50 protein-coding genes, 1 tRNA gene and 1 pseudogene (2 of these 52 running past the window's edge) are annotated in these 57,149 nt (G+C 69.2%); 40 read left to right on the plus strand and 12 right to left on the minus strand.

Features of this window, described 5'->3' with window-relative positions; genetic code table 11:
- On the plus strand, positions 1-998 hold the final stretch of the coding sequence (locus A4W93_RS13850) for a response regulator (protein ID WP_237357782.1). 1,165 nt of this gene lie to the left of the window's left edge; 998 of the gene's 2,163 nt are visible here — the last part of the coding sequence; its start codon lies beyond the left edge, outside the window; it ends in the stop codon at positions 996-998.
- Here the strand turns inward: A4W93_RS13850 and A4W93_RS13855 are convergent.
- Complete coding sequence (locus tag A4W93_RS13855; protein WP_085751161.1) at positions 988-2,655, minus strand: hypothetical protein; 1,668 nt, start codon at positions 2,653-2,655, stop codon at positions 988-990. The two genes, A4W93_RS13850 and A4W93_RS13855, sit on opposite strands and share 11 nt — an antisense overlap.
- Before the next feature lie 119 nt (positions 2,656-2,774).
- Here A4W93_RS13855 and A4W93_RS13860 point away from each other — a divergent pair, with 119 nt between their 5' ends.
- The 12 genes from A4W93_RS13860 to A4W93_RS13915 all read left to right on the plus strand — a co-directional run bounded on the left by A4W93_RS13860 (position 2,775) and on the right by A4W93_RS13915 (position 14,835).
- Complete coding sequence (locus A4W93_RS13860) at positions 2,775-5,120, plus strand: Tex family protein (RefSeq protein ID WP_085751162.1); 2,346 nt, start codon at positions 2,775-2,777, stop codon at positions 5,118-5,120.
- 13 nt (positions 5,121-5,133) lie between these two features.
- Entirely contained in the window at positions 5,134-6,213 is a 1,080-nt protein-coding gene (locus A4W93_RS13865; protein ID WP_085751163.1) for a patatin-like phospholipase family protein, read from the plus strand.
- A gap of 19 nt (positions 6,214-6,232) precedes the next feature.
- On the plus strand, positions 6,233-6,709 hold the full coding sequence (locus A4W93_RS13870; protein ID WP_085751164.1) for an acyl-CoA thioesterase: 477 nt from the start codon (positions 6,233-6,235) through the stop codon (positions 6,707-6,709).
- A gap of 177 nt (positions 6,710-6,886) precedes the next feature.
- Positions 6,887-8,806, plus strand: a complete 1,920-nt coding sequence (gene thrS, locus A4W93_RS13875; RefSeq protein ID WP_085751165.1) for a threonine--tRNA ligase — start codon at positions 6,887-6,889, stop codon at positions 8,804-8,806.
- A 64-nt stretch (positions 8,807-8,870) separates the two neighbouring features.
- Positions 8,871-9,428, plus strand: a complete 558-nt coding sequence (gene infC, locus A4W93_RS13880) for a translation initiation factor IF-3 (protein WP_085751166.1) — start codon at positions 8,871-8,873, stop codon at positions 9,426-9,428.
- Between the two features lie 144 nt (positions 9,429-9,572).
- Positions 9,573-9,776 (plus strand): 50S ribosomal protein L35, encoded by a 204-nt coding sequence (rpmI, locus tag A4W93_RS13885; RefSeq protein ID WP_085751167.1) that lies wholly within the window; start codon positions 9,573-9,575, stop codon positions 9,774-9,776.
- A gap of 21 nt (positions 9,777-9,797) precedes the next feature.
- Positions 9,798-10,154 (plus strand): 50S ribosomal protein L20, encoded by a 357-nt coding sequence (gene rplT / locus A4W93_RS13890; RefSeq protein WP_056655597.1) that lies wholly within the window; start codon positions 9,798-9,800, stop codon positions 10,152-10,154.
- A gap of 141 nt (positions 10,155-10,295) precedes the next feature.
- Positions 10,296-11,339 carry a phenylalanine--tRNA ligase subunit alpha gene (gene pheS, locus A4W93_RS13895; RefSeq protein WP_085751168.1) on the plus strand — a complete coding sequence of 348 codons (1,044 nt, stop codon included), beginning with the start codon at positions 10,296-10,298 and terminating at the stop codon, positions 11,337-11,339.
- A gap of 36 nt (positions 11,340-11,375) precedes the next feature.
- A complete protein-coding gene (gene pheT, locus A4W93_RS13900) occupies positions 11,376-13,796 on the plus strand; it encodes a phenylalanine--tRNA ligase subunit beta (RefSeq protein WP_085751169.1) in 2,421 nt (806 codons plus the stop codon).
- 71 nt (positions 13,797-13,867) lie between these two features.
- Complete coding sequence (locus A4W93_RS13905) at positions 13,868-14,197, plus strand: integration host factor subunit alpha (protein WP_099960061.1); 330 nt, start codon at positions 13,868-13,870, stop codon at positions 14,195-14,197.
- Between the two features lie 35 nt (positions 14,198-14,232).
- Positions 14,233-14,676: a MerR family transcriptional regulator gene (locus A4W93_RS13910; RefSeq protein ID WP_085751171.1), complete on the plus strand. Its 444-nt coding sequence runs from the start codon at positions 14,233-14,235 to the stop codon at positions 14,674-14,676.
- Positions 14,677-14,758: 82 nt separating this feature from the next.
- Positions 14,759-14,835, plus strand: a tRNA-Pro gene (locus A4W93_RS13915).
- Between the two features lie 68 nt (positions 14,836-14,903).
- Here A4W93_RS13915 and A4W93_RS13920 read toward each other — a convergent pair.
- From A4W93_RS13920 to A4W93_RS13930, 3 genes and pseudogenes are all read right to left on the minus strand, one after another.
- A pseudogene (locus tag A4W93_RS13920) lies at positions 14,904-15,213 on the minus strand (LysR family transcriptional regulator); the annotation flags it as partial.
- Between the two features lie 281 nt (positions 15,214-15,494).
- Positions 15,495-16,619 (minus strand): zinc-dependent alcohol dehydrogenase family protein, encoded by a 1,125-nt coding sequence (locus A4W93_RS13925; RefSeq protein ID WP_085751172.1) that lies wholly within the window; start codon positions 16,617-16,619, stop codon positions 15,495-15,497.
- A 58-nt stretch (positions 16,620-16,677) separates the two neighbouring features.
- A complete protein-coding gene (locus tag A4W93_RS13930) occupies positions 16,678-17,973 on the minus strand; it encodes an MFS transporter (protein ID WP_085751173.1) in 1,296 nt (431 codons plus the stop codon).
- 125 nt (positions 17,974-18,098) lie between these two features.
- Between A4W93_RS13930 and A4W93_RS13935 the strand changes: the two genes are divergently transcribed.
- Positions 18,099-18,695 (plus strand): TetR/AcrR family transcriptional regulator, encoded by a 597-nt coding sequence (locus A4W93_RS13935; RefSeq protein ID WP_085751174.1) that lies wholly within the window; start codon positions 18,099-18,101, stop codon positions 18,693-18,695.
- A 3-nt stretch (positions 18,696-18,698) separates the two neighbouring features.
- On the opposite strand, the gene A4W93_RS13940 is transcribed toward A4W93_RS13935, so the two are convergent.
- On the minus strand, positions 18,699-20,384 hold the full coding sequence (locus A4W93_RS13940; protein ID WP_099960062.1) for a chloride channel protein: 1,686 nt from the start codon (positions 20,382-20,384) through the stop codon (positions 18,699-18,701).
- A gap of 191 nt (positions 20,385-20,575) precedes the next feature.
- On the opposite strand from A4W93_RS13940, the gene A4W93_RS13945 reads away from it, so the two are divergent.
- A complete protein-coding gene (locus A4W93_RS13945) occupies positions 20,576-21,004 on the plus strand; it encodes a MarR family winged helix-turn-helix transcriptional regulator (RefSeq protein ID WP_085751176.1) in 429 nt (142 codons plus the stop codon).
- 7 nt (positions 21,005-21,011) lie between these two features.
- On the opposite strand, the gene A4W93_RS13950 is transcribed toward A4W93_RS13945, so the two are convergent.
- The gene (locus A4W93_RS13950) at positions 21,012-21,365 is read right to left on the minus strand and encodes a thioredoxin family protein (protein ID WP_085751177.1); all 354 of its coding nucleotides are present in this window, start codon (positions 21,363-21,365) and stop codon (positions 21,012-21,014) included.
- Positions 21,366-21,553: 188 nt separating this feature from the next.
- Between A4W93_RS13950 and A4W93_RS13955 the strand changes: the two genes are divergently transcribed.
- Complete coding sequence (locus tag A4W93_RS13955) at positions 21,554-23,353, plus strand: VOC family protein (RefSeq protein ID WP_085751178.1); 1,800 nt, start codon at positions 21,554-21,556, stop codon at positions 23,351-23,353.
- Positions 23,354-23,371: 18 nt separating this feature from the next.
- Positions 23,372-23,803 (plus strand): DUF4334 domain-containing protein, encoded by a 432-nt coding sequence (locus tag A4W93_RS13960; protein WP_085751179.1) that lies wholly within the window; start codon positions 23,372-23,374, stop codon positions 23,801-23,803.
- Positions 23,804-23,824: 21 nt separating this feature from the next.
- Here the strand turns inward: A4W93_RS13960 and A4W93_RS13965 are convergent, their stop codons facing one another.
- The 4 genes from A4W93_RS13965 to A4W93_RS13980 all read right to left on the minus strand — a co-directional run bounded on the left by A4W93_RS13965 (position 23,825) and on the right by A4W93_RS13980 (position 27,953).
- The gene (locus tag A4W93_RS13965; protein WP_085751180.1) at positions 23,825-24,691 is read right to left on the minus strand and encodes an ABC transporter permease; all 867 of its coding nucleotides are present in this window, start codon (positions 24,689-24,691) and stop codon (positions 23,825-23,827) included.
- A 2-nt stretch (positions 24,692-24,693) separates the two neighbouring features.
- Positions 24,694-25,536 (minus strand): ABC transporter ATP-binding protein, encoded by an 843-nt coding sequence (locus A4W93_RS13970; RefSeq protein ID WP_085751181.1) that lies wholly within the window; start codon positions 25,534-25,536, stop codon positions 24,694-24,696.
- Positions 25,537-25,538: 2 nt separating this feature from the next.
- Positions 25,539-26,561 carry an ABC transporter substrate-binding protein gene (locus A4W93_RS13975; protein ID WP_085751182.1) on the minus strand — a complete coding sequence of 341 codons (1,023 nt, stop codon included), beginning with the start codon at positions 26,559-26,561 and terminating at the stop codon, positions 25,539-25,541.
- 93 nt (positions 26,562-26,654) lie between these two features.
- Positions 26,655-27,953 carry an O-acetylhomoserine aminocarboxypropyltransferase/cysteine synthase family protein gene (locus A4W93_RS13980; RefSeq protein ID WP_085751183.1) on the minus strand — a complete coding sequence of 433 codons (1,299 nt, stop codon included), beginning with the start codon at positions 27,951-27,953 and terminating at the stop codon, positions 26,655-26,657.
- Between the two features lie 152 nt (positions 27,954-28,105).
- Between A4W93_RS13980 and ssuE the strand changes: the two genes are divergently transcribed.
- The 8 genes from ssuE (at position 28,106) to A4W93_RS14020 (ending at position 38,851) form a co-directional block, all read left to right on the plus strand.
- Positions 28,106-28,747: an NADPH-dependent FMN reductase gene (ssuE, locus tag A4W93_RS13985; RefSeq protein ID WP_085751184.1), complete on the plus strand. Its 642-nt coding sequence runs from the start codon at positions 28,106-28,108 to the stop codon at positions 28,745-28,747.
- Positions 28,748-28,781: 34 nt separating this feature from the next.
- On the plus strand, positions 28,782-29,000 hold the full coding sequence (locus A4W93_RS13990; protein WP_056655694.1) for a TOBE domain-containing protein: 219 nt from the start codon (positions 28,782-28,784) through the stop codon (positions 28,998-29,000).
- Positions 29,001-29,013: 13 nt separating this feature from the next.
- Positions 29,014-29,604, plus strand: coding sequence for an RBBP9/YdeN family alpha/beta hydrolase (locus A4W93_RS13995; RefSeq protein ID WP_085751185.1), 591 nt, complete (start codon positions 29,014-29,016; stop codon positions 29,602-29,604).
- Between the two features lie 34 nt (positions 29,605-29,638).
- Complete coding sequence (locus tag A4W93_RS14000) at positions 29,639-30,622, plus strand: formylglycine-generating enzyme family protein (protein ID WP_085751186.1); 984 nt, start codon at positions 29,639-29,641, stop codon at positions 30,620-30,622.
- Positions 30,623-30,842: 220 nt separating this feature from the next.
- Positions 30,843-31,967, plus strand: coding sequence for a hypothetical protein (locus tag A4W93_RS14005; protein ID WP_085751187.1), 1,125 nt, complete (start codon positions 30,843-30,845; stop codon positions 31,965-31,967).
- A gap of 70 nt (positions 31,968-32,037) precedes the next feature.
- Positions 32,038-33,108: a GGDEF domain-containing protein gene (locus tag A4W93_RS14010; RefSeq protein ID WP_085751188.1), complete on the plus strand. Its 1,071-nt coding sequence runs from the start codon at positions 32,038-32,040 to the stop codon at positions 33,106-33,108.
- Positions 33,105-37,112 (plus strand): Pls/PosA family non-ribosomal peptide synthetase, encoded by a 4,008-nt coding sequence (locus A4W93_RS14015; protein WP_218919198.1) that lies wholly within the window; start codon positions 33,105-33,107, stop codon positions 37,110-37,112. Before A4W93_RS14010 ends, A4W93_RS14015 begins: the two co-directional genes overlap by 4 nt.
- Before the next feature lie 17 nt (positions 37,113-37,129).
- Positions 37,130-38,851 (plus strand): Na+/H+ antiporter, encoded by a 1,722-nt coding sequence (locus tag A4W93_RS14020; RefSeq protein WP_085754168.1) that lies wholly within the window; start codon positions 37,130-37,132, stop codon positions 38,849-38,851.
- 24 nt (positions 38,852-38,875) lie between these two features.
- On the opposite strand, the gene A4W93_RS14025 is transcribed toward A4W93_RS14020, so the two are convergent.
- Positions 38,876-41,092, minus strand: coding sequence for a molybdopterin-dependent oxidoreductase (locus A4W93_RS14025; protein WP_085751189.1), 2,217 nt, complete (start codon positions 41,090-41,092; stop codon positions 38,876-38,878).
- 48 nt (positions 41,093-41,140) lie between these two features.
- Positions 41,141-41,965 carry a helix-turn-helix domain-containing protein gene (locus tag A4W93_RS14030; RefSeq protein ID WP_085754169.1) on the minus strand — a complete coding sequence of 275 codons (825 nt, stop codon included), beginning with the start codon at positions 41,963-41,965 and terminating at the stop codon, positions 41,141-41,143.
- A gap of 150 nt (positions 41,966-42,115) precedes the next feature.
- On the opposite strand from A4W93_RS14030, the gene A4W93_RS14035 reads away from it, so the two are divergent.
- The 15 genes from A4W93_RS14035 to A4W93_RS29655 form a co-directional block, all read left to right on the plus strand.
- Entirely contained in the window at positions 42,116-42,514 is a 399-nt protein-coding gene (locus A4W93_RS14035) for a hypothetical protein (protein WP_085751190.1), read from the plus strand.
- 149 nt (positions 42,515-42,663) lie between these two features.
- Positions 42,664-43,023 (plus strand): hypothetical protein, encoded by a 360-nt coding sequence (locus A4W93_RS14040; RefSeq protein WP_157131653.1) that lies wholly within the window; start codon positions 42,664-42,666, stop codon positions 43,021-43,023.
- A gap of 104 nt (positions 43,024-43,127) precedes the next feature.
- On the plus strand, positions 43,128-43,967 hold the full coding sequence (locus tag A4W93_RS14045) for a GNAT family N-acetyltransferase (protein WP_085751192.1): 840 nt from the start codon (positions 43,128-43,130) through the stop codon (positions 43,965-43,967).
- Positions 43,968-44,141: 174 nt separating this feature from the next.
- Positions 44,142-44,891 (plus strand): VirB8/TrbF family protein, encoded by a 750-nt coding sequence (locus A4W93_RS14050; protein ID WP_169726539.1) that lies wholly within the window; start codon positions 44,142-44,144, stop codon positions 44,889-44,891.
- Positions 44,888-45,724: a TrbG/VirB9 family P-type conjugative transfer protein gene (locus A4W93_RS14055; RefSeq protein WP_085751194.1), complete on the plus strand. Its 837-nt coding sequence runs from the start codon at positions 44,888-44,890 to the stop codon at positions 45,722-45,724. The genes A4W93_RS14050 and A4W93_RS14055 overlap by 4 nt, the downstream gene beginning before the upstream one ends.
- Complete coding sequence (locus A4W93_RS14060) at positions 45,724-47,019, plus strand: TraB/TrbI/VirB10 family type IV secretion system protein (RefSeq protein WP_085751195.1); 1,296 nt, start codon at positions 45,724-45,726, stop codon at positions 47,017-47,019. The genes A4W93_RS14055 and A4W93_RS14060 overlap by 1 nt, the downstream gene beginning before the upstream one ends.
- A 32-nt stretch (positions 47,020-47,051) precedes the next feature.
- A complete protein-coding gene (locus A4W93_RS14065) occupies positions 47,052-48,095 on the plus strand; it encodes a TcpQ domain-containing protein (protein ID WP_169726540.1) in 1,044 nt (347 codons plus the stop codon).
- Between the two features lie 48 nt (positions 48,096-48,143).
- Positions 48,144-48,572 (plus strand): TcpQ domain-containing protein, encoded by a 429-nt coding sequence (locus A4W93_RS14070; protein ID WP_085751197.1) that lies wholly within the window; start codon positions 48,144-48,146, stop codon positions 48,570-48,572.
- A 23-nt stretch (positions 48,573-48,595) separates the two neighbouring features.
- Complete coding sequence (locus A4W93_RS14075) at positions 48,596-50,356, plus strand: type II secretion system protein GspD (RefSeq protein ID WP_157131654.1); 1,761 nt, start codon at positions 48,596-48,598, stop codon at positions 50,354-50,356.
- A 10-nt stretch (positions 50,357-50,366) separates the two neighbouring features.
- Positions 50,367-51,680 (plus strand): type IV pilus inner membrane component PilO, encoded by a 1,314-nt coding sequence (locus tag A4W93_RS14080; protein WP_085751199.1) that lies wholly within the window; start codon positions 50,367-50,369, stop codon positions 51,678-51,680.
- 259 nt (positions 51,681-51,939) lie between these two features.
- Positions 51,940-52,152 carry a hypothetical protein gene (locus A4W93_RS14085; RefSeq protein ID WP_085751200.1) on the plus strand — a complete coding sequence of 71 codons (213 nt, stop codon included), beginning with the start codon at positions 51,940-51,942 and terminating at the stop codon, positions 52,150-52,152.
- A gap of 1 nt (position 52,153) precedes the next feature.
- Entirely contained in the window at positions 52,154-53,902 is a 1,749-nt protein-coding gene (locus A4W93_RS14090; protein ID WP_085751201.1) for a GspE/PulE family protein, read from the plus strand.
- The gene (locus A4W93_RS14095; protein WP_085751202.1) at positions 53,899-55,071 is read left to right on the plus strand and encodes a hypothetical protein; all 1,173 of its coding nucleotides are present in this window, start codon (positions 53,899-53,901) and stop codon (positions 55,069-55,071) included. The genes A4W93_RS14090 and A4W93_RS14095 overlap by 4 nt, the downstream gene beginning before the upstream one ends.
- 13 nt (positions 55,072-55,084) lie before the next feature.
- Entirely contained in the window at positions 55,085-55,636 is a 552-nt protein-coding gene (locus tag A4W93_RS14100; RefSeq protein ID WP_157782157.1) for a type 4 pilus major pilin, read from the plus strand.
- Positions 55,633-57,149, plus strand: the 5' portion of a protein-coding gene (locus A4W93_RS29655) for a hypothetical protein (protein WP_157131655.1). The gene runs 151 nt beyond the window's last position; only the first 1,517 of its 1,668 coding nucleotides appear in the window; the start codon lies at positions 55,633-55,635; its stop codon lies off the right edge, out of view. Before A4W93_RS14100 ends, A4W93_RS29655 begins: the two co-directional genes overlap by 4 nt.

The raw sequence follows: 57,149 nt of genomic DNA on the forward strand, positions 1-57,149 counted from the left end.
AGCACCTGACGCGCCTCGTGGAGGAGTTGCTCGACGTCGCCCGCATCAGCCAGGGCAAGATCGCGTTGCAGACCGAGGTGCTCGACCTGCGCACCGTCATTTCGATGGCGCTCGAGACGGCGCGGCCGGCGCTCGAGTCGCGGTCCCACCGCGTCACGCACCGCCTGCCGGACCATCCGGTGCTGCTGCGCGGCGACGCGGCGCGCCTGGCCCAGGTGGTGTCGAACCTGCTGCACAACGCGGCCAAGTACACCGAGTCGGGCGGCGACGTGTCGGTCGTGCTGGAGGTGACCTCCGGCCTCGCGTCGATCACGGTGTCCGACACGGGCATCGGCATCGAGGCCGACCTGCTGCCCAACGTGTTCGACCTGTTCGAGCAGGGCAAGCGGTCGCTCGACCGCAGCCAGGGCGGCCTCGGGGTCGGGCTCACGCTCGTGCAGCGGCTGGTGCGGCTGCACAAGGGCGATGTGTCCGTGACCAGCCGCGGTGCGGGGCAGGGCTCGACCTTCCGCGTGGTGCTGCCGTGCCTGAGCGAGGTGGTGACCCCGCAGGCCGAGCCGGACGTCCCCGCCGCCGAAGCCGCCGCGACCAGCGCGAGCCGGGTGCTGGTGGTGGACGACAACCGCGATGCCGCGGCGACCACCGCGATGTGCCTCGAGATCGCGGGCCACGAGGTGCGCACGGTGCACGACGGGCTGCAGGCGCTGGCCCTCGCACCCACCTTCGCGCCCGACGTGGTGGTGCTCGACATCGGCCTGCCGGGGCTTGACGGCTACGCCGTGGCGGCGCGCCTGCGTGCGCTGCCGCAGACGTCCCGTTCGCTGATGATCGCCGTGACCGGCTACGGCCGCGACGCAGAGCGGCAGCAGGCGCTCGACGCGGGCTTCGACGCCCACCTCGTCAAGCCGGCGGAACCGGTGCGGCTGGTGGAGCTGATCGCCCGCTGGCGCGAGTCGGCCGCGGGCGGCGCCGGCAGCGCCGCGCCGTTCACGGCTTGAAGAACGGGTCGGCGAAGCGCGACTGGGCCGCGGCGGTGGCCGGGTCGCTGCAGCGTTCGGTGACCTCCACCGGCGAGCCGTCGGCCACGAGGTGGGCGGTGAAGCGGCGGCACGGCCCCGAGGTGGTGTCGCACGCGATCTCGTCGTCGGTCATCGCGTTGATGCGGAACGGCAGCGGTTCCGGGGCCGGGCCGCGGGCGCCACGCAGCGCATCGTCGTAGGCGGAGCGCAGGTCGCGCACCTTGTCGTCGAGCCGGCTGCGTTCGGACTCGCTCGGGTAGGGCAGTTCGGCGGTGAGCACCGGCACGGGCAGGTCGGGGTCGGCGCCGGTGGCGTCGCAGGTGAGCAGCGCGGGGCCGCTCGCGGCGCGCACGGCGCTGTCGGAGAGGCGCCGGCTCAGCAGCACGCAGGCGGCCGGGCGGGCCTTGAAGAGGAACCAGGACGTGTCGCTGCCGGTCTCCCCGTCGGGCACGCCGGCCTGCAGGTTGAGCACCTCGCCCGTCACGCGGCGGCCCGGCGCCTCGCACAGCGAGGAGAGGAGGATCACGGGGCAGATCCAGGCCTCGCGGGTGTTGGCACACTGCCAGCCGGTGGGCGAGCCGGCCGAGCGGCTGCAGGTGAGCTGGGCCGCGGCCAGCGCGCGGGCCGCCACGGGCGATTCGAGCCGCTCGAAGGCGCTGTCCGGCCGGAGGCGCAGCGGCGACTCGGCGTGCGGATCGGGCGGGGTGGTGGTGAGCAGCCGGCGCTGGTTGTCGACGGCCCGCCACGCTGCCTCGCGGCCCGCCCGTTCGGCCTGGCGGGCGGCCTCGACCTGGTGGGCGGCGTGGGCGGATTGCACCTGCTCCCAGGTCCAGGGCTGGGCGACGTCCAGCTGCCAGCCGAGACCGGTGCGCCGGAGCAACCCCACGTTGTCCTGCAGCCCGAGCGAGCCGTCGCCGAGGCCGATGAACGCGGCCGACCGTTCGCGCCAGACGGCGGGCGCGGACAGGCGGTCGCGGGGATCCCCGCTGCCGCGGCCGTAGGCGGCGAACAGCACCGGCGCGGCTTCGCCCGGGCGGGTGACCCGCAGCTGGCACTGGCCGGCCGGCGGCTGCGCGTCGGCGAGGGGCTTGCCGATCTCGGCGGAGGTGAGGGGGCGCAGCTGGCTGGCGCGCACGTCCTGCGGGCCGGGCGGGCTGGTGTGATGGTGGCGGGTGAGGCGGTCCCACTGGCCGGTGGCGGGCACGAGCACCAGCCACGCGAGGGCCATGACCTGCTGCACGCGCGGCCAGGCGCCGGCCTTGCCGCGCTGGAGCAGCCCGACCGCCACCAGCATCGCGACCCCGACGGTGGCGACCGACAGCGCCTGCCAGGCGACCGCGGACGCGACCCACGTGGCCGGCCGCTGCCCGAGGGCGACGGACACCGCGGCGCCCACGGCGAGCGCGAGCACGGTGAACGCCACGCCGGGGAGCCAGCCCTCGGACTGCAGGCGACGGCGCGACGAGAACCACGGGAGGAAGAGTGTCTTGAGCAGGAACAGGCCCCAGAGCACCACGAGGCCCGTGACGACCGGCCGGTCCATCCCGATCGGCTGAGCCTGGGCGAGCGGCGGCGCCAGCGCGGCGAGGGCGCAGGCGGTTCGGCGGAGCAGGGCGGAGGTCGGCGGTCGGGCCATGGGGTCAGGAAGCATCGCGACCGCGGATTGTGGCCGAACCCGGACGTCCGGGTGGGGTGTTCCGCTGTGGCAAACTTCGCCGCTTTCCTGCTTCATGCCCGTTCCGAGGGCCCTTCGTTTTGGACAAGATCCTCCTGCAGATCGCCGCCGAGCTCAAATGCCGGCCGGCACAAGTGAATGCCGCAGTGGAACTGCTCGATGGTGGTGCAACGGTCCCGTTCATCGCCCGGTACCGCAAGGAAGCCACCGACGGCCTCGACGACATCCAGCTGCGCGAACTCGAATCGCGCCTGGGCTACCTGCGCGAACTCGAGGACCGCCGCGCCGCGGTGCTCAAGAGCATCGAGGAACAGGGCAAGCTGACGCCGGAGCTGCGCGCCGCGGTCGAGGGCGCGCCCACGAAGCAGGAACTGGAAGACATCTACCTGCCGTTCAAGCCGCGCCGCCGCACCAAGGGCATGATCGCCCGCGAGGCCGGGCTGGAGCCGCTGGCCGACAAGCTGTTCGCCGACCCGACGCTCGACCCCGCCGCCGAGGCCCCCGCCTTCGTCAACGCCGAGGGCGGCTTCGCCGATGCCTTCGCGGTGCTCGACGGTGTGCGCGACCTGCTCAGCGAACGCTGGGCGGAAGACGCGGTGCTCGTGGGCAAGCTGCGCGAGTGGCTGTGGGAGGAAGGCCTCTTCCGCTCCAGGCTCATGGACGGCAAGGACGAGAACAACGCCGACGTCGCGAAATTCCGCGACTACTTCGAGTACGACGAACCCATCGCGCGTGTTCCGTCGCACCGGGCACTGGCCGTCTTCCGCGGCCGCACGCAGGAGTTCCTCGACGCCAAGCTCGTCCTCGACGAGGAACTGCAGCCTGGCCAGCCGTCGAAGGCCGAGGGCCGCATCGCGATCCACCTGGGGTGGAGCCACGCCAAGCGGCCGGCCGACGACCTGATCCGCAAGACGGTGTCGTGGACCTGGAAGGTCAAGCTGAGCCTGAGCCTCGAGCGCGACCTGTTCTCGCGCCTGCGCGAGGAAGCCGAGAAGGTCGCCATCAAGGTGTTCGCCGCGAACCTGCGCGACCTGTTGCTGGCGGCCCCCGCCGGCCCGCGCGTCGTGATGGGCCTCGACCCGGGCATCCGCACCGGCGTGAAGGTGGCCGTGGTGGACGCGACGGGCAAGGTGCTCGACACGAACACCGTGTACCCGCACGAGCCGCGCAAGGACTGGGAAGGTTCGATCCACACGCTGGGCCGCCTGTGCGCGACCCACGGCGTCAACCTGATCGCCATCGGCAACGGCACGGCCAGCCGCGAGACCGACAAGCTGGCCTCCGACCTGATCAAGCGCATCCAGCAGATGGCGCCGGGCACCGAGATCCAGAAGGTCGTCGTGAGCGAGGCCGGCGCGTCGGTGTACTCCGCGAGCGAATACGCGAGCAAGGAACTGCCCGACCTCGACGTGAGCCTGCGTGGCGCGGTCAGCATCGCGCGCCGCCTGCAGGACCCGCTGGCCGAGCTCGTCAAGATCGACCCGAAGAGCATCGGCGTGGGCCAGTACCAGCACGACGTGAACCAGAGCGAACTGGCGCGCAGCCTCGATGCGGTCATCGAGGACTGTGTGAACTCGGTGGGCGTGGACCTGAACACCGCGTCGGCGCCGCTGCTGTCCCGCGTGTCGGGCCTGAGCACCGCGGTGGCCGGCAGCATCGTGCGCTGGCGCGACGCCAACGGCGCGTTCCGCAACCGCCAGCAACTGCTCGACGTGAGCGGCCTGGGCGCCAAGACCTTCGAGCAGAGCGCGGGCTTCCTGCGCATCCGCAACGGTGACAACCCGCTCGACCAGTCGGGCGTGCACCCCGAGACCTATCCGGTCGTCGAGCAGATCCTCACCACGGTGAAGAAGCCTGCGGGCGAGGTGATGGGCCGCAGCGACGTGATCCGCGCGCTCAAGCCCGAGGCCTTCGCGACCGAGAAATTCGGCGCCATCACGGTCAAGGACATCCTCGCCGAACTCGAGAAGCCGGCCCGCGACCCTCGGCCCGACTTCAAGGTGGCGCGCTTCAACGACGGCGTCGAGGACCTGAAGGACCTGCAGCCGGGCATGACGCTCGAAGGGACCGTGAGCAACGTCGCCGAGTTCGGCGCGTTCGTGGACCTGGGTGTGCACCAGGACGGCCTCGTGCACGTGAGCCAGCTGAGCAACAAGTTCGTCAAGGACGCCCGCGAGGTGGTCAAGACGGGCGACATCGTCAAGGTGCGCGTGCTCGAGGTGGACCTGTCGCGCAAGCGCATCTCGCTGACGATGAAGCTCGACGCGCCGGTGCCGTCCCGTGGCGACCGTTCGCACGAGAACACGCACCGCCCGGCCGGCCGCAACGAACGCGCGGGCGGTGGCGGTGGCTACCGCAGCGCGGCGCCGGCCCAGCCGGCGGGCGGTTCGGCGATGGCCGCGGCCTTCGCCAAGCTCAAGCGCTGAACGAGGCGGTCCGATGAAGGCCCTGCAGGTCCACGCCGGCCCGCGCGCGCTCGCGCACCTGCGCGAGCACGGCCTGCGGCCCGGCGACGTGCGCGCCATCCCCGGTGCGGCCGGCGGGCCGAAGGGCCTCGTGCTCAACCCGCTCGACCAGTTCATCTTCGGCGAGTGGCTCGCGGCCACGGACCACCCCGTGCACCTGCTGGGCGCGTCCATCGGCGCCTGGCGCATGGCGAGTGCCTGCCTGCCCGACCCGGCGAAGGCGCTGGCCCGCATGGGGCACGACTACATCGTGCAGGAGTACCCGCACGAACCGGGACGCAAGCCCACGGCGCGGCAGGTGTCCGAGGCCTTCGGCGAGAAGCTCGGCGAACACTTCGGCGGGCGCGAGGCCGAGGTGCTGGCCCATCCGCGCTTCCGCCTGCACGTGTTCACGAGCCGTGGCCGGCACCTGCTGAAGCGGGAAGGGCGGGCGCTGTCGAAGGTGACCACGCCGCTCGCGTACGCCGGCGCGTTCGCCACCAACGTGCTGAGCCGCCGCGCGATGGGCGCGTGGCTCGAGCGGGTGGTGTTCTCCGACGCCCGCGACCCGCTGCCGGTGCGCCTGCAGGACTACCGCACGCACACCACCCCGCTGGACGCGACCAACCTGCGCCTCGCGGTGCTTGCGAGCTGCTCGATCCCGTTCTGGCTGGACGCGGTGCACGACATCCCCGGTGCCCCGCGCGGTGCGTACTGGGACGGCGGCATCACCGACTACCACCTGCACCTCGACTACGCGTCGATGGCCGACGGGCTGACCCTCTACCCCCACTTCCAGAAGAGCGTGATCCCGGGCTGGCTCGACAAGGCGCTGCGTCATCGGCACCGGGCGAGCCCGCTGCTGTCCAACGTCGTCGTCGTGTCGCCGAACCCGGAATGGATCCGCACCCTGCCGAACGGCAAGTTGCCCGACCGGAACGACTTCGTGCACTATGGCGAGGACCTCGCCGGACGCACGGCCGCCTGGACGAAGGCCGTGGCCGAGAGCCAGCGCCTGCGCGACGAATTCGCCGAGCTCGCCCAGGGCGCGCCGGTGCTGGCCGAACCCCTTTGATTTCCCTCCGGACCCCACCATGGACCTGCCCAACCACCAGCTGACGATGACGGTGCTGATGTCGCCCGACATGGCGAACTTCACCGGCAACGTGCACGGCGGCGCCATCCTGAAGCTGCTCGACCAGGTGGCGTACGCCTGCGCCAGCCGCTATGCGGGGCGCTATGTGGTGACGATGTCGGTGGACCAGGTGACCTTCCGCCAGGCCATCCACGTGGGGGAGCTGGTGACCTTCCTCGCGTCGGTGAACCACACGGGCCGCACCTCGATGGAGGTGGGCATCAAGGTGATCACCGAGGACATCCGCACCCAGACCGTTCGCCACGCCAACAGCTGCTTCTTCACGATGGTGGCCGTGGACGACGACCGCAAGCCGGTCGAGGTCAAGCCGCTGGTGCCCGAGACGGCCGAGGAGATCCGCCGCAGCAACGCCGCCCAGGTGCGCCGCCAGCTGCGCCAGGAGCTCGAAGCCCGTTACCAGGCCGTCAAGACCTGATCTACAATGTCGGTTCAATCCACGAGCAAGAGCGAGAAAGGCACCCTGGTTATGACACCGCGAACTCCCACTGGTGAGGTTCTCGTCTAAGTCGGCCGCGGCTCGTTCGTCCATTTTTCTCGTCTTGTTCTCGAAAGCGCGGCTCACCCCGCGCTTTTTTGTTTTCCGGAGCTTCCGATGATTTCCGTTCAATTGCCCGATGGTTCGAAGCGTCAGTTCGACAACCCCGTGACCGTGGCCGAGGTGGCCGCGTCGATCGGCACGGGCCTCGCCAAGGCCGCCCTGGCCGGGCGCGTGGGGCAGGGCGATGCCGCCCGGGTGGTCGACACCAGCTACCGCATCGAGCAGGACACCGCGCTTGCCATCATCACCGAGAAGGACGCCGAGGGCCTCGACGTGATCCGCCACTCGACGGCCCACCTGCTGGCCTACGCCGTGAAGGAGCTGTTCCCGGACGCCCAGGTCACCATCGGCCCGGTCATCGAGAACGGGTTCTTCTACGACTTCTCGTACAAGCGCCCGTTCACGCCCGAGGACCTCGAGGCCATCGAGGCGAAGATGACCGAACTCGCGAAGAAGGACGAGAAGGTCGAGCGCCGCGTGCTGCCGCGCGACGAGGCCGTCGAGTACTTCAAGGGCATCGGCGAGGCCTACAAGGCCGAGATCATCGCCAGCATCCCGGCGAACGAGGACGTGTCCCTGTACCGCGAAGGCAAGTTCGAAGACCTGTGCCGCGGCCCGCACGTGCCCAGCACCGGCAAGCTCAAGCACTTCAAGCTCATGAAGGTGGCCGGGGCCTACTGGCGCGGCGACCACCGCAACGAGATGCTCCAGCGCATCTACGGCACGGCCTGGGCCACGAAGGACGACCTCCAGAAGTACCTCACGATGCTGGAGGAGGCGGAGAAGCGCGACCACCGCCGCCTCGGCCGCGAACTCGACCTGTTCCACATCGACGAACACGCGCCGGGCGTGGTGTTCTGGCACCCGAACGGCTGGACCGTGTGGCAGGCGGTGGAGCAGTACATGCGCGCCGTGTACCGCGACAACGGCTACCAGGAGGTCAAGGGCCCGCAACTGCTCGACCAGGGCCTGTGGGAAAAGACCGGCCACTGGGGCAAGTACCGCGAGAACATGTTCGTGACCGAGTCGGAGAAGCGCGACTACGCGTTGAAGCCGATGAACTGCCCCGGCCACATCCTGATCTACAAGCAGGGCATCAAGAGCTACCGCGACCTGCCGCTGCGGTTCGGCGAGTTCGGCCAGTGCCACCGCAACGAACCCACGGGCGGCCTGCACGGCATCATGCGCGTGCGCGGCTTCACCCAGGACGACGGCCACATCTTCTGCACGGAAGAGCAGATCCTCGAGGAGTGCGCGGCCTTCACCACCCTGCTGCAGAAGGTCTACAAGGACTTCGGCTTCACCGACATCATCTACAAGGTGGCCACCCGCCCGGACGCCCGCATCGGCTCCGACGAGTCGTGGGACAAGGCCGAGTTCGCGCTGATGGAGAGCCTGCGCCGCTCCGGCTGCGAGTTCGAGGTGGCGGCGGGCGAGGGTGCCTTCTACGGCCCGAAGGTCGAGTACACCCTGAAGGACGCCCTGGGCCGCCACTGGCAGTGCGGCACGATCCAGGTCGACCCGAACATGCCGGAGCGCCTGGGCGCCGAGTACGTGGACGAGTCCGGCGAGCGCCGCACGCCGCTGATGCTCCACCGCGCCATCGTGGGCAGCCTGGAGCGTTTCATCGGCATCCTGATCGAGCAGCACGCCGGCGCGCTGCCCGCCTGGCTGGCCCCGAAGCAGGTCGCGGTGCTCAATATCACGGACGATCAGGCCGACTACGCCCGGGAAATCGCGAAAACGCTGCAAAAACAAGGGGTTAGGGTGTCGCTTGATTTGCGCAACGAGAAAATTAACCGTAAAATCCGCGAGCATTCCATGCAGAAGGTTCCGTATCTCCTCGTCGTCGGCGACAAGGAGAAGGCAAACGGGGCCGTTGCGGTGCGCGCCCGAGGCAACCAGGACCTCGGTGTGATGCCACTCACCGACTTCTCCTCGAGAATCGCCAGTGACATCGCCCAGCGGGTCTGAAACAGGAACCCGGGGCGCGTGAACAATTTTTTTTGGGTCCCGTTGCCTCGGGGTCCGCTGAAGGATCAGAACTATCGCTACTTTTGCTGACCGCCGCGCTCCCAATGTGGAGCGCAAGCATCGCCTGAACCGTGAAATCATGGCGCCCGAGGTCCGACTCAACGGAGTCGACAATGAACCCTTGGGCATCGTCAGCACGCAGGAAGCTTTGCGCATGGCGGGCGACCTCGATGTCGACCTGGTTGAAATCGCCGCGACGGCCGACCCCCCGGTCTGCCGCCTGATGGACTACGGCAAGTTCAAGTACCAGGAGCAGAAGCGGGCGGCGGAAGCCAAGTCCAAGCAGAAGGTCATCGAGATCAAGGAAGTCAAGTTCCGCCCGGGCACGGACGAAGGCGACTACCAGATCAAGATGCGCAACCTGCGCCGCTTCATCGAGGAAGACGGCGACAAGGGCAAGGTCACGCTGCGCTATCGCGGCCGCGAGATCACCCACCAGGACATCGGCATGCGGTTGCTGGAACGCATCCGCGACGACCTGGCCGACGTGGCCGTCGTCGAGAACATGCCGAAGCTGGAAGGGCGCCAGATGATCATGGTGCTCGGCCCGAAGAAGCGCTGATCCGACCGAAGAGCGATCTTCGAAGAGTTTCGCGAGTTCGATGCCCTGGTTTGGTCACCAGGGTGTCGCCAGAAGCCTCTGCAGGCCAACAAGACGGCAAGTTTGTTTGCCGGCGCCTGCAGGAGCAATCAACAAGGAGCAGTCATGCCCAAAATGAAGACCAAGAAAAGCGCGGCCAAGCGTTTCCGCGTGCGTCCGGGCGGCACCGTCAAGCGGGGCCAGGCGTTCAAGCGCCACATCCTGACCAAGAAGACCACGAAGAACAAGCGCCAACTGCGTGGCGCCGTCAACGTGCACGAGACCAACATGGGGCACATGAAGCAAATGCTGCCCTTCGCTGGCCTTTAACCGCTTCTCAGGAGATACCGCATGCCTCGCGTCAAACGTGGTGTAACCGCCCGCGCCCGTCACAAGAAAGTTCTCGCACTCGCCAAGGGTTACCGTGGCCGTCGCAAGAACGTGTTCCGCATTGCCAAGCAAGCAGTCATGCGCGCTGGGCAATACGCCTACCGTGACCGCCGCACGAAAAAGCGTGTGTTCCGTCAACTGTGGATCGCCCGTATCAACGCGGCGAGCCGTGGCCTCGGACTCACCTACAGCAAGTTCATGGCTGGCCTGAAGAAGGCTTCGATCGAGATCGACCGCAAGGTCCTCGCCGACATGGCCGTGAATGATCCTGCCGCCTTTGGCAGCATCGTCGAGAAGGTGAAGGCCCAGCTCGCTTGATGTCGTGCCGCGCCGGGGTGACCCGGCGCTGCGGCAACCCCGTGCGGTGACCATTCCGTCCGGGTGACAAGCCCTCAAGGCCGATCCTTCTGGTTCGGCCTTTTTTGTTTTCTGCGATTCATTTTCTGCGTTGGCGAACTGATGAACGACCTCGACCAATTGGTGCAAGAAGCGCGAGCCGATTTCGCGCAAAGCGCGGCACCGGCCGATCTGGAAAATGCCAAGGCGAAATACCTCGGCAAGTCGGGGCGGTTGACCGAGCAGCTCAAGGCGCTCGGGGCCCTGTCGCCCGAGGACAAGAAGGCGCGTGGCGCCCTCATCAACGCGGCCAAGCAGCAGGTCGAGGCCGCGCTCACCGCGCGCCGCCAGGCCCTCGCCGACGCCGAACTCGATGCCCAGCTCAAGGCCGAGGCACTCGACGTCTCGCTGCCCGGCCGCCAGCGCGGCACCGGCGGCCTGCACCCCATCTCGCGCACCATGGAGCGCGTCGAGGCCATCTTCGGCTCGATGGCGTTCGACGTGGCCGAAGGCCCCGAGATCGAGACCGACTGGTTCAGCTTCACGGCGCTGAACAACCCCGAGAACCATCCGGCGCGGTCCATGCAGGACACCTTCTACGTCGACATGAAGGACGACGAAGGCCGCTGGCTGAACCTGCGCCCGCACACCTCGCCCATGCAGGTGCGCTACGCGCGCGCCCACGCCGAGAAATACCGCGGCGTGAGCCCCATGCCCGAGATCCGCGTGATCGCCCCGGGCCGCACCTACCGCGTCGACAGCGACGCCACCCACTCGCCCATGTTCCACCAGGTCGAAGGCCTGTGGATCGGCGAGAACGTGAGCTTCAAGGACCTGAAATCGGTCTTCACCGACTTCTTCCGCACCTTCTTCGAGGCGGACGACCTGCAGCTGCGGTTCCGTCCGTCGTTCTTCCCGTTCACCGAACCGTCGGCCGAGGTCGACATCGCGTTCGCGAGCGGCCCGCTCAAGGGCCGCTGGCTCGAGGTCGCCGGCTCCGGCCAGGTGCACCCGAACGTCGTGCGCAACTACGGCCTCGATCCCGAGCGCCACATCGGCTTCGCGTTCGGCATGGGTGCCGACCGCCTGACGATGCTGCGCTACGGCGTCAGCGACCTGCGCGGCTTCTTCGACGGCGACCTGCGTTTCCTGTCGCAGTTCAAGTAAGCAGCCCACGCCCCGGACGAGACAGGAACCCCTGAGATGCAATTTCCCGAATCCTGGTTGCGCGAGTTCTGCAACCCTCCGCTGTCGACGCAGGCGCTGGCCGACACCCTGACCATGGCCGGCATGGAGGTGGAGGAACTCCGCCCCGTGGCCCCGCCGTTCAGCCACGTCGTGGTGGGCGAGGTGCTCCACGTCGAGCGCCACCCGAATGCCGACCGCCTCAACGTGTGCCAGGTCAAGGTCGGCCCGGACACCGTGCTGAACATCGTCTGCGGCGCACCCAACGTGGCCGTGGGCATCAAGGTGCCGTGCGCGCTCGTGGGCGCCGAACTGCCGCCGGCGGAGGAGGGTGGTGCACCCTTCGTCATCAAGCTCGGCAAGCTGCGGGGCGTGGAGAGCCAGGGCATGCTGTGCTCGGCCAAGGAACTCAAGCTGTCCGACGAATCGTCGGGCCTGCTGATCCTCGGCGAAGACGCTTTGGTCGGCAACTCCATCCGCGACCACCTGCGCCTCGACGACACGCTGTTCACGCTCAAGCTCACGCCGAACCTCGGGCACTGCCTGAGCGTGGCGGGCATCGCCCGTGAACTGTCGGCGCTCACCGGCACGCCGTTCACGCGTCCCGCGGCGCCGGCCGCCAAGGTCTCGCAGGCCGACAAGCTGCCCGTGAAGGTGGTCGACAGCGACCTGTGCGGCCGCTTCTCGGGCCGCATCATCAAGAACGTGAACACGAAGGCGAAGACGCCGGCGTGGATGGTCGACCGCCTTGCGCGCTGCGGCCAGCGTTCGGTCACCGCGCTCGTCGACATCTCGAACTACGTGATGTTCGAGGCCGGTCAGCCCAGCCACATCTTCGACCTCGACAAGATCCACGGCGGCCTGACGGTGCGCTGGGGCCGCGACGGCGAGACGCTCAAGCTGCTCAACGGCAACACCGTCACGCTCGACACGAAGACCGGCGTGATCGCCGACGACCACGCCGTCGAATCGCTCGCCGGCATCATGGGCGGCGACGCCACGGCCGTGTCCGACGACACCCGCAACGTCTACGTCGAGGCCGCCTTCTGGTGGCCCGAGGCCGTGGCCGGCCGCGCGCGCAAGTACAACTTCAGCACCGACGCCAGCCACCGCTACGAGCGCGGCGTCGACGCTTCCCGCACGCTCGACCAGGTCGAGCGCGTGACGCAGCTCATCCTCGACATCTGCGGCGGCGAAGCCTGCCCGCTCGACGACCAGTCGCCGAACGTGCCCGTGCGCCAGCCGGTCGAGCTGCGCATCGCGCGCGCCTCGAAGGTCATCGGCATGCCGGTGACGCAGGACCAGTGCACGAAGATCCTCGAAGGCCTCGGCCTGTCGGTCGCCGTGAAGTCCGAAGGCGTCCTGAGCGTCACGCCGCCCGCCTGGCGTTTCGACGTGACCCTCGAGGAAGACCTGATCGAGGAAGTGGTGCGGGTCATCGGCTACGAGAACCTGCCCGGCACGCCGCCGCTCGCGCCGGTCACGGCCCGCGTGCGCCCCGAAGCGCGCCGCGGCCTGCATGCCGTGCGCCGCGCCATCGCCGCGCGCGACTACTTCGAGACCATCAACTTCAGCTTCGTCGAAGAGCGCTTCGAGCACGAGCTGGCCGGCAACACCGATCCCATCAAGGTGCTGAACCCCATCGCCAGCCAGCTGTCGGTGATGCGCTCCTCCCTGTTCGGCAGCCTGATCGGCGTGCTGCGGCACAACCTCTCGCGCAAGGCCTCGCGTGTGCGCCTGTTCGAGGTGGGCCGTGTGTTCCGCCGCGATGCGTCGGTGACGTCGTCGCTCGCCACGGTCGCCGGCATCGACCAGCCGATGCGCGTGGGTGGTCTCGCCTACGGCCCGGCGGATGCCGTGCAGTGGTCCGTGAAGGACCGCGCCGTCGACTTCTTCGACGTGAAGGGCGACATCGAGGCGCTCTTCGCGCCCCGCGTGGCCACGTTCGTGGCGGCCGAACACCCGGCGCTGCACCCGGGCCGTTCGGCGCGCATCCAGGTCGACGGCCGCGACGTGGGGTTCGTGGGTGAACTGCACCCGCGCTGGCGCCAGGCCTACGAACTGCCCGGCGCGCCGGTGCTGTTCGAAGTCGACGCCGAGGCGCTCGTCCAGCGCGACGTGCCGGTGGCCACACCGGTGCAACGCCAGCAGTCCGCGTGGCGCGACATCGCCGTCATCGTCGGCGAACACGTCACCCACGACGCGCTGATCGACGCCATCGTCTCCGCCGACCGGGCGCTCGTGCGCTCGGCCAAGCTGTTCGACATCTACAAGCCGGCCGCAGCCAGCGCCGACCTGGCCGCTGGTGAACGCAGCCTGGCGGTGCGGCTCGAGCTGCTCGACGACACCACCACCCTCACCGACGAACGCATCGAGGCAGGCGTCGCGGCGGTGCTGGCGGCCCTGGCGGCCCGCCTGGGCGCGCGCCTGCGCGGATGACCTGAGCGAAAGACACCATGACGACCTTGCCTCCCGACCTGCCCCCCGATCAACCGCCGCCCGAGCGGCTGATGCTGCCCACGCTCGAGACGCCCACGCTCACGAAGGCCGAGCTGGCCGAACTGCTGTTCGAGCGCCTGGGCCTCAACAAGCGCGAGTCCAAGGACATGGTCGAGGCGTTCTTCGACATCATCCACGGGACGCTGGTGAAGGGCGACGACGTCAAGATGTCCGGCTTCGGCAACTTCAACATCCGCCGCAAGGCGCCGCGTCCGGGGCGCAATCCCCGGACTGGGGAGTCCATCCCGATCAAGGCCAGAAATGTTGTTACTTTTCACGCAAGTCACAAATTGAAAGGTGTTGTGCAAGGCGACATCCCCGTCGGGGAGGACTTCGAGTAAAGTCTTAGCTTTCGGCCTCGATCTCATTGATTTCAATGGAGAAAGCGCTTCCCGCCATTCCAGCCAAACGTTACTTCACCATTGGTGAGGTGAGCGATTTGTGCGGCGTGAAGCCGTATGTGCTCCGGTACTGGGAGCAGGAGTTCACGCAGCTCAAGCCGATGAAGCGCCGGGGCAACCGGCGCTACTACCAGCACCACGAGGTGCTGCTCATCCGGCGCATCCGCGAGCTGCTGTACGAACAGGGCTTCACCATCAGCGGCGCCCGCAACCGGCTCACCGAGCTGGTCCATGCACGCGGCGGTGCCACGCCACCGGTCGTCGAGGAACCTCACGACGACAGCGAACTGCCCGAGCCTTCATCCTTCGGCCCCGATGCCGAGGTGCCCGAGGCATTGCCCGAACCCGATACCAGCGAACTCACCACCGAACAGCTGCGCAGCGAACTGCTGTCCATCCGGTCGTTGCTGAGTTTCTGACAGTCATCGAAACGGCACATCGAAATACCGCACGATCAGTGCTCACAATCTCGAAGTTTCCGGATATACTAGTGGGCTCAGTCGGGGCGTAGCGCAGCCTGGTAGCGCACTTGCATGGGGTGCAAGGGGTCGCGAGTTCGAATCCCGCCGTCCCGACCATTTATTCAAAGGGCCAGTTCTCACAAGGAACTGGCCCTTTTGTATTTCCGGACCGCGAATCTCGCCGATCAGCGGGCCGGGTCGACCCCGGCCAGCCTCAACGTCGAGACGAGCATGCGGTCCAGGCTGTCGACGGCCTTGGAACTGCGCGAGGCCTGGCTGCGGTACACCGCCACCTGCATCGGCGCCATCGGCCCCAGTCCGTGCGCTTCGCCCAGCACCTCGACTTGCGCGGGCGCGCTGCATTGGGTGAGGGCGGCGACCGCGAGGCCGCTTTCCACGGCCGCCACCTGGCCGGCGAGGCTGCAGCTGCTGCAAGACCACCTTGCAGGGGCGCCCCTGCTGCGCGAGCGAGTCGATCGCGCTGCGCCGGCCGAGTCGCAGCTGAGCTGGATCTCCTCGGCGCCGTGGCCCCATGCTCATGATCGCGGCGCGATCGATCGGCGCGAGTCTGCTGCTGGCCGCGCTGATGTGGTGGCGGGGCGAGACCCCGACGCGCCACCGCGGGCGGGCGCGGTGGCCGGTGCCCTCTTCGGGCTCGAGAACCTGCTGGTGGCCGAGGCCCTTCGGCTCACGCTGGCCTCGCACGTGATCGTGTTCCTCTACGCCGCACCGCTCTTCGCCGCGCTGGGCCTGCACGCTTGCGGGGCCGGGGGCCCTCAGAAGAGGATGACGTCGCGCATCGCCAGGCCCGTGGCGAGCCGGTCGAGGCCCCGGTTGATGTCGTCGAGCCGCAGCACCTCGCCCATCAGGCGGTTCACCGGCAGGCGGCCGTTGCGGTACATCGCGATGTAGCGGGGGATGTCGCGCGAGGGCACCGCGGAGCCGATGTAGCTGCCGCGCAGCGTGCGTTCCTCGCCGACCATCTGCACCGGGGAGAACGAGAACCGCTTCTCGGGGTTGGGCAGGCCGGCCGTGACGGTGCTGCCGCCGCGCCGGGTGATGGCCCAGGCCGTGTCCATCGCGGGGATGGCGCCGGCCATCTCGAACGCGAAATCCACGCCGCCCTTCGTGAACTCGCGCACCTGCGCCACCACGTCGGGGCTGCGGGCGTTGAACGTGGCGGTGGCGCCGAGGTCCTTCGCGAGCGCGAGCTTCTCGTCGCTGAGGTCGATGGCGACCACGTCGCGCGCGCCGGCTGCGACCGCGGCCAGCAGTGCCGAGAAGCCGACTCCGCCCAGGCCGATCACCGCGGCCGTGGTGCCGGCCCGCACTTGCGCCGTGTTGAACACCGCGCCCACGCCGGTCAGCACGGCACAACCGAAGAGGGCGGCCTCGGCGGGCGGCAGGTCCTTGTCGATCTTGACGCAAGAGCGGCGCGACACGATGCATTCCTCGGCGAAGCAGGACACGCCCACGTGGTGGTTCACCAGTTCGCCATTCAGCCGGATGCGGCGGGTACCGCCGAGCAGCGTGCCCGCGCCGTTGCTGGCGGCGCCGGGTTCGCACAGGGCAGGGCGGCCTTCGGCACAGGGCAGGCAGCCGCCGCAGCTGGGCATGAAGACCATCGCGACACGGTCGCCGGGCGCGAGGTCGGTGACCCCGGCGCCCACCTCAAGCACCTCCCCGGCGGACTCGTGGCCGATCACCATGGGAAGCGGCCGCGGCCGGTCGCCGTTGATCACGGAGAGGTCGGAGTGGCACAGGCCGGCGGCGAGCACCTTCACGCGCACCTCACCATGGCCCGGTGGATCGAGTTCGACGTCACGGATGACGAGGGGGCGGCTCTCGGCGTACGGGGCGGGCAGGCCCATCTGTTCCAGCACGGCGGCGCGAATGGTCATGGAGTCTCCTGGTGTGGTTTGCCGGAGTATGGCGCAGCGCGTCCGGTGTGCGGTCCCGTCACGCCTGTTTCGCGGCGAGCACCACCGGGTCGCGCTGCCGTCCCCGGATCAGCAGCACGGCCGTTGCGGCGAGCAGGCAGGCGGCCCCCGCGGCGTACACCGCCGGGTCGTACGACGCGAGGATCGAGCGCGACAGGCCCGCGCCGTACGTGGCGGTGGCGGCGCCGAGCTGGTGGGCGGCGAAGACCCAGCCGAAGACCACGCTCGCGCGTTCGGGGCCGAACTCCGCGGCCGCCAGCTTCACGGTGGGCGGCACCGTCGCGATCCAGTCGAGGCCGTAGAACATCGCGAACAGCGAGAGGCCCATCAGCGTGAAGTCCGAGTGCGGCAGCCAGAAGAGGGAGAGGCCGCGCAGGCCGTAGTACCAGAACAGCAGCTTGCGGTTGTCGAAACGGTCCGACAGGTAGCCGGACAGGGTGGTGCCGACCAGGTCGAAGATGCCCATCATCGACAGCACGGACGCGGCGGGCACGGGTCCGAGCCCGCGGTCTGCGCACAGCGAGATGAAGTGCGTCTGCACGAGGCCGTTCGTGCTCAGGCCGCAGATGAAGAACGTGCCGGCAAGCACCCAGAAGGTCGGCACGCGGGCGGCGCTGGCGAGCGTGCGGAAGGGCAAGGCCCAGTCCGGTCGCGGTGCGGACGGGGCGGGCGGTGCGTCGGGGGCGGCGCCGTACGGGGCGAGGCCCAGCGCGGCCGGCGTGTCGCGCATGAACAGCAGCACGAGCACCAGCACCAGGACCGACGCGGCGACGACCGGCACGAGGGCCCAGCGCCAGCCGTACTGTTCGATGAGCCACGCGGCCAGCGGCAGGAACACCAGCTGGCCCGTCGCGCTGCTGCCGGCCAGCAGGCCCATCACGAGGCCCTTGCGCTGCACGAACCAGCGGTTGGCGACCATCGCGCCCAGCACCATGGCCGTGAGGCCCGTGCCGATGCCGAGCGTGAGGCCCCACAGCGCGAACGCCTGGCCGAGGCTGTGCATGAACTGGCCGAGGAGCAGCGACGTGGCGATCACGCCTGCGGCGAGCGCGACGACACGCGAGACGCCGTAGCGCATCAGCACCACGGCTGCGAAGGGGCCGAGCAGGCCGTACAGCGCGAAGCGCACGGCGAAGATGGACGACAGCTCGGTGGTGCTCCACCCGAACTCGCGGGACAGCGGCTGCATCAGGGCACCGGGCAGTCCCAGCGCGGCGGAGGTCACCAGCATCGCGAGGAACGTGATGGCGGCGATGGCCCAGGCGTAGTGGATGCCCCGGCGTTGGAGGAAGGCGGAGAGGCGGACGGCTAACATGTTCGAGCGTCTTTCAGGAAGGGCTTGGCGGCCCGGAAGACAGGTGCCAGCAGGGGCTTGTTGGCATCGGCGAAGGCATCAATGATAATGATCGCAATCAAAAACTGTCAACGGAATCCCGCACGATGAAAGTCACGAAGGAACAGTCCCAGCAGAATCGCCAGGCGCTGCTGGACGCAGCGGCCGTGATGTTCAAGCAGCACGGCATCGACGGCGTGGGTGTGGCCGACGTGTGCCGCCAGGCGGGGCTGACGCACGGGGCGCTCTACAAGCACTTCACGGACAAGCAGGACCTCGCGGCCCAGGCCTTCGGCCAGGCGTTCCGCACGGGCCATGCCCGCATGGGCACGACCGAAGGCGGCGAAGCCCCGTCGCTGGCGCGGTACCTCGACGCCTACCTGAGCCGGCGCACGCGCGATGACCTGACGCTGGGGTGCCCGCTGGTCTCCACCGCATGCGAAACCGCGCGCCAGGGGGCGCAGGTCAGCCAGGGGTTCACGGATGCGTTCGTGGCGCTGCGTGCCGGCATCCGCGACACGCTGCCCGACGACGAGCGGCAGATCGACCGGGACGCGGTGGCGAGCCTGGTGGTGGCCGCGCTGATGGGCGCGATGGCGATCTCCCGTGGGGTGGCGAAGACAGACCGGGCGCTGGCCGACGAAGTGCTCGGCCACGTGCACCAGGTGTTGGGGAGCCTGTCGGTGCCGCCGAAGGCGCCCTGACGTTCAGCGCCGGCGCCAGCGCAACGGCCGTTCGCGTACGACTTCCTCGTCGTGCAGGCCCTGCGCGGGCTTCACGAGGTCGCTGCGGCTCACGAGGCCCACGAGGCGGCGGTCCACCGGGTCGTCCACCACCGCGAGCCGTTCGATGTCCAGCGCGGCCATGCGCAGCGCGACGCTGCGGCACGTGTCCTCGGGCAACGCGACCGGCGCGTCGGCCGACGCGAAGAGGTCGCCCGCGGGCGTGTCCGGCGGGCCGCCGAGATGGGCGCGGTCGACGAGACCCACAAAAACGCCGTCGGCCCGCACCACGGGGAAGGCCCGGTGCCGCTGGGCGGGACCGAACCAGCGCGCGGCCACGTCGCGCAGCGGTGTCTCGGCGGGCACGCAGTCGGGCGACCGGGTCATCACGTCCCCCACGTGCGCGCGCTCCTGCGGGTCCACGCCGTACTCGCGGTAGACATGTCGGCCGCGGCGTGCGATGCGCTCGGTCATGATCGAACGCGGCATCAGCAGGACGCTGACGCCCTGTGACACAGCGCAGGCGAGCAGCAGCGGCAGCAGGGCGTTGCCGTCGCCCGTGAGGCCGAACGCGAACGCGGTCGCCGTGAGGGGCGCACCGAGCACGCCGGCCAGCACCGCGGCCATGCACACGAGCGGCCACAGCGACGCATCGCCGCCAGGGAGCACGAGCGACAGCACGAGACCGAGCCCGGCGCCGATCATCAGCAGCGGCGCGAGCACGCCGCCCGAGGTGCCGGAACCGAGCGCGACGACCCAGATCACCGCCTTCGCGGCGAGCAGCGCGAGCGCCGCGTCGACGAGCAGGCGGTGGTTCAGCAGGTCCGCGATCACGTCGTAGCCCACGCCGAACGCCCGCGGCTGCCACCAGCCGCCGAGGCCTACGACGAGACCGCCGATCGCGGGCCACCACATCCAGTGCACGGGCAGGCGGTGGAACAGGTCCTCGACGGCGTAGAGCGCGCGGGACATGCCGGCCGACAGCAGCCCTGCGAGCGCGCCCGCCACCCCACACGACAACATCGCGGGCCACGCGACCGGCGCGGTCTGCAGCGGGAAGAGGGGGCCGGCGTCGAGCAGCAGCGGGCGCGTGAAGCCGGCCACCGCGCACGCGATGGCCACGGGCAGCAGGCTGCGCGGGCGCAGCTCGAACAGCAGCAGTTCCACCGCGAGCAGCACGGCCGCGAGCGGCGTGCCGAACACCGCGGTCATGCCCGCCGTGGCGCCGGCCACGAGCAGCGTCTTGCGTTCGGCGGCCGAGAGGTGCAGCAACTGCCCGAGCAGCGACCCCACCGCACCGCCCGTCATGATGATCGGCCCCTCGGCACCGAACGGGCCGCCCGAGCCGATGACGATGCCGGAAGACAACGGCTTGAGCACCGCCACCTTGGGCGACATTCGGCTCTTGCCGAACAGGATGGCCTCGATGGCCTCGGGAATGCCGTGGCCGCGGATCTTCTCGGACCCGTACCGCGCCATCAGCCCGACGACGAGGCCGCCGACCACCGGCAGCGCGATCACCCAGAGGCCCAGCGTGTGCTCAGCGGGCGACCGGTCGGCCACCGAGAGCGTCTGGAAGAAGAACACGTTCGTGAAGAAGCGGATCAGCGTCAGCAGCGTGTAGGCGGCCACGGTGCCGAGCCCGCCCAGCACGGCGGCGAGCGCGGCCATGCGCAGCAGGCGGGGCTGGGCCGCGTAGTCGCCCGGTTGGGGCCGGGGCGCGGCACCGGCGTTGACCGGCGCGCGGGCCGACCCTAAGCTCTGCAGCCGTTGCGGCAGCGTTGGATTCATGAGGCGTTCGTTCTGGACCGACAATCCCGAATTACATCACGGCATGATCTATTGAGGCGCCCGACCCCTCCATGACCCCACGACCCCCCGCCCTCACGAAAGCCGATTTCGAAGCCCTTTCCGAGTTCCGCTACCAGCTGCGGCGCTTCCTGCGCTTCAGCGAGGACGCGGCGCAGGCCGAGGGGCTCACGCCGCAGCAGTACCAGCTGCTGCTGCACGTGCGCGGGTTCCCGGGGCGGGACTGGGCCACCATCGGCGAACTGGCCGAACGCCTGCAGACGCAGCAGCACGGCGTGGTGGCGCTCGTCGCGCGCTGCGTGGCGGCGGGCCTCGTGACCCGCGAGCCGGGCGAAACCGACCGGCGTCAGGTGATCGTGCGGGTCACGCCCGAGGGCGAGAAGTCATTGCGGCGCCTGGCGCAGCGGCACCGCACCGAGTTGCAGGCGCTGTCCGACGTGTTCCAGGTGGCGCACATCTCCGCGTTCAACGACCGCGGCTGAGCCGCCGTCAGGCGAGCAGGCGTTGCACCACGCGGTGCACGTCGGGCGAGGGCAGCGCCGCTGGCACGGGCGCGTCGGCATGGGTGCGCACGAGGCGCACCAGCGTCTCGCGGTGCGGCGTGAGGGGGCCGTAGAAGACGGGCATACCGCCGACGGCGATCAGCAGGGTCGGGAAGTTCTCCACGTCCAGCGGGTCGACCAGGTCGGACTCGTCCTCGATGTCGATCCAGCGGAACGTGGCCTCCGGGAACGCGGCCTCCACCGAATCGAACGTGGGACGGTACTCGCGGCAACTGCCGCACCAGGCGGCGCAGAGGCAGGCGACGAGCAGCGGTCCGGTCGGTGAGGAGGGCGAATGCATGGGTGCGAATCATCCCAGACGAACGCCCCGTCCGCTGGCGGCCCCACCGAAATCCTTGTGTCGGCGCAACGCATGTCGCGTGCGCGACGCCGGGCCAACCCTAGGTGACTGAACGTACGTTTAGTTCAACAATCCGTTTCACTGAACGCTGGTTCAGTTATGTGTGCCAGAACGAGAACGGAGCAGTGATGAACAAGTCGATCGGTTGGGCGACGGTGGCGGTGGTGGGGGCGATGGTGATGGGATGCGGCGGGGACGACGACGAGGTCGTCGCCGCCCCGGTGGCGCCGGCCGCCGTGGTGGATCCGTGCCCCGCGCTCGAACCCGCGGCGGGCGCCGTGCCCACGGCCAGCGCCACGGGCGCGTACCTCTGTGCCGCCAACGTCGGCGTGGCCGACCTCGAACGTGCCGTCACGTTCTACAAGGCCCTGGGCATGCGCGAGAAGGCGCGGCTGAAGCGCACCGACCGCGACGAGGTGGTGATGGCATCCGCCGACGCGCGTGGCTCGCACCTCGTGCTCTTCAAGCACAGCGACACCACGGCCCGCGACTATTCGAAGAACCCGGGCAAGATCGTCTTCTACGTGAAGGACCCGGCGGCCTTCGGCGCGGCGCTGGCCGCCGCCGGCGGCACGCTGACGAGCCCCCCGGTGCTGTTCCAGGGCACGATGGTCGGCTTCGGCCGTGACCCCGACAACAACCTCGTCGAGATCGCCGGCAGCGCGGTGGCCACGCACTCGTACCTCAGCGCCTTCGGCATCGGCGTGACCGACCTGGAGGCCGCCCGGGCGTACTACATCGACGTGCTCGACTTCAAGCAGACGCTCAAGCTCTCGGTCACGAAGCCGAATGGCGCGGGCGGTGTCACGCCCTGGTACGACGAGTACATCCTGTCGTCGCCCACCGCGAAGGGCTCGGCCGTCGTGCTGATGCACTACACGGACGGCTCCGCCAAGAACTACACCAACAACCCGGTCTCGCTGAGCCTGCGGGTGAGCGACCCGGTGGCGTACGCCAAGCGCATCACCGATGCTGGCGGCACCGTGCCCGCGGCGCCCGCGAAGTCGGCCGAGGCCGTCCTCGGCGGCATCGTCGCCAGCACCGCGAAGGACGCCGACGGCACGCAGCTCCACCTGTACAAGTCGCCCCAGGCCGCCCCGTGCGGCACGGCAGCGATCACGTCGGCGTCAACGTCGACCACCGGGGCGTACCTGTGCTCGGCCGGCGTGGGCGTGACCGACCTCGAGAAGTCGGTGGCGTTCTACAAGGCCGCCTTCGGCATGACCGAACGCGTGCGCCTCACGCGCACCGACCGCGACGAGGTGGTGCTCGATGCCGCCGACAAGCGCGGCGCCCAGCTCGTGCTCTACAAGCACACGGACGGTTCGACCCGCAACTACAAGCAGAACCCCGGCAAGATCGTGTTCTACGTGAGCGACACCCCGGCGGCCGTGGCCGCGGTGGTGGCCGCCGGCGGCAGCGCGTCCACGCCCGCGAACTTCAACGGCAGCATGGTCTCGTTCTCCCGCGACCCCGACAACAACCTCGTCGAAATCGCGAGCAGCGCGGCCGCCACCACGCCGTACGTCAGCGCCTTCGGCATCGGCGTGGCCGACCTCGAGGCGGCGAAGACCTTCTACGTCGACACGCTGGACATGAAGCTCGTGGCGCCGAAGCTGTCGATCGCGAAGGCCGCGAACACGCCCTGGTACGACGAGTACATCCTCGGCTCGAAGGCCGGGCGCGGGGCGAGCATCGTGCTGATGACCTACACCGACGGCACCGCGAAGAACTACAAGGACAACCCCGTGACCCTCGGTCTGCGCGCCGACCGCCCGGGCGACTACGCCAAGCGGATCTTCGACGCCGGCAAGACCGTCACCCGCGCCCCCGCGGCCGCCACCGAAGCCGCCCTGGGCGACGCGCTGGTCGGCTACGCGAAGGATGCCGACGGCACGGTGCTCGAGATCCTCAGCTCCCCGAACTGATCCCAGGAGGACCACCCCATGAGTGCACAGACCCAGTTGCTGGAGATGATCCAGACCGGCCAGGCGTACGCCCCCGACCTGATCTTCCCGCTGTATGACCAGCTCGACCCCATCTCGATCGAGGAGATCCTCGGCACGTGGAAGGGCGGCAAGTTCGACGGCGGCAAGGACCCCGACCCGATCAAGTGGTACGGCAAGCGTTTCGTATCGGCCGACTACTGCGAGCCGCTGCTGTGCCGCAGGGACGACGGCTCCGTGTACGCCTATGACAATCTGGGCGCGGCGCAGATGCGGCTGATGGCCTGGCGCGGCAAGGTCTCGGCCTCGCTGATCTACGACAAGCAGCCCATCATGGACTACTTCCGCAAGGTCACCGACGACGTGATCATCGGCCTCGGGGACGTGAAGGGGAAGCCCACGGACTTCTTCTTCCACCTCACGCGCCAATGACCCGTTGACGCACCGCGACGGTCAGCGCTGCATCCCCCAGCGCCGCACCGTCGCGCGTTCCAGCGTCACGAACACGAGGCTCTCGACGAGCAGGCCGATCACGATGACCATCGCGAGGCCCGCGAACACGCGGTCGGTGTAGAGCTCGTTGCGGTTCTGGAAGATGAACCAGCCAAGGCCGCCCTGGCCGCTGTTGGTGGTGCCGAACACCAGTTCGGCCGCGATCAGCGTGCGCCACGCGAAGGCCCAGCCGATCTTCAGTCCGGCCACGATGGCGGGCAGCGCCGCCGGCACGAGGATGAACAGCACGTAGCGCAAGCCGCGCAGGCCGTAGTTGCGGCCCGCCATGCGCAGCGTCTCGGGCACCGAGCGGAAGCCGCTGTACGTGTTGAGCGCCAGCGGCCACAGCACCGAGTGCACCAGCACGAACACGAGGCTGCCCTGGCCCAGCCCGAACCACAGCAGCGCGACGGGCAGCAGCGCGATGGCGGGCAGCGGGTTGAACATCGACGTCAGCGTGTCCAGCAGGTCGCGGCCCAGCTGCGTGGACGTGGCCAGCGTCGTCAGCACGAAGGCCGCGGCGATGCCCAGGAGATAGCCGCGCAGCAACACGGCGAGCGACATGCCGGCCCGGTGCAGCAGTTCGCCGCTCCACAGGCCCTGGCCGAAGGCGATGGCGGTGTCGACGAACGTGGGCAGCAGCAGGTCGTTGGCCTTCAGGCGCGCGGCCACCTCCCACAGGCCGGCCATCACCAGCAGCAGCACGGTCTTGCGCACCCACCCCTGCTGCCACAGGCGAGCCGAGAGCGGCAGCGGTTGCACGACCTCGTCGTCGCTCAGCGGCGGCAGGTCGCGTTCGTATTCGGGGCGGACAAGGGCGGCGGTCATCGTCAGGCGGCCGCGAGCGACGCGGCGGGTTCGTCGAACAGCAGGCGGTGGATGCGCTGCGACGTGGACTGGAACTCGGGGCTGCCGAGGCTGTGCAGGCCGTAGGCCTGTGCGTCGAGTTCCGCGCGCACGCGACCCGGGTGCGGCGACAGCAGCAGGATGCGGTTGCCCACCACGAGGGCTTCCTCGATCGAGTGGGTGACGAACAGCAGAGTGAAACGGAATTCCTCCCACAGCGACAGCAGTTCCTCCTGCATGCGACGGCGCGTGAGGGCATCCAGCGCGGCGAACGGCTCGTCCATCAGCAGCACGCGCGGCTGCATCGCGAGGGCGCGGGCGATGGCCACGCGCTGCTTCATGCCGCCCGACAGCGTGTGCGGGTACGCGTCGGCGAAGTCGGCGAGGCCCACCTTGTCGAGGTAGTGCAGCGCCCGTTCCTCGGCCTGGCGCCGCGACAGCAGGCGCGACGCCCGCAGCGGGAACATCACGTTGGCCTTGACCGTCTTCCACGGCGGCAGCTGGTCGAACTCCTGGAACACGACGATGCGGTCCGGTCCGGGTTCGCTGACCGTCGCACCATCGAGCCGGATGTGGCCCGAGCGGGGCGTGACGAAACCCGCGGCGGCCTTCAGCAGCGTGGACTTGCCGCAGCCCGAGGGACCGAGCAGCACGAAGCGGTCGCCTTCGAGCACGTCGAAGCTCACGCGGTCGGTGGCGCGCACGACCCGCTCCGGCGTGCGGTACTCGATCGTCACGTCCTCGGCCTGGAGCGTGGGCACGTCGCTCGTGGCACGCGGCTCGCGGGGCAGTGGTGGCGGCACGACGCGCAGGAACGGGATGCCCATGGTCAGTCTCCTCGGGCGGTGGCCGGGTGGTCGGCGAAGAAGTAGTCGTTCGCGGCGCGCGGCTCGTTCTTGAGCGCGCCCACGCGGTGCAGGAACTGCGCGAGGGCCAGCGTGTTCTGCGGCGCGATCTTGTACTCCACCTGCGGGTTCCTGATGATCTTCACCAGCAGGTCGCGGTCGATCTTCGCGTTGTTCACGCGGATGTAGGTGTCCGCGGCCTTCTCGGGGTTCGCGCGCACCCAGCGTGCGGCCTCGTCCAGCGCCTCGATGAACGCGCGGTAGGTCTTCGGATTGGCGCGGCGGAACTTGTCGGTGGCGTACAGCACGGTGGCCGACGCCGGCCCGCCCAGCACGTCGTACGAGTTCAGCACGATGCGCGCCTTCGGGTTGCCGGCGAGCTCCTGTTCCTGGAACGGCGGGTTGCCGAAGTGGCCGGTGATCTCGGTGCCGCCGGCGATGATGGCGGCGGCCGCGTCCGGGTGGGGCAGGGTCTGCGTCAGCCGGTCGAGGCGGTTGAACTCCTTGTCGCCCCACTGCTTCGCGGCAGCGAACTGGAGGATGCGGGCCTGCACCGACACGCCCACCGCGGGCAGCGCGATGCGGTCCTTGTCGGTGAAGTCGGCGATGGTCTTGACGTTCGGGTTGTTCGAGACGAGGTAGTACGGGAAGTTGCCGAGGGAGGCGATGCCCTTGACGTCCTGCTTGCCCTTCGTGCGGTCCCAGATCGTGAGCAGCGGGCCCACGCCGGCGCCGGCCACGTCGATGGAACCCGACAGCAGCGCGTCGTTGACGGCGGCACCACCCGACAGTTTCACGAACTCGACCTTGATCTCCTGGCCGAGCGCCTTGCCATGCTTCTCGATCAGCTTCTGGTCCTGCGCCACGTTGAGCAGCAGGTACACGATGCCGAACTGCTCGGCGATGCGGAGCTGTCCCTCGGCACGCGCCGGGGTGGCGAGGCCGAGGGCGGACAGCGCGAGGCTGGAACTGGCAGCGAGGGCAACGAGGCGGCGTCGGATCGTCATGGAAGAGGTTCGTTTCGTGTGGTCGAGGACTGCAGTAAACCGGCCCCCGGCGTCCACGACAACGAAGCTTTTCGAATGACGATCCTCACCCCCTCAGACGGCCGCGAGCGCCTGGTCGAGGTCGGCGATCAGGTCGTCGATGTGCTCGATGCCGACGGACAGGCGCACGGTGTCCTCGGTCACCCCCGTCTTCTTCAGCTCCTCCGGGTTCAACTGGCGGTGCGTGGTGGACGCGGGGTGCGTGGCCAGCGACTTGGCGTCGCCGATGTTGACGAGGCGCGTGAAGAGCGCCAGCGCGTCGAGGAACCGCGCGCCCGCCTCGCGGCCCTGGCCGGCCGGGCTCTTCACGCCGAAGGTCAACAGCCCCGAGGCCTTGCCCGAGAGGTACTTCTTCACCAGCGCATGGTCCGGATGCCCTTCGAGGCCCGCGTAGTTGACCCAGCCCACCTTCGGATGGGTCGACAGGTGCTGCGCCACCTTGACGGCGTTGTCGCTGATGCGGTCCAGGCGCAGCGCGAGTGTCTCGATGCCCTGCAGGATCTGGAACGCGTTGAACGGTGACAGCGCCGCGCCGGTGTTGCGCAGCGGAACGACGCGGGCGCGACCGATGTACGCGGCCGGGCCGAGGGCCTCGGTGTAGACCACGCCGTGGTAGCTCGGGTCGGGTTCGTTGAGGCGCTTGAAGCGGGCCTTGTGCTGGGCCCACGGGAACTTGCCCGAGTCGACGATCGCGCCGCCCACGCTCGTGCCGTGGCCACCGAGGTACTTCGTCAGCGAGTGCACGACGATGTCGGCGCCGTGTTCGAACGGGCGGCTGAGGTAGGGGGAGGGCACGGTGTTGTCGACGATCAGCGGCACGCCGTGGCGGTGCGCGATCTCGGCGACCCGGGCGATGTCGGTCACGTTGCCGGCCGGGTTGCCGAGCGACTCGACGAACACCGCCTTCGTGCGGTCGTCGATCAGCGCCTCGAACGAGGCGGGGTCGCGGTGGTCGGCGAAGCGCGTGGTGATGCCGTATTGCGGCAGCGTGTGGGCGAAGAGGTTGTACGTGCCGCCGTAGAGCGCGCTGGACGAGACGATGTTGTCGCCGGCCTCGCTGATCGTCAGGATGGCATAGGTCACCGCGGCCTGGCCCGACGCCAGCGCCAGCGCGCCGATGCCACCCTCGAGCGAGGCGAGCCGTTGCTCCAGCACGTCGTTCGTCGGGTTCATGATCCGCGAGTAGATGTTGCCCGGCACCTTGAGGTCGAACAGGTCGGCCCCGTGCTGCGCGTTGTCGAACGCGTAGGCCACGGTCTGGTAGATGGGCACCGCGACGGCCTTCGTCGTCGGGTCCGGCGAATAGCCGGCGTGGATGGACCGTGTTTCGAAGCGCCAGGAAGCTTGGGACATGAGGGTCTCCTCGAAGTGGAGCGCGCAGGCTACGAAGCGCATGGGCCGAAGAGAAATACGCAATTGCGATAAGGAAAGGCGTTCTTCTTCGTTCCGCGAGCAACGACGTCTCCTTATCGTCACGCCATCGACACCACGCTCGTCTCGGCTTCATGAAAATCGTCGGCATCCTGGGCAGTCCGTCCGCCACCTCCCGCTCCGCGGCCCTGCTGCAGCACGCCACGGCCTCGCTGCGGCACGTGGCCAGCAGCCTGCACACCATCTCGGTCCGTGAACTGCCCGCCGAGGCGCTGCTGCACGCCCAGTTCGACCACCCGCTGATCCGGCAGGCGCTGAACGAGGTGAACGAGGCCCAGGTCGTGCTGGTCTCCACCCCGATCTACAAGGCGGCCTACAGCGGCCTGCTGAAGTCGTTCCTCGACCTGCTGCCGCAGGACGGCCTGCGCGAGAAGACCGTCGTGCCGCTGGCCACCGGCGGCAGCATCGCCCACCTGCTGGCCCTCGACTACGCGCTCAAGCCCGTGCTGTCGGCCCTGGGCGCGCGCGACATCCTCGACCCGGTGTTCGCCACCGACCCGCAGATCCCGAAGCACGAGACCGAAGGCTACCGCCTGTTGCCCGAGGTGCAGGAGCGAGTCGCGCGGTCGCTGCAGACCGTCATCGACCGCAACGACGAGTTCCAGCGGCTGGAGGACGCGGCCCGCGAGCGCGAGGCGCTGCTGTCGCGCCTGCAGGCGCCGCAGGCCGGCGAGTCCACGCGCTGGGCCCCGCGCGACGTGCGCTGGTCCACCTGAGTTTCCCTTTCGCTGTCATCCCCTGGAGAAGAACATGAGCATCACCGCCATCAACGTCCGCAACCAGTTCCGCGGCAAGGTCAAGGAAATCATCGAAGGCCCCGTCGTCTCGGAGATCGACGTCGAGACGCCGTCCGGCCTCGTGGTCACGTCGGTCATCACCACCCGCTCCGTCAAGGAACTGGGCCTGAAGCCGGGGCGCGACGTGGTCGCGCTGGTGAAGTCCACCGAAGTGTCCATCGCGACGCTCTGACACGGGGCGGGCCATGGGCTTCAAGGGCGATCCCGTCCGTGTCCTGGTGGTGCCGGGGCTGCACGACAGCGGCCAGGGCCATTGGCAGACCTGGCTCGAAGGCCACTTCAAGCGGTCGACGCGCGTGCGCCAGGACGACTGGACCCGCGCCGACCTCGAACGCTGGGCCGACCGCATCGACGTGACACTGTCGCGCGAGCCCGGCACGCGCTGGGTGGCCGTGGCGCACAGCTTCGGCTGCCTCGCGCTCGCGCGCTACCTGGCCCATGGCGGGCAGGGCGTGCACGCCGCGCTGATGGTGGCGCCGGCCGACCCCGAGAAGTTCGCGGCCGGCCCGTTCCTGCCGCAGTCGCAGCTGCCGATCCCGAGCGCGCTGCTCGCGAGCGAGAACGATCCGTGGATGCGCCTCGACAGCGCCCGCTCGTGGGCGCGCATCTGGGGCTCGCAGTTCATCAACCTCGGGGCGGTCGGACACATCAACACCGAGTCCGGCTTCGGCCCGCTGCCGCATGCGAAGACGTTGGTGGAGCTGATGATCCAGCGGGTCGAGCGCCAGCGCCGATCGGCACGGGCCCATCCGCTGGAGTTCTCGTTCGCCATCTGACGGCGCCTCATGCGGCCGTGACACACTCGCGGCCATGAAACTCCTGACCGTGTGGTGGCTGGGTGTCCTGGGGCTGGCGGGCTGCGCGCAATCGCCGCCCGCCGCCGACGTGCTCGGCATCGACTTCGTCCGCATCCCCGCCGGCACGTTCCAGATGGGCAGCGACGAGGCCCCCGCCGCACTGGCGGCCGCGTACCCCGGGCTGGAGCCGTCGCGGTTCACGGGCCTGGGTGACGAGGCCCCGGTCCACACGGTGCGCATCACGCGCGCCTTCGAGATGAGCCGCCACGAGGTCACCGTGGGGCAGTTCCGGCGCTTCCTCGAACGGTCCGGCCACGTGCCCGAATCGGTCGCGGACGGCACCGGCGGCTACGGCCACAACCCGGCCTACGACCCCGCCACCACGAAACGGGGCGACGCCTTCGAGGGCCGTTCGCCGGTGTACTCGTGGCGCAACCCGGGCTTCCGGCAGGGCGACGACCACCCGGTCGTCAACGTCACCTGGAACGACGCCGTGGCACTCGCCCGGTGGCTCAGCCAGCAGGAGGGGCGCCGCTACCGCCTGCCCACCGAGGCCGAGTGGGAGTACGCCTGCCGCGCGGGAGCACGCACCCGGTACCAGCACGGCGACGACCCGGCGGGCCTGGTCGCCTCCGGCAACACCTTCGACGAGGACGCGGCGGTGAACTGGCCGAAGTGGCGCGACCGGGCCGTGCCGGGCCACGACGGCCACGCCTTCACCGCGCCGGTGGGTTCGTTCGCGCCGAACGCGTTCGGCCTCTCGGACATGCACGGCAACGTGTGGGAGTGGGTGTCCGACTGGCATGGCGACGACTATTACGCGCAGTCGCCCGTGGACGACCCGACCGGCCCCGCCACCGGGGAGGTGAAGGTGCGCCGGGGTGGGTCGTGGCACACGTGGCCGCTGTATGCCCGCTGCGCGTTCCGCAACTGGAACACCCCCCAGACCCGGTACACCCTGGTGGGCATCCGGTTGGTCCGGGAGACGAAACCCTGACGACCGGGGCCGTCACACTCGGAGACACACCTGCCCGTTTATGACAGGAAACGGGTCGGCCAACGAAATTGGTCACCCGCCCGGACCGGACGGTCCGGGAGCTTCGGGCGGTGAGAACCGCGATGGAATGTGGGGTCCGTCCGGTTTCGCGGCCACGGACGCCCGCGGCCGCTTCGGTGGCTCGGAAGTTGCGTTGCAAGGGCATCTGCCCAAAAGTGACATGAGCCCCACCTCCGTGTTGACCCGACTTCGCCGCGCTGCCGTTGCCCTGTTCGTGCTGACTTCGGCGGCCGGTTGCACCACCACGTCCCTGGTGCTGGGCGTGGCCGGCGTGGCCACGGACACCAGCGTCACGTGGGAGATCGCGAAACACCTGCACGCCCAGATGACCGACGGCGATCCGGTGTCCTGCCTGCGGATGAACAGCGTCGAACGGGCGCTGACCGCACGCTGCGGCCACTTCGTCGCCGGCAGCCTGCGCACCGAGGACATCGCCCGCAATGAACTCCAGGGCTGCCACCTGACCCTGGCCGCGCGCGACCCGCGCCTGTGGCCGGTGCTCCCCGAACTGCTCAACAAGGGCGCCCAGCCCGAGTCCTGCCCGGTGCCGCCGCTCGTCGCGCTGGCCGCCGTCCAGCCGTGCCCCGACTTCCAGTCCGCGTCGCCCGCGGTGCGCGAATCCCTCGTGTGGCTGGCCGAGGCCGACGCCCGGTCCGTGCGCCACGACGTCGTGCGCATGTTCAGCTGCCCGAACGCCCGCCAGGCCGGTCTCGACCGGGTGCTCGACACCTGGCTGGTCGCCGGCATGCTGCAGCGGGACACCGCCGGCTTCGGCGTGCTGGGCGCGCTCCACCCTGACTACCTGCTGTCGCCGTTCGGGCGCAAGCTCGAGAGCCAGGGGCACACCGCGGCTGCCTCGCTCGGCACCGTCGATGGCCGGCAGACGTCGGGCTTCGAGGAGGCCCTGCGCACCAGCAACTTCGAGGCGGTCCAGTGGTGGCTCAACCGCGCCCCGCAACTCGCGAACCGCGTGCCGCCGTCCCAGGGCGGCCGCCTGCCGTGGACCCCGCTCGCCCGCGTGCTGCTGCCGGGTTTCCTCGCCGACCCGGCGCGCCAGCAGGAAACGGTCGAGTTCCTGCTCGCCCGCGGCGCCGACCCGTGGAAACCGATCCCCGGGGGCGTGCACAACTCGGTGGTGGGCTACGCGAGGGACCTGAAGAGCCCGCTCGTGCGCCTGCTCGATCCGCCGATCGTCGCCACGGCCGATGCGCCGAAGCGCCTGGTGGCGCAAGCCGGCGACGCGGCTCCCCTCGCCAACGACGTGGCGACGAATCAAGGGCATTGACGCCCCGGCAGCGCTGGGTTCCACTTTGGCGGCAGGGTTCCGGGTCCGGAACCCGGGAAACGCTCCGCCGATGTCGTCTGTTCCACCCGTTTCACCCGACCCCGGGCCGACCATCGAGCCGGTCCTGGCCAGCGCCGTGCAGGCCGAGTTGCCGGTCAACGAGGTGGCGCGCCTCGCGGCACTGAACCGCTACGGCGTGCTCGACACCCCCGCCGAGCAGGCCTTCGACGACATCACCACCGTGGCCGCGGCGCTCTGCAACGTGCCCATCGCGGTGATCACGCTGGTCGACGAGCACCGTCAGTGGTTCAAGGCCGTCGTGGGCCTCGACGGCACGACGGAAACACCGCGTTCCGTGGCATTCTGCGCGCATGCCATTCTGGAACCCGACCAGATCCTCGAGGTGCCCGACGCCCTCGACGACCCCCGCTTTGCGCGCAACCCGCTCGTGCTCGGTGAGCCGAACATCCGCTTCTATGCCGGCGCGCCGCTGGTGTCCCCCGACGGGCAGGCCCTCGGCACGCTCTGCGTGATCGACCGCGTGCCCCGGCACCTCTCGCCGCGCGAACGCAACGCGCTCGCCTCGCTCGCGCGGCAGGTGGTCGCACAGCTCGAGCTGCGGCACCTCGTCGCCGACCTGAGCCTGCGCAGCACCACCGATGTCCTCACCGGCGCGTGGAACCGGCGCGCCTTCGACCAGCGGCTGGCGGCCGAATGGAACCGCCATGCCCGAACCCGCTCCCCTCTCGGACTCCTGATGATCGACGTGGACCATTTCAAGGACTTCAACGACCGCTTCGGTCACCCGACCGGTGACGGCGCGCTCGTCCAGATCGTGCAGTCGTTGCTGCAGCCACTGCGCAGCAACGACTTCCTCGCACGCTTCGGCGGCGAGGAGTTCGTCGCCATCCTCCCCGATGCCGACGCCACCGGCGCCAGCGAGGCCGCCGAACGCGTGCGGGCCGCCGTCGAAGGCACCGCGTGGACTTTCCACCCGCTGACCGTCAGCATCGGCGCCGTGGCAGCGCAGCCTGAACACGGCATCGACCCCCACACGCTCGTCGCCCAGGCCGACCGCGCGCTGTACCGGGCGAAGCAGGCCGGACGGAACCGCGTGCACCTCTTCGAGCGCTGGAATTGAACGCGCCGCTGAAGCCCGCGGAGGCGGGGGTGCTGGCCGGCCCGAACCGGCCCGACCTGCTGCGCGGCGAGGTGCTCGCCGATGTCTTCGAGGCCACCGTGCGGCGGCGTCCCGATCACCCGGCGCTGGTGTTCGGCGACCGGTCGCTCACGTACGGTGAACTCGACGCGCTGGCCGACCGTGCCTGCGCGCGCCTGATCGAGGCCGGCGTGCGGCCGGGCCAGATCGTGGGCCTGTGGCTGCCGCGGGGCATCGACCTGCTCGTGATGCAACTCGCCATCGCGAAGACGGGTGCCGCCTGGTTGCCCTCCGACGCCGACAACCCGGTGGACCGCATCCAGGTGTGCCTGGACGACGCGGAGGCCGCCGGCATCGTCACCGATGCGGCTTCGGCTCCGCGCCTGTCCGGCCTGGGCCGCCCGGTGTGGACGGCGGAAGGTCTGCTCGATGCGGCACCGGCGCCCGCGCGGCGGCGCGAAGGCGCGCGGCCGGAACATCCGGCCTACGTGATCTACACGTCGGGCTCCACCGGCAAGCCCAAGGGCATCGTGGTGGGGCAGGGCAGCATCTGCCACTTCCTGCGCAGCGAGAACGAGGTGCTGCGCGTGCGCGAGACCGACCGGGTCTACCAGGGCTTCTCGGTCGCCTTCGACATGTCGTTCGAGGAGATCTGGATCAGCTACCTCGTGGGCGCCACGCTGTGGCTCGCCCCGAAGGCGCTGGCCGCCGACCCCGAGTCTCTGCCGAAGGCTTTGGCTGCGGCCGGGGTCAGCGTGCTGCATGCCGTGCCCACGCTGCTGGCCCTGTTCGCGGAGGACGTGCCCAACCTGCGGCTCATCAACCTCGGCGGCGAGATGTGCCCCGAGTCGCTGGTGGCCCGCTGGGCGGTGGGCGGCCGGCAGGTCTTCAACACCTATGGCCCGACCGAAGCCACGGTGTCGGCGAGCCTCGCCGAACTGCATGCCGGCGAGCCGGTCACCATTGGCACGCCGTTGCCCAACTACGGCCTGCTGGTCATCGCCACCGACGTGGAGAACGGCCTGCGCCTGCTGCCGCCCGGCGAGACGGGCGAGCTCTGCATCTTCGGGCCCGGCGTCGCGGCGGGCTACCTCGGCCGCCCGGACCTCACCGCCCAGAGGTTCCTCGAGAACCCGTGGGCCACGGCCCCGCAGGACGGCCGCCTGTACCGCACGGGCGACCTCGCCCGCATCGACGAACACGGCCAGGTGCAGTGCCTGGGCCGGGCCGACGACCAGGTGAAGATCCGCGGCTTCCGCGTCGAACTCGGCGAGATCGAGGCGGCGCTGGCCGCGCTGCCCGGCGTGGGCACCACGGCCGTGCTGCTGCGCAAGGACGGCGGCGTGGACCAACTGGTGGCATACCTCGTGGCGGAAGCTGCGGGCGCGCCGTCGGACGCCGAGCTGCGCGCCGCGCTGTCGGCCAGCCTGCCGCCGTACATGGTGCCCACGCGGTACGAATGGCTCGACGAAATGCCCCGGCTCACGTCCGGCAAGATCGACCGCAACGCGCTGAAGGCGAGGGCGCTCGCGGTGGCCGCGCGGGCCGAAGGGTCCGACGTGGCCGAGACACCGGCCGAGGAGGTGATGTTCGCCGCGCTCGAGACGCTGTTCCCGGGCCAGGCCATCCGGCGCGAGGCCGACTTCTTCTCGGACCTGGGCGGCCACTCGCTGTTCGCCGCGCGGCTCGCGTCCGCGCTGCGCGCGAATCCCCGCTTCGCCCACGCCACCGTGCGCGACATCTACACGCACCGCACGCTGGGCGCCATCGCCAGCGCGCTGGAGGCGTCGGCGCAGGAACCGGCCGACGACGTGCCGGCCTGGACACCCCCCTCCGCATGGCGCCGCTGGCGCTGCGGCTTCTTCCAGGCGCTGGCGGTGCCGCCGCTGCTGACGATCCGCATGGGCCAGTGGCTCGCGCCGTTTTTCACGTACCACTTCCACACGGGCAGCCCGGGCGACTCGGTGCCGTTCGCGGTGGCCATGTCCATCCTCGTGTTCCTGTTCGCGACGGTGCTCGAGTTCGCCATCGCCATCGCGGGCAAGTGGCTCATCGCCGGGCGCCTCGCCGCGGGCACGTACCCGATGTGGGGCTTCGTCTACTACCGCTGGTGGGTGACGGACCGCCTCGTGGAGGCCGCGCCCACGTACCTGATCCACGGCTCCTCGCTGCACGCGTGGTGGCTGCGGGCCCTCGGCGCACGTGTGGGCCGCGATGCCACCATCGGCTCCATCACGCTGCGCTCGCCCGACCTGCTGACCGTGGGTGACCGGGTCAGCGTGGGCAACGCCGTCAACTTCGAGAACGCGCGCGTGCACGAGGGCCGGTTCGTGCTCGGCCCCATCGACCTCGGCCACGACACCCATGTGGGCTCGTACGCCGTGCTGGAAGGCGACACCCGCCTGGACGACTGGGCCCACCTCGACGCGCAGTCGGCGCTGCGCAGCGGCCAGGCCGTGCCGGCCGACCGCCTCTGGACCGGCTCGCCCGCACGCGATGCGGGTCCGTTCGACCGCAGCTCGCTCAAGCCGCGCCCGCCGGTGTCGGCGGCCCGCCTGCGCGGCGAGGCCGCCTTCTTCGTGTTCGGCGCGCTGCTGATCGCCACGCTGTTCTTCATGCCCGTGTTCCCCACGTTCATGGTGATCGACTGGCTGGACGACAGCGAGGTGTTCCCGGCCCTCTCGGCGATGTTCCAGGGGCTGCCGCTGCTGAAGTACTTCGTGCTCGCGCTGCCGGCCAGCGCCGTGATGATCGTGCTGACGGCGCTGCTGTCGGCCGGCATCCGCTGGTCCGTGCTGCCGCGGCTGCGCACCGGCAGCTGGCCGGTGCACAGCAACGTGTACTGCGGCAAGTGGCTCGTGAACCAGATCCAGGAGTCCAGCCTGCAGACGCTGCACGGCCTCTACGCCACGGTGTACGCGCCGGCCTGGTACCGGCTGCTCGGCGCGAAGGTCGGCCGCGACGCCGAGATCTCCACCGCGCTGGGCGTGGTGCCGGACATGCTGACCCTGGGCGACGAGACCTTCATCGCCGACGCCGTGCTGCTGGGCGACGAGGAGATCGACGGCGGCTGGATGACGATGCAGCCCACCGTGGTGTCGCGCCGCAGTTTCGTGGGCAACGGCGCCTACATCCCCGACGGCACCACGCTGCCCGAGAACGTGCTGGTGGGCGTGCTGTCCCGCGCGCCCGAGGCCGGCCGCATGAAGAGCGGCGACACGTGGCTGGGATCGCCCGCCATGCACCTGCCGGCGCGCGAGACCGTGGCCGGTTTCCCCGAGTCGCTCACGTTCCGGCCGTCGCCGTGGCGGCGCCTGGCGCGCGGGCTGATCGAGGCCTTCCGCATCGTCGCGCCCCACGCCATCGTGATCTCCGCCGGCTACGCCATCGTGCTGGCGGTGATGCCCACCGCGGGCGCGGGCCGCTGGGACGAGGTGGCGTGGGACCTGACCCTCTACGGGCTCTGGTTCGGTCTGGCGACCTATGTGTTCGTGGCCGTGTTCAAGTGGCTGCTGATCGGGCGCTACAAGCAGCGCGCGGTGCCCATGTGGACGCCGTTCGTGTGGCTGTCGGAAGCCACCACGAACCTGTACGAGGGCATCGCCGTGCCCAACTTCATGCGCTACCTGCGCGGCACGCCGTGGCTGCCGTGGGCGCTGAACCTGCTGGGCTGCCGCATCGGCAAGGGCGTGTACCTCGACACCACCGACATCACCGAGTTCGACTGCGTGCGCATCGGCGACCACACGGAGCTGAACGCGCTCACGTGCCCGCAGACGCACCTGTTCGAGGACCGCGTGATGAAGATCGACGAGGTGCGCATCGGCCGGCAGGTGAACATCGGCCCGCGCACCACGGTGCTCTACAGCGCGTCCGTGGCCGACAACGTGCAGCTCGGGCCCATGACGCTCGTGATGAAGGGCGAGTCGTTGCCGGCGGATACCCGTTGGACGGGGAATCCGGCGGCGCCGGCCCTGCGCGCCTAGACGGGCTCCGCGTCCGCATGCATACCGTCGAAACCGTGCTGCTCGTGCTCCTGCTCGGGGCGATCACCGGCATCGCTGCGCGGTACCTGCGCGCCATTCCTCTGCCCCTGATCCAGATCATGCTCGGCGCGGCGTTGTCCTGGCCCCAGCAGGGCCTGCACATCGCGTTCGATCCCGATCTTTTCCTGCTCCTGTTCATCCCGCCGCTGCTCTTCGCCGACGGGTGGCGCATCCCCAAGCGGGAGTTCTTCTCGCTCCACCGGCCCATCCTGCGGCTGGCGCTGGGCCTGGTGCTGTTCACCGTGCTGGGGCTGGGCTACCTCATCCACTGGATGATCCCGACGATGCCGCTCACGGTCGCGTTCGCGCTGGCTGCCGTGGTGTCACCCACCGATGCGGTGGCGGTCGCGGCCATCACGCGCAATCTGGGCATGCCGGCCAAGACCATGCACGTGTTGCAGGGCGAATCGCTGCTCAACGACGCCTCGGGCCTGGTCGCGCTCAAGTTCGCGGTGGCCGCCACGGTGACGGGCGCTTTCTCCTGGGCCGACGCGGGCCAGGAGTTCCTCTGGGTGGCCTTGGGCGGCCTGGCGGTCGGTGCCGCGCTGGGCTGGGCATTCGCCGTGGGGCGCGAGAGCGTCACGCGGCGCGTGGGCGACGTGGCCGCCACGCAGATGGTGCTGCTGCTCGTGCTTCTGCCGTTCGCGGCGTACCTGGTGGGCGAGAGGGTCGGTGTCTCGGGCATCCTGGCCGCGGTGGCGGCGGGCGTCGCGACCAACTTCGCCGACCTTCGGCGGGGCGAGTTCCTGGCTGAGCGGATGCAGACCGAGGGCATCTGGAACATGGTCGAGGCGGCCTTCAACGGTGCCATCTTCCTGCTCCTTGGCCTGCAGCTGCCCTCCATCGTCGGGGACACGCTGGCTGCCGCCGGTGATGACTGGTGGCGACCGGCGGGCCACGCCGTGCTGATCACGTTGGCCCTGCTGGGCCTGCGCTGGATCTGGCTCACGCTGGGGGTGCGCGGCAGCCTGTGGCGTGCGCACGAGCGCGGTGCGATGGCGGAGAAGCCCTCGGCGCTGCTGGATCTGGCGACGACGCTGGCCGGCATCCGCGGCGCCGTGACCTTGGCCGGTGCCTTGTCGGTGCCGCTCGTGCTGCAGGGCGGCACACCGTTTCCTGCGCGCGACCAGCTCGTCTTCCTGGCCACGGCCACCATCCTCCTGACCTTGGTGATCGGCAGCGTGGGCCTGCCCCTGGTGCTCCGCCTGCTGCCCCCCGCCGGCGAGCCGGTGGCGCTAAAGGAAGAGCGCTGGGCACGGGTGGCGGCTTGCAACGCGGCCATTTCGCACATGGCCAGTCAACTGTCGACCACCAAGGACCCGGTGCGCCAGGCCCAGGTGCAGGAAGCCGTGGGCCGCCTCACGCAGGACTACCGCAAGCGCATCGACATGCTGGAGTACCCCGCCGCGCCCACCCCCGAGGCCCAGGCCGAATGGCCGCAGGCCGTGCGCCAGCGCCGCGAGCGCTACTTGCTGGAGATGGAGCTGCGCCTGAGCGCGCTGCATGTCGAGCGCAGCGCCTTGTACGTGGAACGCCAACACAACCGCATCAACGACGAGTCGCTGCGAGCACTGGTGGCCGAGCTGGACCTGTCCGAGATCTCGCTGCGCAAGCGCCTCGTGGTCGCGCGCCGTGCTGTCGGGGACATGGAGGACGGCCAGGGGCCGCTCCAGGAATGAGCGCGGCCTCCCGGGGTGCCACGGCTACAGCGCGGCCACCTGCACGGCCACGCCGCCCAGAACCGCGTTGCCGGACAGCGGGTCGCGCAGGGTCTCGTCCAGCACGTCGTTGAGGTTCACGCCCGGCCGCTCGGCCGCCACCGAAAGCTTCACCCCCGGCAGGCCGTGGCCCCAGCCGTGGGGCAGGCTGATGACACCCGGCATCACCTCGTCGCTCACCGCCACCTCGGCGTCGATCGACGTGGTGTCGCCCCGCGCGATGCGGGCCCGGCCGCCGTCCACGAGACCCAGGCGGGCCGCGTCGGACGGGTGGACGAGGGCGGTGCAGCGGAACGGTCCCTTCGCGAGCGTGGGCAGGTTGTGCATCCAGCTGTTGTTCGAGCGCACCTGGCGGCGGCCCACGATCACGAACTCCGGCGCGGCCTGCTGCAGGTCGGCCAGCGCACGCGGCAGGTCCGCCAGCAGCATCGGCGGGGCCAGTTCGACCTTGCCCGACGGCGTGCGCAGCAGGCCCGGCAGCCGCGGCTGCAGCGGGCCGAAGTCGATGCCGCTCGGGGCGGCCTTCAGCTTCGCGAGCGTCAGGCCGTCCGGCTTCGCGCCGAAGCCGTCGCCGTACGGGCCCGTGCGCAGGGCGAGTTCCAGGTGCCGTTCGGGTCCGACGAGGGGTGCCAGCGCGGCCAGCAGTTCGTCGGCCTGGTCGCCCGCCGATTTCGCGAGATCGGCCCGCAGCATCTCGGTGTCGAGCGCGACCACGTCGGCGCGTGCCCCCAGGCCCTTCGCGATGGCGATGAGCTTGAGCAGGATCTGCCACTCGGGCACGTGCCCCGCGGGCGAGGGCAGCACCGCTGCGCTGAAGCGCGCGGCGTTGCGGTAGGCGAGCTGGTGGAACGCGACGTCGTAGTGGGCTTCCTCCAGCGGGGCGAGGCCCGGCAGGATCACGTCGGCGTGGCGCGAGGTCTCGTTCAGGTAGATGTCGAGGCTCACCATGAACTCGAGGCCTTCCATCGCCCGGGACAGGCGCGGCCCGTTCGGGGCCGACAGCACCGGGTTGCTGGCGATGGTGATCAGCGCACGCACCTGGCCGTCGCCCGGGGTCTCGATCTCCTCGGCGAGGCACACCATGGGCAGTTCGCCGAACACCTCGGGCGCGCCGCTCACGCGGGCATGGTGCCGGCCCGTGACGATGCCGCGGCCGCTGCCGGGCTTGCCTTCGCTGTTGGCCTGGAATGCGGGCGCCCGCGGGAACATCACGCCGCCGGGCTGATCGAGGTTGCCGGTGAGCGTGTTGAGCACGTCGATGAGCCAGCTGCACAGCGTGCCGAAGGGCTGGGCGCAGGTGCCCATGCGGCCGTAGACGATGCCCCGCGGCGCGGCCGCGAGTTCACGCGCGAGCCGGCGAATCTGCTCGGCCTCGATGCCGCAGCGCGCGGCGACCGCCTCGGCCGGGAACGGCGCCACGGCCGCGCGCACCTCGTCCACGCCGGTGACGTGGGGGGCGGCCGCACCGAGGTCCACGAGGTCCTCCTCGAACAGCGTGGCCACCATGCCCAGCAGCAGGTACACGTCGCCGCCGGGGCGGATGGTGAGGTGGCGGTCGGCCAGCTCGGCGGTTTCGGTGCGGCGCGGGTCCACCACCACGAGCTGGCCGCCGCGCGCCTTGAGAGCCCGGGCCTTGCCGCGGAAATCGGGCACGGTCCACAGGCTGCCGTTGCTGGCGACCGGGTTGGCGCCGAGCACGAGCAGCCAGTCGGTGCGTTCGATGTCGGGCACGGCGATGGACAGCCAGTGGCCGAACATCAGCCCGCTCGACAGCTGCTTGGGCATCTGGTCGAGCGTGGAAGCCGAGTACGCGTTGCGCGTGCCCATCGCCTTGAAGAGGCGGCCGTAGTACAGCATCAGCCCCATCTTGTGCGACGACGGGTTGCCCGCCGTGACGGCCACCGCGTGCGGGCCGTGTTTCTCGCGGAGGGGCACGAGGCGGCGCTCGATCTCGTCGAACGCCTCGTCCCAGGAGGCGGGTTCGAACACGCCGTTGCGCTTGATCAGCGGCGTGCGGAGCCGGTCGGGGTCGTCCTGCAGGTCCTTCAGGGCCACGCCCTTCGGGCACATGAAACCGGCGCTGAAGACGTCGGCATCGTGGCCGCGGACCGAGGCGACACGCCCCTGGTCGTCGAGGCGCACCTCGAGGCCGCAGCAGGCTTCGCAGAACGGGCAGATGCGGTGGGCGGGGGTGGCAGTCATCGGCTTCTCCTTGTCCCTGGGTGAACCCCTGTTTTCCGCGCAGTCTACTCAGGTGGTCATGCCACGCAGTGTCTCGGCCGTGACGCGATCTGCAGGGAAGAACGTCTCGAGCGCCAGCTCGGAGAGGGTGATGTCGACCGGCGTGCCGAACACGGTGGTCGTGCTGATGAAAGAGAGCAGGCCCGCGGGTGTCCGGAACTTCAGCGGCACGGCGATCGCGTTCGGCTCCAGCGCGGCGCCGCCCGCGTCGGCATCGTCCGCCTCGGGTGCCGGGTAGGCGCGCAGTTCCTGGAGCAGGGCGGACAGCACGGGGTCCGACGTGGCCTCGATCTGCTGTTCCAGGCGTTGGAAGAGGTGCGCCCGCCAGCTCACGAGGTTCGCGATGCGCGGCGCCACACCCCCGGGGTGCAAGCTCAGGCGCAGCACGTTGACCGGGCCCTGCAGCAGCGCGGCGTCCACGTCCTGCAGGAACAGGGGCACGGTGGCGTTGCTCGCGAGCAGCGTCCAGTGCCGGTCCACCGCCAGCGCGGGCCACGGCTCGTGGGCCTTCAGCACCTGCTCCACCACGGCGCGGGCCGCATCCAGTGCGGGGTCGGCGAGGGGGCGCTCGCGGTACAGCGGCGCGAAGCCCGCGGCGGCCAGCAGCACGTTGCGCTCGCGCAGCGGCACCGAGAGGCGCTCCGCCAGATGCATCACCATCGCCCGGCTGGGCGCCGCCCGCCCGGTCTCGACGTAGCTCAGGTGACGGGTGGAAATGTCGGCCTGCATCGCGAGGTCGAGCTGGCTCAGTCGGCGGTGCTGGCGCCATTCGCGGATCAGGTCGCCGACCGATCTGGCCGCCGCGGCCGGGGTGGGGTGGAGTGATGTGCTCATCGTGGCAAAACGATAACGCAGCGGGGCCGGGCGGCCCATGACCTCCCACGTCATGGACCGGAAGCCTTCCGTTTTCGAAACTGCATCCCAAGCCGGACACGGCGGCGCGGCCAAGGGGGCCGGGCCCGTGGCGGCGCCCAGGAGATCACCATGTCCCAAGTGTCCTCGTCCATCGCTTCGCTGTCGTTCCTGCGCAAGGTGCTGTTCGCCGATGCGGCCGTCAGTGCCGCGTGCGGTGCCCTGATGGCCGTCGGCGGCACCCCGCTGCAAGGCCTGCTGGGCCTGCCGGCCGGCGTGCTGGTTCCGGCCGGGCTCAGCCTGTTCGTCTACGCCGCGTTCGTGGTGTGGCTCGCGCGCCGCCCGGTCATCCCCCGCGCGGGGGTGTGGGCCGCCGTGCTCATCAACCTCGTGTGGGCCGTCGACTGCCTGGCCGTGGCCTTCGGCCCGTGGTTCGCGCCCACCGGGCTCGGGCAGGCCTTTCTGCTCGTGCAGGTGGTGACCGTCATCGCCTTCGCTGAACTGCAGGTCATCGGCCTGCGGCGGGGCTGAAGAGGAGGGGGGAACGAAGTTGGGGATGGCCGTCCAGTGAATATTCACCAGAATCCCCCCAAAAGAGCGGGTCCCTGCGAGGGATGTTCATCCCCCGGGTCGCGGCGAACAATGCAGCCATGTTGTCCAGTGCTGATCGGAGTACCGCCATGACCCCCCTCGCTGCCCCCGTCTCTGCCCCTCGTCCTTCTCTCGCGGTTCCGAAGAGCCGGGTGCAGGTGCTGAACGGCCTGCTCCGGGCCTGGGGCTACGACGACGAAGACTTCGTGATCCAGGAAGAACACTCCGAGGAACTGGCCAGCCTGTTCGGCCTCAGCGGCGGGGTCGTCAAGGTCAGCCGCCGTTCCACGGGTGAGTACCGCATGTACGCCACCGGCATCGAATCCGCATGGATCAGCTCCCTCCTGCTCGACCTGGCTCGCGGTTATCTGGCCGATGCGCCCGAGACCGCACCGGCCCCGCTGGTCGACGTGCCCCTGGACGCCCGCCGGGCGTGGTCCATCCGGTGACGGCCCGTGCGGGGCGCCGGCTCACCGGCGCATGTGGGAACGCCGTGGCCCCCGTCACGGCCGATCGTCCGCCGGCCTTGTGACCCGGCACCAGCACGAGACCGATGTACCAACTCCAACACACACCTGACACCTCCACCACCCTTCGGCTGGACGACGACACCCCGTCGCGTCCGGCCGAAGCCGTTGTGGCCCCCGACCTCCGCCTCGAAGTGCGCTGGGCCGAAAGCGAGGCCGACGTGCGCGAAGCCCAATGCCTGCGTCACCGCGTGTTCGTGGGCGAGATGGGCGCGCGGCTCACGGTGCCGCACGGCACGCCCGCAGGCCACGACGCCGACCGTTTCGACCCCTTCTGCGAGCACCTGCTGGTGCGCGCCGTCGCCCCCGGTGACAGCACCGGCCCGGTGGTCGGGACCTACCGCCTGCTCACCCCGTCGGGTGCGAAGCGCGCGGGCGGCGGCTACACCGACACCGAGTTCGACCTGTCGTCGCTGGCCGCGCTGCGGCCCCGCGCCGTCGAACTGGGTCGCTCCTGCGTCCACCCCGACTGGCGCCGCGGCGGCGTGATCCTGCTGCTGTGGACAGCGCTCAGCCGCTTCATGGTGTCCCACGGACTCGACACGATGATCGGCTGCGCGAGCATCGCGCTCGACCGAGATGGCGATGGTGCGGAGGCCAGCGCGCTGTGGCACCGGCTGCGGCGAACGCACCTGGCGGATTCGCCGTGGGTTGCGGTGCCACATCATCCGTTGCCGTTGCATCCTTCGTCTGCGGCCGATGCACGGGTGGTCGTGCCGCCGCTCATCAAGGGCTATCTGCGCTGTGGCACGAAGGTCCTCGGCGCGCCTGCGTTCGATGCCGCGTTCAACGTGGCGGACCTGCCGATGATGGCGCGGTTGGAGGACTTGCCGGCGCGGTTCCAGCATGGGGCGGTGAGCGGCTGATGAGTCGCCGAAGTGGCCGTTTCGGCCACTGTCTGCTGCTGTCCCCCTAACTTTCAGGCTGTCAGAGCTTGCAGGTTCACCCTCGAACCGAGGCTGTTTCCATGGTGTTGTAGGGGGGTGTCGCGCGCGGCGCCATTCCAGAATCGGTGCACCCGATTTTCGGATGCCCGTCACGTGGACACCACACACCGAACCCTTCCCTTGCTGCCGTCGCGGTCGCGCGATGCGAAGGCGGCGTCGCGCAAGGCCCGTGGCGACAAGTCGTCGCACCGCCCGTTGCGCAACACCCCGCCGGTGGCGCTCGCCAACGTGCGGCTCTTCGCCGAACTCTTCGGTGATCCCCAGGTGCATGCCGCGCGCTGGTTCGTCGTCTCGGTCGTGCTGGCCGTGGTCGTGGCCGCGCAAGGCCTGGCCATCGTGCGCATGCTGCCGCTCAAGCAGGTGGTGCCGTACGCGGTCGAACACTCAGCCGACGGCGCGGTGGTGAAGGTCGTCGAGGCTGCCGCGTACAAGCCGGGTCCGGCGGTGCTGAAGTCCGAGCTGGCGCGCTGGGTCGAACGCCTGATGGTCCTCGATCCCTACCTCACGCGCGAGAACCTTCGTCTCTCCATCCGGCCGCTGCGGGGCAAGGCCGTCTCGCAGCACAAGGAGTTCGTCGACACCGAGGCGCCGTTCAAGCGACTGCTGGCCACGCCGTCGCTCGTCCGCACGGCCCGCACGAGCGGGGTCGACGTGTCGCAGGACGGCATCGCGTTCGTGTTCGTCACCACGCTGGAACGTTCCGGCGCCGGCGAACCGCTCACGCGCAAGTGGCGTTTCACCGTTCACTACGTGCTGTCCACGCCCGACACCGAGGACGAAGTGCTGACGAACCCCGCCGGCCTCAACATCACGCACTTCGAGCGTGTGGCGGACCTCTCATGAGCAGGCTGCACACCTTCGTCTCCGCGGTGGCGTGCCTGCTGCTGTCGCTGAATGGGGCTGCACCGGTGCAGGCCCAATCGCCGCTCGCGCCCACGCCGGTCACCGGCGAAGCGCGCATGGTCACGTTCGATTTCGACGATGACCGCATCTACAAGGTGCTGGTCCGCCCGAGGAACACCACGCAGCTCAAGCTCGCGCCCGATGAACGGGTGACCTACGTGTCCGCCGGAGACGCCTCCAGCTTCGCCGTGAACGTGCCGTCAAGCAAGGCCTTCGTGGAGGTGAAGCCGAAGTGGGACAACGTCTCCACGAACCTCCTCGTGGTGACCACGCGCCGCGCCTACCACATCGAGCTGCAGAGCACGGCCGAAGGCCGCAAGTGGTACACGCGGGTCGCCTGGACGTATGCCAACGCCGCGCTGCTCGACCAGACCCAGGCCGCGCAGGGTGACGACGCCGGCCCGGCGCGGTGGGCGGGGGCGAGCCGCGCCGAGCCGCCCATCAGCGGGGTCGCGGTCGACAAGCTGTACTTCAAGTACGACATCGACGGCGAGGCCCCGTTCCGGCCCACGCAGGTGTTCGACGACGGCACGCACACCTTCATCCGCCTCCCGGACGATCTGCAGGAACTGCCCGCGCTGTTCATGCTGACGCCCGACAGTGGGGACACCGCACTCGTCAACTACAGCGTCACGCCGCCGTACCTCGTCGTCCCGCGCACGATGGAGAAGTTCGTGCTGAAGCTCGGGAAATCGAAGGTGGAGGTGCTGCGGCATTCGTCGAAGCCGGGGCTGTTCTCGCGCCTCGGTTTCGGCCGGCGAGGGACACCCTGATGGCCGACCTCCTGATCTCTCCCGAGGGCTACACCACGCCCGGTGGTGTGCCGCGCAAGCTGCTGGCCGGCGTGTTCCTGGTGGTCAGTGCGGTGGCGATGAGCGTGTTCCTGATCACCTCACCAGATGCGCCGCTGATGACCGGTGACCAGAAGGCCCGGGCCGAGCTGAAGAAGCCGGAGCTGATGCTCGCGCAGCAGAAGGGCAGCGTGCAGTGGGTCGATGAGGCGGCCAGCAGTGCCGCGGCGGCGCGTGGGGTGCGGGTTGCCGACGGCGCGCCCCCTTCGGCCCGGCCGTCCGACGAGCGCTCGGGCGTTCCGCCGGCGAATGCGTCCGTGCCGCAGCCGTCGCCGCAGGCTGCCTTGCCGACGTTCGATTCGACCCCGCAACGGGCGGGGCCGCCACCGTCGCCTGTCGATGCGGCGGCGGTGGAACGTGAACGGGCCGCCCGATCGGCCGCCGCGACGGTGTTCGACGAGGGTGGAACAGCTCTGGGACAAAAGGGCGAGTCCCCGCTCGAGCAGATGCCGGCCGGACTGGTGCGGCGTCTGGGTGGCGGCGGGCCGGCGATTGACGCGATCGCACCATTGGCGGACGCCATCAAGGGAATGGGGGCGCCCGCCCCGGCACCCAGCCGGGCCGATGGGGAGCGCCAATGGGCCCGGGAGCAGGCGGCTCCGCAGAACGCCACGGTGCTCCATGCGAAGGCTCCACCCGACGCCTTGACGCTCGACCAGGGGACGGTGATCCCCTGCGTGCTCACGCGCCGCATCAACAGCGACCTGCCCGGGGTGGTCACCGCCCGCGTGGCCATGGACGTCTACGACTCCCGCACCAGCCGGCACCTGCTGCTGCCGAAGGGCGCGCTGCTGTCCGGCGCCTACAACAACGACGTCCGCCATGGCCAGAGCCGGCTCCAGTTCGCGTTCACGCGGCTGCGGATGCCGGATGGCACCACGTTCGACCTGCCCGGCGCCACCGGAGCAGACGCCGCGGGCCAGGCTGGCATCGACGGCGACGTCGACCGCCACTTCTTCCGCAGCTTCGGGGCCGCGCTGCTGCTCGGCGTGCTCGCCGATCAGGTGACCCGCGTCGCGGCGCTGCCGAACGGCGGCACGTCGGGGCAGGGCGGGGTGTCGGCCACCGGGCAGGTGTTCATCGACACCGCCCGCGCCGAACTCGAGCGGCACAAGTCCATCCCGCCCACGGTGACGGTCGAGGAAGGCTCGCGCATCAACGTGGAAGTGGTTCGCGACATGGCGTTCGATACCGCATTCGAAAGGAGTCGCCGATGAAACCTTGGGGACTGCGCGCCGCGTTCCGACGCATGGCTGTCGGCCTGATGAGCTGCGTCGTCGGTTCCGGGGCCTTCGGTGCGGCCGACGCCTACGATTTCGACTACCGCATCTCGGGCCACACGTCGGCGCGTCCGGTGCAGGTGTTCGCCGACACCGAGCGAACGTATTTCCAGTTCGTCGAAGGGCAAGCCGTTCCGCTGATCCTTGCCGGGCAGGCCGGCGAGCGTGTCGTGCCGGTGCAAGAGGGCCCGTACCACGTCGTCGCGGGGCGTTCCCACGAGTACACGCTGCGGCTGGCGGGGCGTCGGGCGCGTGTCGAACACGCAGGCAAGGTCTGGCTGCCGCCGTCTGCCCAGGGTGCGGGGCCGTCGGCGCCCTTGAAACTCGGGGCCGACGATCGCACGCTCAGCAGCTATGCCACACCCGTTCGGGGCGATGTCATCGAATGGGTCGAACCCGAACAACGGGTGGTGCGCAGCGTCGTGTTCGCACCGGGCGCCAGCCTGCTGCCGGTCGACGACGCCGACTTCATCGCGAAGGTGTCGGCCCGGATGGGGTCTGACGTGAGGGTCGAAGTTCAGCGAGAGGGCAACGCCCGACCACGGGCACTCGCCGAAGCGCGCTTCCGTCGAACGGCGCAGGCACTCGTGCGAGCCGGTGTCGCGCCCGCGCGGATCGAGTCCGCCGCGGCGTCCGGGCGTTGGCCTCCCGACACGCTCCAGATCGTCTGGCTTCGCGCCGTCGAACCGGTGCGCAGGACGTCCACAGCGGGCGCACCGCCGAGCCGCGACCTCGCCTCGATGGGCCGCCCCGTGCGCGGCAACTTCGACATCCTGCTGTCCGACGGCACCGTCGCGACCAGCCTGCGTCGATGGGCTCAGGACTCCGGCTACCGGCTCGAGTGGGACACCCCGATCGAAGCGCCCATCGTGGGTGACCTGACGCTGGACGCCCGTCGCTTTCCCGAGGCGGTCGACCGCATCGTCACGGGACTGCGTGCGTCCGGCTACCCGCTTCGCATGGAAATCGAAGACGGCCAGGTGGTGCGCATCAAGCACGAGCCGCCACGCTGAACCCCGGTGCGGCTCAGACCAACACATCGAATTCATGGAGGGAGACTGATGAAAAGAAGTGCGACGAAACGCTGGGGGGCGCTGTGCCTCGCTGCAACCTGCCTGGGAGTCCAGGCGCAGACCTCGCCGGAGCAGCTTCCGGTCGCGCCGTTCGGTGCGGCTTCGTCCCCGGGGGCCAACGAGCAGCGGTGGGAAGTGAAAGCGTCCGACGTGACGCTGGCGAAGACCCTCGAGCGGTGGGCTGCCGCGGGAGGCCACAAGCTGAAGTGGGACGCCTCCCGCAACTTCCTGATCGGCGCCCCCGACCTCTACGTCGGCACCTTCGAGGGTGCGTTGCAGCACGTGCTGAGGTCACCCGGCATCCGCTACTCCGACTACCCGCTCGAGGCCTGCGTCTACGCCAACACGCCTCCGCTCGTGCGCATCACCCGGCAGGGTGAACAGAGCCGCGAATGCTCGCCGGCGTCCGCCCCATGAACCACAAGAACGAGATCCAACCGATGAAACTTCTGATGCTGGGCGGAGGCCTGTTGCTGCTGGCAGGATGTGCCATTCCGAGCCTCTCCGAACGTGTCGCCGGCGACCACGCGGACCGCGCCCGCAACGTGGCGCCCGTGCTGGGTGGCCCGTCCATTTCCACGGACGCCCCCGGGGACGTCCAGGGCGGTGCCATCGATGCGGACCGTCGGGCACGCGAACAGGCATCCCACGTGGTGCTGCGTCGCTCGAACCGGCCCTGGGTGGCCTCCGTGAGCGTGCCGATGGGGTCGAACGAGAAGCTGCCGTCCGTGTTCCAGGAGCCGGTCCGGCTCAGTTTCAACGACCTGGGAACCGGCGGCAAGGTGGGCCTTCGCACGGTGGCCGAACGCATCACGGCGGTGACTGGTGTGCCGGTGCGGGTCAAGCCCGATGTGTTCGGCGATGCCGTGGGGGGAAGTCGGTCCTCGGGCTTGGCGGCGGCCAGTCAGTTCGCAGGCACACCCGCCCAACCCGCGCTGTCGAATGTCGGTGCGTCGTCACGCGCGCCATCGGCATCCCTGTCTCGTGCACCGGAGCTTCACGCCGTCGCCATGCGGTGGAGCGGATCGCTCGAGGGGTTCCTGAATCACGTGACCGATCTCACCAACCTCTCGTGGGAGTACCGCGACGGCGTCGTCGTCATCGAACGCTTCCGCACGGAGTTCTTCGAGATCGCCACGCTCGATGGAGAAACCCAGTACGCGATGGGCCTGACCGCCAGCGACCAGGGCAGCACGGGCAACAGCGGGGGCATGGGCAGCTCGGGTGGGATGAGCACCAGCAACGGCAGCGCCGACGTCTCCGAGAAGGGACGGGCGGCCACGGTGCCCACCTTGATCGCCACGGTGAACCAGATCGTCGCGTCCGTTCCCGGTTCCTCCGTGGTGCGCGCCGATGGCTCGGGGCGCATCGCCGTCACGACCACGAAGGAGGCGATGACGAAGGTGCGGGACTTCGTCCGTGCCGAGAACGAGTCGATGCTGCGGCAGGCACAGATCCAGTTCGACATCTACTCGGTGCGCCGGGAAGAGAACGACGAGCGGGGCATCGAATGGGGTCTTCTGATCCAGTCCGTGGCGAAGGCCCTCCGCATGGGCGTCGTGTCCCCCACCACGCTGGCGAGCGAGGCCGTGGGCGCGGTCAACTTCACGGTGCTGGGCAGTCCCCCGTCCAGCAACGACCTGTCGCGCATCGCGGGCGGCAGCACGGTGGTGCTGCAGATGCTCAACCAGTACGGCAACTCCACGCAGCACCGCCCCGTCAGCCTGCTGACGTTGAACCGCCAGTGGGCACGGAAGGCGTCGCTGGGCAGCAAGGCCTATGTCAGCGAAACCGTTCCCGGTGCCGCATCGACGCTGGGCGCCGGCGCGCCGGGCCTGAAGACGGCCACCGTGACGACGGGAGACCGCTACCTGGCCCAGCCGTACATCATGGACAACCACACGGTGGTGCTGAAGTTCGGCGTCGGCCTGTCGTCCCTCGTGCAGATCGCCAACTTCACGAGCGGCACCGGCCCGACCCAGCAGACGGTCCAGACTCCCGAGATCAGCAACCTGATCGACCAGTCGACCGTGGCCCTGAAGGCGGGGCAGTTGCTGGTCATCACCGGGCTCAGCCGCATCGTGACCAACGACGACACCCGGCGGCTGACCGAAGACGCCCCCCTCGCCGCGGGCGGCAGCCGCAAGCTGGGGCGCCAGCGCGAGGATTTCGTGATCTTCGTTCGCCCCACCATCCTGTGAGGCGGCGGTCATGACCATCGAACGCATCCTCGCGAACAGCAGCGCGGGCCCGCTGCTGGGCGGCCTGAGCTGGCGGCCACCGGCCGGCGGGAAACACACCATGCGCCGGCTCCACGAGGCTCGCAACCTCACCACCGACGCCACGCACTACGCACTCCTGTCCACCCACCAGACAGTGGTCTACGGTCTGTTCCAGCCCCGGGCCTCCGAAGAGTCGATCCGGCTCGCCAAGGGGGCACAGGCCGCGGCACATTGTTTCGCAACGCAGGTCGGCGCCGAGGCACCCAATGGTGCGCTGCTCCTGACCGTGCCGGCGGACGGGCTGCGGAAGGATGAGCGTGTCTACGTCGTCGTGCTGGAAGACGGCGTGCCCGTCGTCGACTCGCTTACCACGGAGATGGAGGCCCGGAACGCGCTGGGCTCGGAAGATCGTCCGATCTGGTCCGACACGCCTTCGCTCTATCCGAACTGCCAGCCGGTGGACTTCGAGTGGCTGGCCCGAGGTGCGAGCAAGGCCTCCCGCATGGCGCCGATCCCGCTGAACCCCTGGCCGCTCCTGATGGTGTTGGTGTTGGTCGGGGCGGGCTTCACCACCTGGTTTTCGGTGCGTGAAGCCCGGCGTGCGGAGGCCGCAAGAGAGCAGGCCCGGCTCGTCGCGGAGAACGATCCGGTGCCGAAGTACCTCGCGGCGCTGGCGGCGCGGTCGAAGGACATGGTGTTCGATCGCCAGGCTTGGCTGGGCGCGGTCGACGAGATGTTCGACAGGCCCGCCATGGTGCCGGGGTGGCGCATGAAGTCGACGGAGTGCAATGCCTTGTCCCTGCGTTGCGAAACGGTGTGGGCGCGCACGGGGGGCACGTACGACGAACTCAAGGCCGCCGTTCCGAACGAGACCCTCGGACTGCAGGGTGTCGAGGCGGGTGCGGTGCCGGCACTCGATGTCGCTCACACGTCGACGCCATGGCGCATCGACCGGCTGCCGTTGGGCACTGCGGGCGAGCACCTTCCGACCTTCACGGAGGCCATCCGCACGGCGGGCTCGCTGTTCCAGGTCTGGCGCACCGCGGACCTGTCGATCGAGATCAAGGCGCCTCGATTGTGGCCACGGGTGGAGACCGTTCCGCCGCAGTTCGAGCATCCGAAAGCCCTGATGAGCGGGGTGATCACGCTGAGCGACGTGCCAGGGCCCTTCGTCCTCGAAGCCTTGCGCACCGCGCCGGACTGGATCAGCTGGGAATCCGTCCGAGCGGACATCGGTGAAGGCGACGTCGTGTCGCGTCTGAAATTCAAAGCCACGGGGGTCTACTATGTTTCGCTGCGCTGATCTCGTTCCGTTCGCGGTGGTGTCCGGGTTCATTTCCCTCATCGCACCCTTGCAGGCCCATGCGCAAAGCATCGGCGACTACAGCCGCGCGCAACGGGCGGTCATCGAGTCGGCCATCGCACGCAGTGGTGTCCGTCCGCCCGTGGACCTCCCCGCACTGCCTCCGGCGTCACCTGGCAGGGAATCGCCTCCAGCTGCTGCGCCCCTGCCTCTGCCTCCTGCGGCAAAGGCACCGGAGCCTGAGGCGCCTGACATCGTCGTGACGGGCGTCGTCATCTCGTCCGCGGCCGTGCTCACCGAGGTGTTGGTCGACGGCACACCCTTTCTCCTGTCCCAGGGGCAACGTGTGCCCGGCACCCGATGGCTGGTCTCGCGCGTCGACGCAGGTCAGGTGGTGCTTTCCACGGAGCCGCGCTCGAAGGGGGCGAAGCTGGCGACACGCACCTTCCTGCTGTCCACCTCGGGGTCGTGACATGAAATGGTTCGATCGAGCCGTGCCGGTGCTCGGCACGCGACCGGGGGAGCTGGATCAGGTCAGTTCGGAGGCGCCGCTGCACCGCCGATCCGAATTCGTGGCCACGGAGCCTCTGCGATTGGCGGAGGTCATCGACAAGTACGCGGACGTCCCTCCGTACCAGCGGCTGCTGACGGGCGGAGACGATCCGGTGTATCGCCTGCCACCTGAACAGCAGGAGCGGTTGATCGCGACCGACATCGGCGGCAAGCGCGTCCACGTGATCTGCGCGGCCATGCCGGAGGCCCAGTTGCAACAGTTGCAGTGGCAGGTGCGCGCCCTGAAGGGTGACCTGCGGGCCAAGGGTTACCAGATCGTGCAGGAGCTGGTCGCCACACCGGAGGTGATGCGCATCGTCATGCGCAACGTCGGGCTCAGCACACAGTCGCGAGGACGGGGAGAGCCGCTCCGGCTGTTCAACCACTGGATCGAACTCGCGGCACGCGCCGATGCGACGGACCTCCACGTCGATGTCAGCGGCAACGTGGCCCAGGTCCGGGTGAGGGTGGACGGGCGGCTGGAAGTCCTGCCCGACGGACACTGCGGGAAGTATCCGCGCGGCGAGGCGGTCGATGCGCTGGCCGCCGGCTACAACAACACCCGGCAGGGCAACAACGTCTCGCAGTACACCGAAGACAAGTTCGTCTCCTGCATGATCGCACTCAACCTGCCGGGCCTGAGCGGGCAGCTCCGCTACCAGAACTTCAAGGGGAGGGCGGGCCCCAAGGCGGTCATCCGGATCCTGCGCTCGGGCGAGGAAAACGCCATCACCTTCGAGAAGGCCGGCTACGCACGCAGCCAGCTTCGCCTGTTGCGCGAGGCCGCGCGGTCGGGCAAGGGCATCGTCCTCATCGCCGGCGTCACCAGCTCGGGAAAGTCGACCAGCCTCAAGTGCCTGATCGAAACCCTGCCGAACCTGCAGGCGAAGTCGATCTACACGGTGGAAGACCCGATCGAATACGAGATCGCAGGGGCACATCAGATCGAGGTCTTGCGGGATCTGGCGGACGACGAACTCACCACGTCGCGCTATGCGGATGCCATGCGGGCGCTGATGCGCGGTGACCCGGACGGTGTGATGATGGGCGAGATCCGCGACCGGCTCACCGCCCTGTTCGCGCTGCAGATCGCGGAGACGGGCCACCTCGCGATGGGGACCGTCCACGCGCACCTCATCAGCACGATCATCCCGAGGCTCACCAACGACCAGATCGGCTTGTCGCGCCAGGCGCTCACGGGTCCGAACATCCTCAACCTGCTGGTGTACCAGGCCCTCGTGCCGCGACTCTGTGCCCATTGCGCGGAGACGACACCGGTTGCCGCCTCGAGGGATGCGGACGTCCGGGACATCGTCGACGTGCTCGCTCAGCGCTTCCGGGTGCCGACGCACCGGCTGCGCTGGGAGCATCCCGGAGGCTGTGCCCACTGCAATGGCCGGGGCACGAAGGGCAAGACCATCGTGGCCGAGATGCTGCGGCCCGACCGGACCTGGCTGCGACGGGTGAGGGACAACGATGACGACGCCGCGGTGATGCACTACCGGGCGGCATCGGACGGTGACTTCCTGAGCCCGGACATGACGGGCAAGACGGTGTTCGAGCACGCCTTGTGGAAGGCCCTTCAAGGCGAGATCGACGCGCGGAACTGCGAAGAGTTCGACGCCTTCTCTCGGTTCGAACTGCCGCCGAAGAAGGGCGGGGCCACATGATCTTCAGGCGCTTCATCCAGTGGTGCTGGATCTTCGTGTTTCGCCCCCAACGAGCCGAGTTCTACCGCGACCTCGCCGACATGTTCCGCCGCAACGAATCCATGATGGGATTCTTCGAGGGGGAGATCGCCAACGCGGTCCGGACGCGGCAGAGGGCGCGCGCCGCGGCGCTTCGAATGATGCTCGCGCGCTTCCAGGGCGGCCATCAGGCGGGGCGGGTCGGGCACTTGTTCGAAGGCGTGATGCCCGCGAGCGACATGATGATGATCGTCGGCGTCGACCACGCCGACGACAAGGCCCGCGCGCTGCTGTCGCTGGCGGACGCCGTCGAGGCTCAAGGCACCATGCGGACCACGGTGTTGAGCTACGCGTTCTTCCCGCTGGTGATGCTGCCGTTGAGCTATGTGCTGATCCAGATCCTGGCCGACGTGATCCTGTCGATCGACCGGAGTGCGCCCGACTGCGTCAAGGATGAACTCTGGAGCGGCAGCAACGGCTGGGCGCGGCAGATGGCGATCCTGATGGACCAGTTCGGCTTGCCGATGGTGACCCTGCTGGTGGGCTTCCTTGCGGCGGCCTTCGTGTCGCTGCCGCGCTGGAGGGGGAGGGCGCGCCTGTGGGTCGAAGGGTGGCCGGTCTACGGTCTCTACCGCGACTTCCAGTCCGGCCTGCTGTTCTCTGCGCTGGCCATGCTGCTGTCCAACGGCAGCACCCTCAAGGGGGCGCTCGAGGACATCGCGCAAGGCTCGTCGAGCTGGATGCGCTGGCACCTCACCCGCGTGCTCAGGTCGCTCGACGACAACCCGACCAACACCATCGAGGCGTTCAGCCGCGGAGTCCTCTCGCCTTACATGCTGGCCAGGGCAGCAACCCTGCAACGCACCTCCGCGACGTTTGCCGAAGTGCTCATCGAACTGGGAACGCGAGAGAGCGAACGCGTGCTCAAGGGCGTCCGGCGCGCCGCGGTGATCGCCAACGTCGCCATCGTCGGCGTGCTTCTGTCCGTCTGTACGTTCATGGGATTGTCGACCCTGACCGTGCCCGGCAGATTCTCGGCGCTGATGGAGCCGTCCACGTTGATGAGCCTGAAACAGGCCCATGAGGCAAAGAACGCTTCGCGGCGATCGAGCAGCATTTCAACAACCCGGCTTGACGAGAGCAAGCCATAAGGAGGAGAGAGCCATGAAGAAAGCCGAACGTCCCTGCACAGCCCCTTTGCGTCGCCGATCCCGTGGCAATGCGGTCCTGTTCACGCTGTTGTCGATGGTGATCGGCGGGATCGTCGTGGCCATCGGCGTCACCCAGTACCAGGACGCCGATCGAGCAGCGACCGTGCAAGCCACGGTGGCCGAGGTGAACACCATCATCGGCAACGTCAAGCAGAACTACGGGCAGTACTCCTACTCCGGCCTGACCACCGGCATCGCCGTCGGTTCGCGCGTCATTCCAGAGGGGCTGCAGGTGTCGGAAACCGCCGCACGCAACAAGTTCGGTGGAACCATCGAAATGCGCGAACGAGGGACAGGGACGGGCACCGCCGAACTGGTCTACCCGAACATCCCTCGAGCGCTCTGCTCCAGCGTGATCAACGGCACCCAGGGCCTCGCCCGGGAAATCCGGATCGGGACGACCGTGGTGAAGGAGGCCAACCGTGCGGTCGACGTGGCCGCGCTCAACACCGGCTGCTCGTCGAACGCCGCCGCGGACATCACGTGGGTGATCGGACGCACATGACCTTGCGCAAGTCCCGACGGCGACCCGGTGCCCGCCAGCAGCGAGGCAACGCACTGATCCTTGCGCTGCTCGCCCTGGTGGTCACCGGGCTTGCGGCCGCGACAGCGCTGGAAGCGAGGCAGATCGAAGCGAAACGCGCATCCGGTCTCGCCGAGGCCTCCGTCCTGGAAGCCCTGCGCAACGCCGCGCAGGCAGCGGTCTACGAGCATCTGAACACGATCCAGCAAGGGCAGCCCATCGAAAAAGGCGGAATCGTCGTCACCCCCTCTTCCGAAACGGGCGAACTGACCTGGTCCCCCACGGTCAGCCAACTTCGAGGTATGGGATACCTCCCCTCCGAATGGTCGGCCATACGCTCCACGCTGAACGACGGCCCGTACCGCATCGCGTTCCACCGCATCCCCGCGGGCTGCCCGCCCCCAGCCTGCGATGTCCAGGGCATGGTCGTACTCGGTGCCCCCGTCCTGGACATGGGCCGAACCTCGGCAGTGGACGGCGTCGTCATCGGCCCCATCCTCACCAAGGCGGGTGCTGACGGGGGAGTGTCACTCCCAACGGCGCCCGCGACGATCTCCGGATTTCACGGCACCTGGACCGCACCAAATCCGCTAGCAGGCAACCCGCCTGGCGTAGTCGCCATGCGATTCGGAACCCAGACGGGCGGTTTCAACCAGTTTGTTCGCGTAGGCGATTTGCGGGATCCATTGCTGAGAGGAAACCTAAGTGCCGAAGGCAACTTGACCGTAGCGGGGGACGCAACGGTTCGAGGAGCTGCGTCATTTGACGGGGGCGTTCGTGTCGGGCCGGCTTTGGATCCGTGCATCACAGCCGCCCCAAACGGAATTCTTACTGTCAGATGCAGTGGTTTGATTAATAGTAGAGACGGGATATTCCAGAACGAACTAGGGAATTATAGCCAAGTTGGCCCCTCGGGAGTTTCTACTTCTGAACGAATCAATGGATTCTCCGGACTGCAAACTGCGTCTGGGAGCTTGTTTGATCGTTCCGATCCTAGCGCGATTCGCTCGGAATCCGGAGAGTTGTTCGTTCGAGGCCCATCGGGTACTCTCGCTACTTTGCGCGCTGAAGGCCTTTTTGTTCCCAATGCATTGGTCTCAGGAAGCATTCACCTTACTCGCGCAGCAGAAGAAGGTGCAGCGTGCGAAGAAGCCGTGGGCTCCTCACCTGGGATAGGTTTGGGAGTAACCGCCGACCATTCACTTACTGTCTGTATTGGCGGGCGCTGGATCATCGGGCTGAGAATGTCGAGGGCAGGGGCTTCTTGTGCGCCTGATGGAATGAGCGCCACGGACCTTGATGATCGGCAGTCTCTAATTTGTCGCCATGGTTCCTTCCTAAGGACTTCCACGCTAATTTCCAACTTTACGCTGATAAATTCGATGGCCCTGAATATGTCGGGCGGTGCAGTCCGGGTGGTTAAGCCCATATGTAACTCAAGTGGAGGCCGTGCGGCGGAAGCACTTATTATCTTGTCGCCAAATAATGAAGACGT

This window comes from Piscinibacter gummiphilus (assembly GCF_002116905.1).
Classification (GTDB): Bacteria; Pseudomonadota; Gammaproteobacteria; order Burkholderiales; family Burkholderiaceae_C; genus Rhizobacter; species Rhizobacter gummiphilus.

Bases quoted from the DNA above. Each gene is read 5' to 3' on its own strand.
- A4W93_RS14090 (WP_085751201.1), top strand. From the start codon at position 52,154: ATGAAATGGTTCGATCGAGCCGTGCCGGTGCTCGGCACGCGACCGGGG.
- rplT (WP_056655597.1), top strand. From the start codon at position 9,798: ATGCCTCGCGTCAAACGTGGTGTAACCGCCCGCGCCCGTCACAAGAAA.
- A4W93_RS13955 (WP_085751178.1), top strand. From the start codon at position 21,554: ATGAACAAGTCGATCGGTTGGGCGACGGTGGCGGTGGTGGGGGCGATG.
- pheS (WP_085751168.1), top strand. From the start codon at position 10,296: ATGAACGACCTCGACCAATTGGTGCAAGAAGCGCGAGCCGATTTCGCG.
- A4W93_RS13935 (WP_085751174.1), top strand. From the start codon at position 18,099: ATGAAAGTCACGAAGGAACAGTCCCAGCAGAATCGCCAGGCGCTGCTG.
- A4W93_RS13950 (WP_085751177.1), bottom strand. From the start codon at position 21,365: ATGCATTCGCCCTCCTCACCGACCGGACCGCTGCTCGTCGCCTGCCTC.
- A4W93_RS14005 (WP_085751187.1), top strand. From the start codon at position 30,843: ATGAGCCCCACCTCCGTGTTGACCCGACTTCGCCGCGCTGCCGTTGCC.
- A4W93_RS13945 (WP_085751176.1), top strand. From the start codon at position 20,576: ATGACCCCACGACCCCCCGCCCTCACGAAAGCCGATTTCGAAGCCCTT.
- A4W93_RS13925 (WP_085751172.1), bottom strand. From the start codon at position 16,619: ATGACCATTCGCGCCGCCGTGCTGGAACAGATGGGCCTGCCCGCCCCG.
- A4W93_RS14100 (WP_157782157.1), top strand. From the start codon at position 55,085: ATGAAGAAAGCCGAACGTCCCTGCACAGCCCCTTTGCGTCGCCGATCC.
- A4W93_RS13995 (WP_085751185.1), top strand. From the start codon at position 29,014: ATGGGCTTCAAGGGCGATCCCGTCCGTGTCCTGGTGGTGCCGGGGCTG.
- A4W93_RS13975 (WP_085751182.1), bottom strand. From the start codon at position 26,561: ATGACGATCCGACGCCGCCTCGTTGCCCTCGCTGCCAGTTCCAGCCTC.
- A4W93_RS14055 (WP_085751194.1), top strand. From the start codon at position 44,888: ATGAGCAGGCTGCACACCTTCGTCTCCGCGGTGGCGTGCCTGCTGCTG.
- A4W93_RS14040 (WP_157131653.1), top strand. From the start codon at position 42,664: ATGACCCCCCTCGCTGCCCCCGTCTCTGCCCCTCGTCCTTCTCTCGCG.
- A4W93_RS14035 (WP_085751190.1), top strand. From the start codon at position 42,116: ATGTCCCAAGTGTCCTCGTCCATCGCTTCGCTGTCGTTCCTGCGCAAG.
- A4W93_RS13910 (WP_085751171.1), top strand. From the start codon at position 14,233: ATGGAGAAAGCGCTTCCCGCCATTCCAGCCAAACGTTACTTCACCATT.
- A4W93_RS14045 (WP_085751192.1), top strand. From the start codon at position 43,128: ATGTACCAACTCCAACACACACCTGACACCTCCACCACCCTTCGGCTG.
- A4W93_RS13870 (WP_085751164.1), top strand. From the start codon at position 6,233: ATGGACCTGCCCAACCACCAGCTGACGATGACGGTGCTGATGTCGCCC.
- A4W93_RS13940 (WP_099960062.1), bottom strand. From the start codon at position 20,384: ATGGCCGCGCTCGCCGCCGTGCTGGGCGGGCTCGGCACCGTGGCCGCC.
- A4W93_RS13990 (WP_056655694.1), top strand. From the start codon at position 28,782: ATGAGCATCACCGCCATCAACGTCCGCAACCAGTTCCGCGGCAAGGTC.
- A4W93_RS14030 (WP_085754169.1), bottom strand. From the start codon at position 41,965: ATGAGCACATCACTCCACCCCACCCCGGCCGCGGCGGCCAGATCGGTC.
- thrS (WP_085751165.1), top strand. From the start codon at position 6,887: ATGATTTCCGTTCAATTGCCCGATGGTTCGAAGCGTCAGTTCGACAAC.
- A4W93_RS13930 (WP_085751173.1), bottom strand. From the start codon at position 17,973: ATGTTAGCCGTCCGCCTCTCCGCCTTCCTCCAACGCCGGGGCATCCAC.
- rpmI (WP_085751167.1), top strand. From the start codon at position 9,573: ATGCCCAAAATGAAGACCAAGAAAAGCGCGGCCAAGCGTTTCCGCGTG.
- A4W93_RS14070 (WP_085751197.1), top strand. From the start codon at position 48,144: ATGAAAAGAAGTGCGACGAAACGCTGGGGGGCGCTGTGCCTCGCTGCA.
- A4W93_RS14080 (WP_085751199.1), top strand. From the start codon at position 50,367: ATGACCATCGAACGCATCCTCGCGAACAGCAGCGCGGGCCCGCTGCTG.
- pheT (WP_085751169.1), top strand. From the start codon at position 11,376: ATGCAATTTCCCGAATCCTGGTTGCGCGAGTTCTGCAACCCTCCGCTG.
- A4W93_RS14060 (WP_085751195.1), top strand. From the start codon at position 45,724: ATGGCCGACCTCCTGATCTCTCCCGAGGGCTACACCACGCCCGGTGGT.
- A4W93_RS13905 (WP_099960061.1), top strand. From the start codon at position 13,868: ATGCTGCCCACGCTCGAGACGCCCACGCTCACGAAGGCCGAGCTGGCC.
- A4W93_RS13965 (WP_085751180.1), bottom strand. From the start codon at position 24,691: ATGACCGCCGCCCTTGTCCGCCCCGAATACGAACGCGACCTGCCGCCG.
- A4W93_RS13970 (WP_085751181.1), bottom strand. From the start codon at position 25,536: ATGGGCATCCCGTTCCTGCGCGTCGTGCCGCCACCACTGCCCCGCGAG.
- A4W93_RS13960 (WP_085751179.1), top strand. From the start codon at position 23,372: ATGAGTGCACAGACCCAGTTGCTGGAGATGATCCAGACCGGCCAGGCG.
- A4W93_RS14075 (WP_157131654.1), top strand. From the start codon at position 48,596: ATGAAACTTCTGATGCTGGGCGGAGGCCTGTTGCTGCTGGCAGGATGT.
- A4W93_RS13980 (WP_085751183.1), bottom strand. From the start codon at position 27,953: ATGTCCCAAGCTTCCTGGCGCTTCGAAACACGGTCCATCCACGCCGGC.
- A4W93_RS14025 (WP_085751189.1), bottom strand. From the start codon at position 41,092: ATGACTGCCACCCCCGCCCACCGCATCTGCCCGTTCTGCGAAGCCTGC.
- A4W93_RS14010 (WP_085751188.1), top strand. From the start codon at position 32,038: ATGTCGTCTGTTCCACCCGTTTCACCCGACCCCGGGCCGACCATCGAG.
- A4W93_RS14095 (WP_085751202.1), top strand. From the start codon at position 53,899: ATGATCTTCAGGCGCTTCATCCAGTGGTGCTGGATCTTCGTGTTTCGC.
- A4W93_RS14000 (WP_085751186.1), top strand. From the start codon at position 29,639: ATGAAACTCCTGACCGTGTGGTGGCTGGGTGTCCTGGGGCTGGCGGGC.
- A4W93_RS13855 (WP_085751161.1), bottom strand. From the start codon at position 2,655: ATGGCCCGACCGCCGACCTCCGCCCTGCTCCGCCGAACCGCCTGCGCC.
- ssuE (WP_085751184.1), top strand. From the start codon at position 28,106: ATGAAAATCGTCGGCATCCTGGGCAGTCCGTCCGCCACCTCCCGCTCC.
- A4W93_RS14020 (WP_085754168.1), top strand. From the start codon at position 37,130: ATGCATACCGTCGAAACCGTGCTGCTCGTGCTCCTGCTCGGGGCGATC.
- A4W93_RS14065 (WP_169726540.1), top strand. From the start codon at position 47,052: ATGGCTGTCGGCCTGATGAGCTGCGTCGTCGGTTCCGGGGCCTTCGGT.
- A4W93_RS13865 (WP_085751163.1), top strand. From the start codon at position 5,134: ATGAAGGCCCTGCAGGTCCACGCCGGCCCGCGCGCGCTCGCGCACCTG.